Source organism: Bifidobacterium catulorum (assembly GCF_003129925.1).
GTDB lineage: Bacteria > Actinomycetota > Actinomycetes > Actinomycetales > Bifidobacteriaceae > Galliscardovia > Galliscardovia catulorum.
The window spans coordinates 115,343-169,823 of sequence record NZ_QFFN01000002.1 but is presented as its reverse complement, the minus strand read 5'-3'; the positions used below and the strand labels follow the sequence as shown (position 1 = coordinate 169,823).

At 64.4% G+C, this 54,481-nt stretch carries 48 protein-coding genes, 5 tRNA genes and 1 pseudogene (1 of these 54 only partly in view); 17 read left to right on the top strand and 37 right to left on the bottom strand.

Going from position 1 to position 54,481, the window contains the following annotated elements; translation table 11 throughout:
* Positions 1 to 369: 369 nt before the first annotated feature.
* From DF200_RS01900 to DF200_RS01890, 3 genes are all read right to left on the bottom strand, one after another.
* Complete coding sequence (locus tag DF200_RS01900) at positions 370 to 1,413, bottom strand: zinc-dependent alcohol dehydrogenase family protein (RefSeq protein WP_109136596.1); 1,044 nt, start codon at positions 1,411 to 1,413, stop codon at positions 370 to 372.
* 131 nt (positions 1,414 to 1,544) lie between these two features.
* Positions 1,545 to 2,522, bottom strand: coding sequence for an aldo/keto reductase family protein (locus tag DF200_RS01895; protein ID WP_109136595.1), 978 nt, complete (start codon positions 2,520 to 2,522; stop codon positions 1,545 to 1,547).
* A 212-nt stretch (positions 2,523 to 2,734) separates the two neighbouring features.
* Positions 2,735 to 3,700: an ATP-binding cassette domain-containing protein gene (locus DF200_RS01890; protein WP_109136594.1), complete on the bottom strand. Its 966-nt coding sequence runs from the start codon at positions 3,698 to 3,700 to the stop codon at positions 2,735 to 2,737.
* Positions 3,701 to 3,983: 283 nt separating this feature from the next.
* Between DF200_RS01890 and DF200_RS01885 the strand changes: the two genes are divergently transcribed.
* The 3 genes from DF200_RS01885 to DF200_RS01875 all read left to right on the top strand — a co-directional run bounded on the left by DF200_RS01885 (position 3,984) and on the right by DF200_RS01875 (position 6,666).
* Positions 3,984 to 5,231 carry a glycosyltransferase family 4 protein gene (locus DF200_RS01885; RefSeq protein ID WP_158275745.1) on the top strand — a complete coding sequence of 416 codons (1,248 nt, stop codon included), beginning with the start codon at positions 3,984 to 3,986 and terminating at the stop codon, positions 5,229 to 5,231.
* A 137-nt stretch (positions 5,232 to 5,368) separates the two neighbouring features.
* The gene (locus DF200_RS01880) at positions 5,369 to 6,058 is read left to right on the top strand and encodes an HAD family hydrolase (RefSeq protein ID WP_109136592.1); all 690 of its coding nucleotides are present in this window, start codon (positions 5,369 to 5,371) and stop codon (positions 6,056 to 6,058) included.
* Between the two features lie 86 nt (positions 6,059 to 6,144).
* Entirely contained in the window at positions 6,145 to 6,666 is a 522-nt protein-coding gene (locus tag DF200_RS01875) for a hypothetical protein (protein WP_158275744.1), read from the top strand.
* A gap of 97 nt (positions 6,667 to 6,763) precedes the next feature.
* Here the strand turns inward: DF200_RS01875 and DF200_RS01870 are convergent, their stop codons facing one another.
* Genes DF200_RS01870 through DF200_RS01860 form a run of 3 tightly spaced genes read right to left on the bottom strand, consistent with a single transcriptional unit; the run spans position 6,764 to position 9,647 of the window.
* Positions 6,764 to 7,657: an ABC transporter permease subunit gene (locus DF200_RS01870; RefSeq protein ID WP_158275743.1), complete on the bottom strand. Its 894-nt coding sequence runs from the start codon at positions 7,655 to 7,657 to the stop codon at positions 6,764 to 6,766.
* Between the two features lie 8 nt (positions 7,658 to 7,665).
* Positions 7,666 to 8,547 carry an ABC-2 transporter permease gene (locus DF200_RS01865; RefSeq protein ID WP_109136589.1) on the bottom strand — a complete coding sequence of 294 codons (882 nt, stop codon included), beginning with the start codon at positions 8,545 to 8,547 and terminating at the stop codon, positions 7,666 to 7,668.
* Positions 8,544 to 9,647: an ABC transporter ATP-binding protein gene (locus DF200_RS01860; protein ID WP_109136588.1), complete on the bottom strand. Its 1,104-nt coding sequence runs from the start codon at positions 9,645 to 9,647 to the stop codon at positions 8,544 to 8,546. The genes DF200_RS01865 and DF200_RS01860 overlap by 4 nt, the downstream gene beginning before the upstream one ends.
* 185 nt (positions 9,648 to 9,832) lie before the next feature.
* Here DF200_RS01860 and DF200_RS01855 point away from each other — a divergent pair, with 185 nt between their 5' ends.
* Positions 9,833 to 10,663: a YoaK family protein gene (locus DF200_RS01855; RefSeq protein ID WP_109136613.1), complete on the top strand. Its 831-nt coding sequence runs from the start codon at positions 9,833 to 9,835 to the stop codon at positions 10,661 to 10,663.
* A gap of 67 nt (positions 10,664 to 10,730) precedes the next feature.
* Here DF200_RS01855 and DF200_RS01850 read toward each other — a convergent pair whose 3' ends face one another.
* Positions 10,731 to 10,991, bottom strand: coding sequence for a hypothetical protein (locus tag DF200_RS01850; protein WP_109136587.1), 261 nt, complete (start codon positions 10,989 to 10,991; stop codon positions 10,731 to 10,733).
* A 224-nt stretch (positions 10,992 to 11,215) separates the two neighbouring features.
* Here DF200_RS01850 and ettA point away from each other — a divergent pair, with 224 nt between their 5' ends.
* The 3 genes from ettA to DF200_RS01835 all read left to right on the top strand — a co-directional run bounded on the left by ettA (position 11,216) and on the right by DF200_RS01835 (position 15,941).
* On the top strand, positions 11,216 to 12,895 hold the full coding sequence (ettA, locus tag DF200_RS01845) for an energy-dependent translational throttle protein EttA (protein WP_109136586.1): 1,680 nt from the start codon (positions 11,216 to 11,218) through the stop codon (positions 12,893 to 12,895).
* A gap of 853 nt (positions 12,896 to 13,748) precedes the next feature.
* Positions 13,749 to 14,534: an endonuclease domain-containing protein gene (locus tag DF200_RS01840; RefSeq protein WP_158275742.1), complete on the top strand. Its 786-nt coding sequence runs from the start codon at positions 13,749 to 13,751 to the stop codon at positions 14,532 to 14,534.
* Between the two features lie 489 nt (positions 14,535 to 15,023).
* The gene (locus DF200_RS01835) at positions 15,024 to 15,941 is read left to right on the top strand and encodes an acyl-CoA thioesterase (RefSeq protein WP_109136584.1); all 918 of its coding nucleotides are present in this window, start codon (positions 15,024 to 15,026) and stop codon (positions 15,939 to 15,941) included.
* A gap of 119 nt (positions 15,942 to 16,060) precedes the next feature.
* On the opposite strand, the gene DF200_RS01830 is transcribed toward DF200_RS01835, so the two are convergent.
* The 11 genes and pseudogenes from DF200_RS01830 to DF200_RS01780 all read right to left on the bottom strand — a co-directional run bounded on the left by DF200_RS01830 (position 16,061) and on the right by DF200_RS01780 (position 28,448).
* The gene (locus tag DF200_RS01830; RefSeq protein ID WP_109136583.1) at positions 16,061 to 16,978 is read right to left on the bottom strand and encodes a hypothetical protein; all 918 of its coding nucleotides are present in this window, start codon (positions 16,976 to 16,978) and stop codon (positions 16,061 to 16,063) included.
* 52 nt (positions 16,979 to 17,030) lie between these two features.
* On the bottom strand, positions 17,031 to 17,609 hold the full coding sequence (locus DF200_RS01825) for a DUF3180 domain-containing protein (protein ID WP_109136582.1): 579 nt from the start codon (positions 17,607 to 17,609) through the stop codon (positions 17,031 to 17,033).
* A 158-nt stretch (positions 17,610 to 17,767) separates the two neighbouring features.
* Positions 17,768 to 18,757 (bottom strand): annotated as a pseudogene (folK, locus tag DF200_RS01820) (2-amino-4-hydroxy-6-hydroxymethyldihydropteridine diphosphokinase); the annotation flags it as partial.
* Between the two features lie 17 nt (positions 18,758 to 18,774).
* Positions 18,775 to 19,656 (bottom strand): dihydropteroate synthase, encoded by an 882-nt coding sequence (gene folP, locus DF200_RS01815; RefSeq protein WP_109136612.1) that lies wholly within the window; start codon positions 19,654 to 19,656, stop codon positions 18,775 to 18,777.
* Between the two features lie 126 nt (positions 19,657 to 19,782).
* On the bottom strand, positions 19,783 to 20,352 hold the full coding sequence (gene folE, locus DF200_RS01810; RefSeq protein WP_109136580.1) for a GTP cyclohydrolase I FolE: 570 nt from the start codon (positions 20,350 to 20,352) through the stop codon (positions 19,783 to 19,785).
* The gene (gene ftsH / locus DF200_RS01805; protein WP_109136579.1) at positions 20,352 to 22,478 is read right to left on the bottom strand and encodes an ATP-dependent zinc metalloprotease FtsH; all 2,127 of its coding nucleotides are present in this window, start codon (positions 22,476 to 22,478) and stop codon (positions 20,352 to 20,354) included. Before ftsH ends, folE begins: the two co-directional genes overlap by 1 nt.
* Before the next feature lie 4 nt (positions 22,479 to 22,482).
* A complete protein-coding gene (hpt, locus tag DF200_RS01800; RefSeq protein ID WP_109136578.1) occupies positions 22,483 to 23,040 on the bottom strand; it encodes a hypoxanthine phosphoribosyltransferase in 558 nt (185 codons plus the stop codon).
* Complete coding sequence (gene tilS, locus DF200_RS01795) at positions 23,027 to 24,145, bottom strand: tRNA lysidine(34) synthetase TilS (protein ID WP_109136577.1); 1,119 nt, start codon at positions 24,143 to 24,145, stop codon at positions 23,027 to 23,029. Before tilS ends, hpt begins: the two co-directional genes overlap by 14 nt.
* 2 nt (positions 24,146 to 24,147) lie before the next feature.
* A complete protein-coding gene (gene dacB, locus DF200_RS01790) occupies positions 24,148 to 25,635 on the bottom strand; it encodes a D-alanyl-D-alanine carboxypeptidase/D-alanyl-D-alanine endopeptidase (protein WP_241520082.1) in 1,488 nt (495 codons plus the stop codon).
* A gap of 65 nt (positions 25,636 to 25,700) precedes the next feature.
* Positions 25,701 to 26,927, bottom strand: a complete 1,227-nt coding sequence (locus DF200_RS01785) for a glycosyltransferase family 2 protein (protein WP_109136575.1) — start codon at positions 26,925 to 26,927, stop codon at positions 25,701 to 25,703.
* Positions 26,928 to 28,448 carry an AI-2E family transporter gene (locus DF200_RS01780; RefSeq protein ID WP_109136574.1) on the bottom strand — a complete coding sequence of 507 codons (1,521 nt, stop codon included), beginning with the start codon at positions 28,446 to 28,448 and terminating at the stop codon, positions 26,928 to 26,930. It abuts the gene before it with no gap.
* Positions 28,449 to 28,534: 86 nt separating this feature from the next.
* Here DF200_RS01780 and DF200_RS01775 point away from each other — a divergent pair, with 86 nt between their 5' ends.
* Positions 28,535 to 29,458: a glycosyltransferase family 2 protein gene (locus DF200_RS01775; protein ID WP_109136611.1), complete on the top strand. Its 924-nt coding sequence runs from the start codon at positions 28,535 to 28,537 to the stop codon at positions 29,456 to 29,458.
* Between the two features lie 622 nt (positions 29,459 to 30,080).
* Here DF200_RS01775 and fucO read toward each other — a convergent pair.
* The 6 genes from fucO to galE form a co-directional block, all read right to left on the bottom strand.
* Positions 30,081 to 31,232, bottom strand: a complete 1,152-nt coding sequence (fucO, locus tag DF200_RS01770) for a lactaldehyde reductase (RefSeq protein WP_109136573.1) — start codon at positions 31,230 to 31,232, stop codon at positions 30,081 to 30,083.
* Positions 31,233 to 31,534: 302 nt separating this feature from the next.
* Positions 31,535 to 31,610, bottom strand: a tRNA-Phe gene (locus DF200_RS01765).
* Positions 31,611 to 31,653: 43 nt separating this feature from the next.
* Positions 31,654 to 31,727, bottom strand: a tRNA-Asp gene (locus DF200_RS01760).
* A 69-nt stretch (positions 31,728 to 31,796) separates the two neighbouring features.
* Positions 31,797 to 31,868 (bottom strand) — tRNA-Glu (locus tag DF200_RS01755).
* A gap of 135 nt (positions 31,869 to 32,003) precedes the next feature.
* The gene (gene trmB, locus DF200_RS01750; RefSeq protein ID WP_109136610.1) at positions 32,004 to 32,810 is read right to left on the bottom strand and encodes a tRNA (guanosine(46)-N7)-methyltransferase TrmB; all 807 of its coding nucleotides are present in this window, start codon (positions 32,808 to 32,810) and stop codon (positions 32,004 to 32,006) included.
* 315 nt (positions 32,811 to 33,125) lie between these two features.
* A complete protein-coding gene (gene galE / locus DF200_RS01745) occupies positions 33,126 to 34,139 on the bottom strand; it encodes a UDP-glucose 4-epimerase GalE (protein ID WP_109136572.1) in 1,014 nt (337 codons plus the stop codon).
* Positions 34,140 to 34,449: 310 nt separating this feature from the next.
* On the opposite strand from galE, the gene DF200_RS01740 reads away from it, so the two are divergent.
* Both DF200_RS01740 and DF200_RS01735 read left to right on the top strand, forming a co-directional pair.
* Positions 34,450 to 34,523: transfer RNA gene (locus DF200_RS01740), tRNA-Asp, on the top strand.
* A 43-nt stretch (positions 34,524 to 34,566) separates the two neighbouring features.
* A tRNA-Phe gene (locus tag DF200_RS01735) sits at positions 34,567 to 34,642 on the top strand.
* Between the two features lie 215 nt (positions 34,643 to 34,857).
* Here the strand turns inward: DF200_RS01735 and DF200_RS01730 are convergent.
* The 3 genes from DF200_RS01730 to DF200_RS01720 all read right to left on the bottom strand — a co-directional run bounded on the left by DF200_RS01730 (position 34,858) and on the right by DF200_RS01720 (position 37,004).
* Complete coding sequence (locus DF200_RS01730; protein ID WP_109136571.1) at positions 34,858 to 35,373, bottom strand: low molecular weight protein-tyrosine-phosphatase; 516 nt, start codon at positions 35,371 to 35,373, stop codon at positions 34,858 to 34,860.
* On the bottom strand, positions 35,370 to 36,038 hold the full coding sequence (locus DF200_RS01725; protein ID WP_109136570.1) for a dihydrofolate reductase: 669 nt from the start codon (positions 36,036 to 36,038) through the stop codon (positions 35,370 to 35,372). Before DF200_RS01725 ends, DF200_RS01730 begins: the two co-directional genes overlap by 4 nt.
* Positions 36,039 to 36,131: 93 nt before the next feature.
* Positions 36,132 to 37,004, bottom strand: a complete 873-nt coding sequence (locus DF200_RS01720) for a thymidylate synthase (protein ID WP_109136569.1) — start codon at positions 37,002 to 37,004, stop codon at positions 36,132 to 36,134.
* Between the two features lie 136 nt (positions 37,005 to 37,140).
* On the opposite strand from DF200_RS01720, the gene DF200_RS01715 reads away from it, so the two are divergent.
* On the top strand, positions 37,141 to 37,554 hold the full coding sequence (locus DF200_RS01715) for an OsmC family protein (RefSeq protein ID WP_109136568.1): 414 nt from the start codon (positions 37,141 to 37,143) through the stop codon (positions 37,552 to 37,554).
* A 100-nt stretch (positions 37,555 to 37,654) separates the two neighbouring features.
* Here the strand turns inward: DF200_RS01715 and DF200_RS01710 are convergent, their stop codons facing one another.
* From DF200_RS01710 to DF200_RS01695, 4 genes are all read right to left on the bottom strand, one after another.
* Positions 37,655 to 38,728 (bottom strand): universal stress protein, encoded by a 1,074-nt coding sequence (locus tag DF200_RS01710; RefSeq protein ID WP_109136567.1) that lies wholly within the window; start codon positions 38,726 to 38,728, stop codon positions 37,655 to 37,657.
* A gap of 191 nt (positions 38,729 to 38,919) precedes the next feature.
* Positions 38,920 to 39,672, bottom strand: coding sequence for a C40 family peptidase (locus DF200_RS01705; protein WP_158275741.1), 753 nt, complete (start codon positions 39,670 to 39,672; stop codon positions 38,920 to 38,922).
* 129 nt (positions 39,673 to 39,801) lie between these two features.
* On the bottom strand, positions 39,802 to 40,599 hold the full coding sequence (locus DF200_RS01700) for an NlpC/P60 family protein (protein ID WP_146191983.1): 798 nt from the start codon (positions 40,597 to 40,599) through the stop codon (positions 39,802 to 39,804).
* 208 nt (positions 40,600 to 40,807) lie between these two features.
* On the bottom strand, positions 40,808 to 41,734 hold the full coding sequence (locus DF200_RS01695) for a CHAP domain-containing protein (protein WP_109136564.1): 927 nt from the start codon (positions 41,732 to 41,734) through the stop codon (positions 40,808 to 40,810).
* 325 nt (positions 41,735 to 42,059) lie between these two features.
* On the opposite strand from DF200_RS01695, the gene serC reads away from it, so the two are divergent.
* Entirely contained in the window at positions 42,060 to 43,205 is a 1,146-nt protein-coding gene (gene serC, locus DF200_RS01690) for a phosphoserine transaminase (RefSeq protein WP_109136563.1), read from the top strand.
* 25 nt (positions 43,206 to 43,230) lie between these two features.
* Here the strand turns inward: serC and DF200_RS01685 are convergent, their stop codons facing one another.
* Positions 43,231 to 44,511, bottom strand: a complete 1,281-nt coding sequence (locus tag DF200_RS01685) for a type I phosphomannose isomerase catalytic subunit (protein WP_109136562.1) — start codon at positions 44,509 to 44,511, stop codon at positions 43,231 to 43,233.
* A gap of 116 nt (positions 44,512 to 44,627) precedes the next feature.
* On the opposite strand from DF200_RS01685, the gene DF200_RS01680 reads away from it, so the two are divergent.
* A complete protein-coding gene (locus DF200_RS01680) occupies positions 44,628 to 44,891 on the top strand; it encodes a DUF2530 domain-containing protein (RefSeq protein ID WP_109136561.1) in 264 nt (87 codons plus the stop codon).
* A gap of 25 nt (positions 44,892 to 44,916) precedes the next feature.
* Here the strand turns inward: DF200_RS01680 and DF200_RS01675 are convergent, their stop codons facing one another.
* Positions 44,917 to 46,203 carry a sensor histidine kinase gene (locus DF200_RS01675; protein WP_241520081.1) on the bottom strand — a complete coding sequence of 429 codons (1,287 nt, stop codon included), beginning with the start codon at positions 46,201 to 46,203 and terminating at the stop codon, positions 44,917 to 44,919.
* Between the two features lie 247 nt (positions 46,204 to 46,450).
* On the opposite strand from DF200_RS01675, the gene phoU reads away from it, so the two are divergent.
* Positions 46,451 to 47,158, top strand: coding sequence for a phosphate signaling complex protein PhoU (gene phoU / locus DF200_RS01670; protein ID WP_109136560.1), 708 nt, complete (start codon positions 46,451 to 46,453; stop codon positions 47,156 to 47,158).
* Between the two features lie 221 nt (positions 47,159 to 47,379).
* Here phoU and DF200_RS01665 read toward each other — a convergent pair whose 3' ends face one another.
* The 4 genes from DF200_RS01665 to DF200_RS01650 form a co-directional block, all read right to left on the bottom strand.
* Entirely contained in the window at positions 47,380 to 48,117 is a 738-nt protein-coding gene (locus tag DF200_RS01665) for a phosphoglyceromutase (RefSeq protein WP_109136559.1), read from the bottom strand.
* Between the two features lie 134 nt (positions 48,118 to 48,251).
* Positions 48,252 to 49,232, bottom strand: a complete 981-nt coding sequence (menA, locus tag DF200_RS01660; protein WP_109136558.1) for a 1,4-dihydroxy-2-naphthoate octaprenyltransferase — start codon at positions 49,230 to 49,232, stop codon at positions 48,252 to 48,254.
* 105 nt (positions 49,233 to 49,337) lie between these two features.
* The gene (locus DF200_RS01655) at positions 49,338 to 50,498 is read right to left on the bottom strand and encodes an MFS transporter (protein ID WP_439098303.1); all 1,161 of its coding nucleotides are present in this window, start codon (positions 50,496 to 50,498) and stop codon (positions 49,338 to 49,340) included.
* 311 nt (positions 50,499 to 50,809) lie between these two features.
* Positions 50,810 to 51,163 (bottom strand): helix-turn-helix transcriptional regulator, encoded by a 354-nt coding sequence (locus DF200_RS01650; RefSeq protein ID WP_109136556.1) that lies wholly within the window; start codon positions 51,161 to 51,163, stop codon positions 50,810 to 50,812.
* A 161-nt stretch (positions 51,164 to 51,324) separates the two neighbouring features.
* Here DF200_RS01650 and DF200_RS01645 point away from each other — a divergent pair, with 161 nt between their 5' ends.
* The 3 genes from DF200_RS01645 to DF200_RS01635 form a co-directional block, all read left to right on the top strand.
* Positions 51,325 to 52,449, top strand: a complete 1,125-nt coding sequence (locus tag DF200_RS01645; RefSeq protein ID WP_109136555.1) for a hypothetical protein — start codon at positions 51,325 to 51,327, stop codon at positions 52,447 to 52,449.
* The gene (locus DF200_RS01640) at positions 52,446 to 53,459 is read left to right on the top strand and encodes a hypothetical protein (RefSeq protein ID WP_109136554.1); all 1,014 of its coding nucleotides are present in this window, start codon (positions 52,446 to 52,448) and stop codon (positions 53,457 to 53,459) included. Before DF200_RS01645 ends, DF200_RS01640 begins: the two co-directional genes overlap by 4 nt.
* Positions 53,460 to 53,566: 107 nt before the next feature.
* Positions 53,567 to 54,481, top strand: partial view of a VirD4-like conjugal transfer protein, CD1115 family gene (locus tag DF200_RS01635; protein ID WP_109136553.1) — the 5' portion only. The gene runs 516 nt beyond the window's last position; the window shows 915 of its 1,431 coding nt (coding positions 1–915); the start codon lies at positions 53,567 to 53,569; its stop codon lies off the right edge, out of view.

Sequence of the window (54,481 nt, the reverse complement as noted above, 5' to 3'; positions counted from 1 at the left end):
ATCAAGACCACCATCAAGATCGGCTACGGCTACCGCAACCTCGACAACCTCATCAGCCTCGTCATGCTCAAATGCGGAGGACTCGACCTACAACTCCCCGGACGCCAATAACCAGCAGGCCGGACCAGTGATCCACACCCACACAAACACCCGAAGAGCCTTAAAAACGAAGCTTTCCTGCGGGGTTATTGGTCGGACGCCGACGAACTATGCCACTGCTTACTGGAGTATCGAAGAATCCACAAACCTGAGCAGAAAGACGAACTCACCATCGCCGACCTGTTGAAGCAGTAAATACAGAACACGGTTGACAATGGACCATGACCACGGCGGACGAAACCCCGGTATCGTCCGCCAACCAATCGGCCGTCAGAAGCGGATCAGTGCCTTGATGACCTTGCGCCGGTCCATGGCCTCGTAGGCGTCCTGGATGTGGTCGAGGTCGTATTCGGCGGTGAATACGCGGCCGGGGTCGATGTCGTGGTTCAGCACGGCGTCGAGCAGACCGGAGTCGATGTCGTAGTGGCGCACCGGCGCCGGGCCGCCCTTGATGCCGATGTTGCCGTAGAACGTGCCTTCGGCGCTGATCTCCACATCATGCGGCAGGCCGACGCGGCCGATGACGCCGCCGCGGCGGATCAGTCCCAGAGCCGTGTCGAACGACTGCTTGGAGCCCACGCATTCGAGCACGGCGTCGGCGCCGTAGCCGCCGGTCATGTCGAGCACCTTGTCGATGGCGGCCTGGTCGCGTTCGGCGACGATGTCGGTGGCGCCGAATTCGCGGGCGAGCGCGGCGCGGTCGTCGTGGCGGCTCATGGCGATGATGCGCCGGGCGCCGAGCATCCTCGCGGAGATCACGCCGCACAGGCCGACGGCGCCGTCGCCCATCACCACGGCGGTGCTTCCGGGCTTGACCTCGGCGGAGACGGCGGCATGGTAGCCGGTGGACATCACGTCGGCGATGGTGAGCAGCGAGGCGAGCGTGGCGTCGTCATAGTCCTCGGGAGAGCCGGGCACCGGCACGCACGTGCCGTCGGCCTCGGGCACACGCACGTATTCGGCCTGGCTGGCACCGAAGTAGCCGCCGTGGGGGCACACCGATTCAAAGCCGGCCCTGCACACCGGGCATTCGCCGCAGCTGTAGGGGAACGGCAGCACCACGAAGTCGCCGGGCTTGACGCTTCCGACGGCCGGGCCGACCTCCTCGACCACACCGATGGATTCGTGGCCGATCTGGCTGTTCGCGGCGTGCGGGGAAAGCCCGCGGAAGTACCACAGGTCCGAGCCGCACACACATGCGCGGACAACACGCACCACGGCATCGCCGTCGGCTTCGATACGGGCCTTCGGCACCTCGCGGACGGCCATCTTGCCAGGGCCTTCGAAAATCGCGGCCTTCATCGTTTCGGTCATGGTGTTCCTCCATCTTCGCTTCTCGGGAACGGTTCACGGGAGCGGGGAGCCCACTCCGCACCCCTCGGATTCCACGCTACGGCCCTCAAGCGCTTGAAGTAAACCGGCGACACGCGGGAGGCCTGCCGGGCTCAGCCGACGTGGCGCTCGAAACGGTGGAAGCCTGTGATGCGGTCGATCTCGGCCATCGCGTCGGCGGGAATCTCGAATCCGGAGGCCTTGAGGTTGTTCTCCAGCTGGCTGGGCTTGCTGGCGCCGGCGATCACGCAGCTGATCTCGGGATGCTGCAGGATCCACGCCATCGAGAGGATGGGCAGGTTGGTGCCGAGCTCCTCGGCCACGCCGCGCAGCCGTTCCACCTGATCGAGGTTCTCGTCGGTGAGCAGGTCGTTGATCTGGTGGTCGGCCTGCCAGGTGGCGCGGGAGCCTTCGGGCAGCGGCTGGCCCTTGCGGTACTTGCCGGTGAGCAGTCCCTGGGCGAGCGGCGAGAACGTGGTGATGCCGATGCCGTGACGGCGGCATTCGCCCATGATCTCATGCTCGATGTAGCGGTCGTTGAGGTTGTACTGCGGCTGCACCACGGTGATCGGATACAGGTTGTAGCGGTCGATGATGCGCTGGGCCTCCTCCAGGCGGGCGCCGCCCCATTCCTCGGAGACGCCGTAGTAGAGCACCTTGCCCTGGGCGACGAGGTCACTCATGGCGCGCAGCGTCTCGGTGAGGTCGGTGGTCTCGTCGAACCGGTGGCAGAAGTACATGTCGATGTAGTCGGTCCGCATGTTCTTCAGCGTCTGGTCGATGCTTTCGAAGATGTGCTTGCGGCTCAGCCCCCGGTCGTTGACGCCGTCGCCGGTCGGGAAGTACACCTTGCTGGAGAGCACGAGCTCCTTGCGCGGATAGTCCTTGAACACCTCGCCGAAGAAGCGTTCGGCGGCGCCGGCCGAGTAGGCGTCGGCGCAGTCGAAGAAGTTGACGCCGGAATCATAGGCCAGTTTGATGGTCTGGCGGGCGACGTCCTCCTGCGCGGAGCCCTTGAGGTCGGTCACCCAACTGCCGAGGGCGATCTCGCTGATCTTGAGGCCCGATTTTCCTACACGACGGTATTTCATGGCGTACTCCTTGTTTTCATGGCCTATGGCATATGGCATATACCGCGACGTCCTGCGGCACATAATCTCGCGCCCGGCTGCCGACGCCATCGGCGACGTGCCGGCATGGGAGGTCGTGCGCGCTCACATCCCATATTCAATATACGCGGTTCAACCATGGTTGAACGCAAATCGGACACGCCGACGCCGCCCGGAACCGCCCCGCGCCCCCGCTACGCGCGGAACGCCGACCAACGCGCACCGTCGTGGTGGACGGTGATGGGGAATCCGAACATGGCGCTGAGATTTTCGGAGGTGAATCCGCCTTCGAGACCACCCGTGTACAGCACCGTGCCCGGCATGGGATTGCCTTCGTCGGGCGCATAGATACTCGGATGAGCGGCCAGGTATTCGCGGTACCGCGGCTCGGGCATGCGCCCCATGAGCGCAAGATGGTCGAATCCGGCGGGAATCTCCTCAAGCTGATGGGTGACGAGGATGACGGTACGGCCGTCCGCACCGGCGTCCACGGCCCCGGCACCGCCATCCCCCAGCCGTCCGAGTTCACGCACGACGAGCTCCCTGCCGCCGAGGTCCATGCCGGTCGTCGGCTCGTCGAAGATCATCAGTTCGGCGTCCGACATGAGGTTGCGGCAGATGAGCACGCGGGTGCGCTCGCCCTCGGACAGACCTGCCATGCGTTTGCCGGCGAGGTATTCGATGCCGAACCGTTCCATCAGCCCGTATGCGCGGTCGTATTCGGCGCAGTCGCGTCGACGGCTCTCGCTCCGCGCCGTCAGCTCCACCATGTCGGCGGAGTCGCCCTGGTCCTCGGGCACGGCGCGGACCGGTGCGGCGTCCACTATCACGTCGATGGGGTCGGCCGGCGGCGCCACCTCGCGTCCGACCGCGGACGACGCGAGCGCTATGCGCCCTCCGGACGCGAACCTGTCGATGCCTCCGGGACGATGGCCCAGCAGGGACAGCCTGCCGACGTTGGGAAACTGCCGCAGGCTCATCATGGCGATCAGCGTGGATTTGCCGATGCCGTTCGGCCCGAACAGAATCCACTTCTCCCCACGGCGAATACGCAGGTTCACATCGGCGAGGATAAGGCGACGGTCACGCCAGAATCCCACTGATTCGGCGCATACGGCAAGGTCGGCAAGGTCGTTGCGATCGGCGGCGAAATCGGTCATGCGTCCGAACTTACACCCAATCATGCGACGAAAACCCCGACGTCCGCTATTCGAGGCATCTTTTTGGACCTCCGCCGAAGGCGAAGGGATCCGTCGTCACCCGCCGATCCCGGAAGGACCGTCCGTCCGTTCGCGACCGCGATGGTGCCGACGCCCACGCCGTTCGGTCTCCCGAAGAACACGAACGACATATTGCCGCGAAAGCCGACGCCTCCGACAACTTTGGCTGAACTTCGTCGAAACTCAGCCTCCGAACAGGACCGACGCCCCTAGACTGGCTTGCATGGTTGGGATTGATGCCGACGAACAGCGGCCGTTGCGCGTGCTCGTGGTGAGCGAGTCGTCACTGGAGCAGACCAACGGCGTGAGCAACAGCGTGAAACACGTGCTCCGCCGATTCAGGCAACGGGATTTCGCCGCGCACGTCATCTCCCCGCAGCCGGCGCCGGAGTCCGGGATGTTCGAGGGATACCAAGTAGACACCGTCACCTCGTGGCCGGTGCAGAACTTCAACGTCGCCATACCGATGAAAAGCACCGTCATCGACATGATCGAGTCGGGCGAGCGGCCGGACGTCATCCACATCGCCGCGCCGATATCCCGCCTCGGCCATGCGGCGCTGATCGCCGGCGAGGACATGGGCGTGCCCACGGTGGCCGTCTACCAGACCGACGTGGCGCAGTATGCGCGGCGGTTCGCCCGCCAGACCATCGACGGCATCGCCGACACCGTGGCGCCGAAGCACACGGGCTGGCTGCGCAAGGTAAGCAAGTCCGCGGGAGACACCGCCGAACAGATCCTGGCCGACCGCATGGCGAAGCTGCACAACAAGGCCACCATCACGCTCACGCCGACCGAGCAGGCCCGTCAGCGGCTCGAATCGTTCGGCGTCGACCCGTCGCTGATCCATCCGTGGGGGCGCGGCGTCGATTCGCAGTTGTTCAACCCCGCGCGCCGGGGGTTCGAGCGCGTCCGCGAGCTGCACGAACGGTGGAGCCGCCATGGCGAGCTGCCGGTCGTCGGCTATGTGGGCCGCCTCGCCCCGGAGAAGCAGGTCGACCGCCTCACCTGCCTGATGGGGCTCGGCATCCAGCTGGTGATAGTCGGCGACGGGCCTTGCGGAGACGACCTGCGCAAGCTCATGCCGTACGCCATCTTCACCGGCATGCTGCACGGCGACGATCTGGCCGACGCCTACGCCGCGTTGGATGTGTTCGTGCACACCGGCAACCAGGAGACGTTCGGCCAGACGATACAGGAGGCCATGGCGAGCCGGCTGCCGGTGATCGCGCCTGCCAGCGGCGGGCCGCTCGACCTCATCGACTCCGGTCGGGACGGTCTGCTGTTCTCCCCGCAGAACGACAAGGCGTTGCGGGACTGCGTGAAACGTGTGATATCGGATGAGGATTTCCGGCGCACGATCGCCGACAACGGGTTCACCTCGATCCAGGGCCGCACCTGGCCCAAGGTGGTCGACCATCTCATCGACTACTACCGACTGGCCATCGAACTCCGGCTCGCCCACGCATAGGCGGCGCGCGCATTCCGTCCGGCTCCCGAGACGGCCGCACAGCAGACTCCGCGAATCCCTATAATCAATCATCGTTTCAATATCCGGGACGATTATGGGACGATTGAGGGCCGATATCGTCGGAAAGGCGGCAGGCGATGGTCGACGAAACCACGGTTGACGGAACCATGGCCAGCGAAACCACGGCCGACGTCGGCGTGACGGATGTGATCTTCGACCTGTGCGGAGTGCTTGTCGATTGGCAGCCGCGACGGGCGCTGGAGGGCCTGTTCGCCAACGAGGAGATAGATGATTTCCTCGCCCCGGACGATCATTGCGGCTTCATGTATTTCGACGACCTGCACGACGGCGGCATGGACTACGACACGCTGATCGACGATTATGAACGCGAGTACGGGGCACGCCTCGGCCTGCGGATGCGCGCGTACACCGTGAACGTCGACAGGACATTGGCCGGCGCGATCCCCGGAATGCCGGAGCTGCTGGCGGACCTGAAGTCCTCCGGCGTCGGCGTATGGGGACTGACCAATTGGGGGCACGACACCTGGCCGATCATGCGGCGGCGGATGGGCGGCGTCCTCGACATGCTGGACGGCATCGTGGTGTCGGGGCTCGAAGGAGTGAAGAAACCCGAAGCGGCCATCTTCGATCTGGCGGTGGAACGGTTCGGTCTGGACCGCTCGCGGACCGTATTCGTGGACGACTCGCCCTACAACGTCGAAGGCGCCGAACAGGCGGGACTTCGGGCGGTCCTATTTGAGTCGGCCCGTCAGACAAGAAGCCGGCTCGACATCACAGAATCAAATAGTAGACAATTATCCATATAATGAAATATCGCTGGCGCGGGATGTAACCACGTCGGCCGGCCACGACGCATAACTGAGTGCCCGCGGCCCGAACGATCATCAGGGTGGTGGAGGGTTTCACAATGGGCACGTTCTCCTTGACGGCCAACAACGACATCGGTTCCAACGCGGTATGGCAGACCATACCGCTGGGAAGTCTCGAATTCCCGCAGGCGCCGGAACCATACGACGGCAATTTCGACGACGACTTCTGGCCGAGCAGGCACGAGGAATACAACCGCCTGCAATGGGACGCCATGGATTGGCATGTCATTCGCGATCAAATCGGCGAGGCGGCGAACCGTCTGGAACGGCGGCCGGAAGCCAATCCCGAACTGGAGTTCGACGTGCCCTCGGTGCGTGAACGCACGTTCCTGGAAATGTGGTTCGGCTACGGCGACCCCAGTGTGGAGGCAATCAGAACGGATGACGGTCGGTACCGGGTCGGGTACGGTCAGCACCGCATCTGCGCCTATGCCGATTATCCGATGGATGACAGGGACCGCGCCCTCATGCGCGTGCCCCCGACGGGATTCCTGCCGACCGGGCCGCTCTCCCCCGACACCCGCATCCCCGTGCTGGCGCACTGACACATTGGCGCACGGGCACACTGACACATTGACGCGCCGGCACACTGCCACACCGGCACATGGGCGCACGGGCATCCGCCGACCCCGTGCCGGCGTCTCATCGGGAGGCCAGATCACGCCGCGAGAAGGCCACATACGCCGTCGCGAAGCCGACCAGCACGATAAGCGCCGCCAGCACGGAGAACGCCGCGGGCGCCCGCCCGTCGATCACCTCGTCCGGGGTGGCATAGCGGAACGGAGACAGCAGCCGGAAGACGACCGAGGCGTCGTGGTCGGAGAGCATGTCGTACGCCACGCCGGCGCAATAGGCCACGATCACCGAAGCATTGCCGGCGGCCGCACCGCGATCCGGACGCCGGCACACGGCGGCCGCGCATGCACTGACCGCGCCGAACACCAGCATCACGGCGAACAGCCATACGGAGAACCGCCAGATCACTATCGCGGCCGCCCCCTCGTCGAGTCCACGCACGTCGCCCAGCAATCCAAGGCACAGCAGCGACGAGACGACGTTGACCGCAACGAATGCGACCGCATCGCCCAACGCAGCGGCGAACTTCGCCGTAAGGATGGCGGTGCGCGTCACGGGACGTACAAACAGGAACTCATAGGTTCCGTCCGTCAGCTCGCGCAGCACCGCGTTGCGGGCGAGCGCGACGGCATACACGGCCGCCATGATGCCCGCATAGAATTCGAGCACCGCGTAATACCCTGCGAAGGTGGACATGTCCAGATCGGAGATTCCCATGACGGCGAGCGCCACCTTCGGGAAGGCGTCGGTGAGCTTGCGCACGGCGTCGGGATCACCTGCGGCGACGCCCTCGAACTTCATCACGCCGGCGATGTTGAACAGGACGATCACCACGCTCCATATCAGCCACGGCTTCACGTTGGCCCTGGATTCGCGCGCGGCCACGGCAAGAACGGATTTCACGGTGGCGGATTTCACCATAGAGACGGATTTCACAGTGGCGGCCCTCTTTTCCTGCATGTTCATCATCACTCGGCCCTCACCTCGCCACGCACGTACGCAACGGCCCCTGCCGCCAGGCAGGCCACGGCCACCACGGCGGCCAGGGCCAGATAGCCGGCTTCGTAACGGCCGTGGTCGAGTGCCTCGGAGACGTTGAACCAGGTGAACGGTGAGATGATGCGGTATTTGTCCTCGCCGGTCATTTCCGGCAACGACACCAGCATGAACCCGAACACGCCGAATGCGGTGGCGATGCCGGACACGCTGCGGATGCGCCGCAGCAGCACGGCGGTCAGCGCACCGAAGGCGAGGAACAGCACGCCCACGCCGAGCAACGACGACGCGGCGAGGATGAGCCGCGGCAAGGCGATGGAGGTCGCGGTGGAATCGTCGCGGAATCGTGTGTAGGTCAGCGCCACCGCGGCGAGGAACGCCAGAGAGGCCACGACCACCATCGTGAGCCCGGCCGCGAGCTTGGCCGCATAAATCGCACCGCGCGGCATCGGCATGACGAACAGGAAGTCGGTGGCCTTCGCGCGCTTCTCGCGTCCGAACACCGCCAAGCCCCATGCGCAGGCCATGATCGCCATGGTCAGCATAAGGTACAGGGAGCTGAACCGGTAGAACCCACCGAAGGAGAACACGTCGTCGTTGACGCCGAACAGGGCGGCGAACTGTGGCGGGAAGCCGTCGATCACCTGTTCGACGCTCGACTTGGAGTCCCGGTAGATCGGGTATGCGCCGGCCAGCAGCAGGACGGCCACGGCGAGCAGCGTGACAGTGCCGATGAGGAACGGGCGCAGTTGGGACTTGAGCTCGAAGAGGAAGACATGCATCGCGCGCGAAGTGAGCGAGGCGTGTGCGTTACTGCGGGAGGGCGTCGTGGTCGAGGCGGTCATCGTGGTCATCTCCCCGCCTCCGGCACCTGCAGCGACGCTGATTCCGGCACTGATTCCACCCTCGACTCCGGCTGGTAATAATGCATGAACACTTCCTCCAGCGTCGGCTCGGCGATCTCCACGTCCGTGAGTCTCATGCCTGCGAGCGCTGCGATGAGCTCGTTGCAGTCGCCCTCGTAGAGGAAGGACGCGGTGGCGGCGGTGTTCCCACGGCCGCTCCCACCGTCTCCGGTTCCGCCGCGCGCATCGGTCACGTCCAACTGCAGCGAGCGCACGCCGGACATGGATGCGAACGTGCGTCTCGCCACATCGACGTCGGACCCGGCGGCTTCGGTCCCAGACATCGGACCACCTGCGTCCCCAAGCCCGACCGTCACGCGTTTGACTGCGGACCGCCGCATCTCGGCCACCGACCGCACCGCCACGATGCGTCCCTCGCGGATGATGGCGACGCGGTCGCAGATGCGCTGCACTTCGGAGAGGATGTGCGACGAGAACAGCACCGTGGCCCCGCGGCGGTTCTCCTCGCGAATCAGGTCGAAGAACGCGCGCTGCACGAGGGGATCGAGCCCGCTGGTCGGCTCGTCGAGGATGATGAGCCGCGGCCGGTGCATCAGTCCTTGTACGATGCCGACCTTCTTGCGATTGCCAAGCGACATGTCCTCGACCTTCTTGTCGAGGTCCAGTCCGAGACGCTCGGACAACTCGCGGATACGCTCCGTGCAGTCCACGCGATAGAAACCCGCCGCGTACTTCAGCAGGTCGCGCGCCTTCATGCCGTCGTAGTAGAACACCTCGCTGGGCAGGTAGCCCACCTGTTCGAGGATTCTCGTGCGGTCCCGTTCGCAATCGAGGCCGAGGATCGACGCCTCGCCGCCTGTTTTGCGGATCAGTCCCAGTAGTGTGCGGATCGTCGTGGATTTGCCCGCCCCGTTCGGTCCGATGAATCCGAATATCTCGCCCTGGCGCACGGTGAGGTTCACGTCCTCGATGCCGCGTGCCCGACCGTATCGTTTGGTCAGACGACGCACGTCGATCGCGGGGACGCGATCCGACGCGCCGTCCGTTCCTGCATCATCCGTTCCGACCGCGTCGCCGCTCCCGACCATATCGTTCCCCCTCTTTCGCATTCCAATCATCATGATAAATTCAGGCGCCTCCGCCGTCATATCGTCCTTATGGATTCCATACGCCCGCCCTGTCGGCATGGACGTCATATGACGGCATGAACGACGACATCATGGTGCGGTATACTCCATCCGTTCGATTCAGACGATCATCGGGGGCAATCATCATGACATCGCATCTTTCCGAGGCCGTGCGAACGATCGTCCCCAGACGGGACGACGACTTCGGTCTGCTTTCGCCGGCGCTGGTGATCCTCACGTTCGTCTCGGGTCTGGTGGATGCGCTGAGCTATCTGTCTCTTGGCCATGTGTTCGTGGCCAACGTGACCGGCAACATCGTCTTTCTGGGGTTCTCGGTCGCCCATGCCGAAGGGTTCGTCTGGTGGACGTCCACGCTGACCTTGGTGGCGTTCGTGGCCGGCGCGGTGATCGGCGGGCGTATCATCCACCGATTCGAGGGCAATCGTGCCAAGCATCTGCTGATTTCGACCTGCGTGCAGGCGGCGTTCGTGGTCGCGGCGCTGATCGGCATCTACCTGCTCAACCGGTTCGCCCCCGAGCCGGCGATGGGCGGCGCCGGAACGGGCGCGACGGTCGCGCAGGTGGTTCGAGACACAGGTCCGAGTCTGAATTTCCCCACGGCCAGCCACGTCGACCTGCATGTCATCACGCTGATTGTGCTGCTCGCCCCGGCTATGGGCATCCAGAACTCCACGGCACGCAAGCTTTCGGTGCCGGACCTGCCCACCACCGTGCTCACGATGACGCTCACTGGCATCGTGGCGGACACCTCGGCCCACGGGCATGAGCGGTCGAAGCTGGGGCGCCGGGCAGTGGTGCTGACCGCGTTGGCCATCGGCGCGCTTATCGGCGCGCTGTTGCAGACCCGCGGCCATGAGGACGTGATCCTGATGGTGATGATTGCCTGCCTGCTGCTGGTGATCGCGTTGATGGCGCCGCATGTGCATTCCGACGCCCGCTGGGTCACCGGCCGGTAAAGCACCTGCGAACGTCTCGTTCCACGACACGACCATATCCGCGAGGCCCGTCTCGCCACCTCGTCGTTCATTCGCATTCGGGACCGTGGGACACCGCAGTGGCGCGAGTTCGGGATCGCTGCTCGTAATAGCGCACCAACGGCAGGAACAGCTCGTCCACCACGGCGACGATGTCCGATTCCGAGAGCGGCCGCATGTCGCGGATGATGGCGGCCCGGCCCAGATCGCCCGGCATGTGCATCAGGGTTTCCGGCAGCTCGCAGGAAAGCTCCCCGCGTTCGCGCGCGTTGTCGACCGACCACAGGCGATCCAGCCGGCAACGAATCATCGCGCCCAACCTGCCGCCGACAGTCGCTCCCGCGCCATTCCAGCCCTTCCGTTACCATGGTGGGCGGTGGTTTGGCATGAAATCGGCCGCTATGCGGACGCGCTCCGCATCGAGCGGCGTACTCCGGCAACGCGACGGCAATGAACACGACGAACGACAACCGGCACCATGCATGAACCGAAGAAACGGCGGAATTCCAAACTTTGTAAGGAGTAACTGCATCCATGGCGGAATTCATTTATCAGATGATCAAGGCGCGCAAGGCCTACGGCGACCGCGTGATCCTCGACGACGTGACGCTGAGCTTCCTGCCCGGCGCGAAGATCGGCGTGGTGGGCCCGAACGGCATGGGCAAGTCCACGCTGCTGAAGATCATGGCCGGCCTCGACACGGTGAGCAACGGCGAAGCGTCGCTGACCCCCGGCTACACGGTCGGCATCCTGCAGCAGGAGCCGCCGCTCGACGACACCAAGACCGTCGGAGAGAACATCAAGATGGCGTTCGGCCCCATCGCCGAGAAGGTCGCCCGATTCAACCAGATCGGCGAGGAGATGGCCAACCCGGACGCCGACTTCGACGCCCTCATGGAGGAGATGGGCAAGCTCCAGACCGAAATCGACGCCGCCAACGGCTGGGACCTCGACTCGCAGCTCGAACAGGCCATGGACGCCCTCCAGTGCCCCGCCCCCGACACCCCGGTGACCGTATGCTCCGGTGGCGAACGCCGCCGCGTGGCTCTGTGCAAGCTGCTGCTCGAAGCCCCCGACCTGCTGCTGCTCGACGAGCCCACGAACCACCTCGACGCCGAGTCGATCCTGTGGCTGGAGCAGTTCCTGCACAAGTACGAGGGCGCGGTCATCGCCGTCACCCACGACCGTTACTTCATGGACAACGTGGCCGAGTGGATCTGCGAGGTCGACCGCGGCCACCTGTACCCGTACAAGGGCAACTACTCCACGTATCTGGAGACCAAGGCCAAGCGTATGGAGATCCAGGGCGCCAAGGACGCCAAGCTCGCCAAGCGCCTGAAGAACGAGCTCGAATGGGTGCGTTCCTCGCCGAAGGCCCGTCAGGCCAAGAACAAGGCACGTCTGGAGCGCTACGACCAGATGGAGCAGGAGGCACGCAACTCCAAGAAGCTCGACTTCTCCGAGATCCAGATTCCGCCGGGGCCGCGTCTGGGCTCCACGGTGCTCGAAGCCAAGCACATCCACAAGGCGTTCGGCGACCGAGTGCTCATCGACGACCTCTCCTTCACGCTGCCGCGCAACGGCATCGTCGGCGTCATCGGCCCGAACGGCGTCGGCAAGTCCACGCTGTTCAAGACGATCGTCGGCCTGGAGCCGCTCACCAGCGGCGAACTGAAGATCGGCGAGACCGTGAAGATCAGCTATGTCGACCAGAACCGCGCCGGACTCGACCCGAACAAGAACCTGTGGGAGGCCGTGTCCGATGGACTCGACTTCATCGAGGTCGGTGGCGTGGAGGTGCCGACCCGCGCCTACGTGGCCAGCTTCGGCTTCAAGGGCTCCGATCAGCAGAAGCTCACCGGCGTGCTGTCCGGCGGCGAGCGCAACCGTCTGAACCTGGCGCTCACCCTCAAGCAGGGCGGCAACCTGCTGCTGCTCGACGAGCCCACCAACGACCTTGACGTCGAAACGCTCGAATCGTTGGAGAACGCGCTGCTTGAATTCCCCGGCTGCGCCGTGGTCATCTCCCACGACCGCTGGTTCCTCGACCGCGTCGCCACGCATATCCTCGCGTGGGAAGGCAACGACGAGAACCCGGCCAACTGGTACTGGTTCGAGGGCAACTTCCAGGCCTACGAGGAGAACAAGGTCAAGCGCCTCGGCGAGGATGCGGCCCGCCCGCACCGCCTGCACCGCAAGCTGACCCGCGCGTAGGGTCGTCTCGTTCGTCGCGCCACGCAGCGGACAACGGACAACAGACAAGCGGGTAACGTACAGCGGGTAACGGACGACCCGCAACCCGCAACGCAACATGAAGGCCGGCCTTCCATCGAGCAATCGTGAAAGGCCGGCCTTCTTCGTCCCCGGTCGGACCATCCGCCTTTTGACCGAACCATCCCCAGTCCGTCATCCACGACGGCATACGTGGTCGCATCGTTCTCGGCATGGCATCCCTCAGCACGGCGTCTCTCTTAGCCACGGCATCCCTCGGCATGGCGTCCTTTGGCGCGGCATTGCTGTGGCCGCGAAGGACGAAACGCAAAAATCACGAATATCATCGTTCGTCCTTCACCATTCACAATCATGAATACACAAAACCGCATGATCCCAACGATCCGTAAGACCATCCCCCAGCAACCCCAAGGACAAGACCACAAAACACCGAAAAACCACGCCCCGTCCTTCACCAGACCCGTCCACGACAGATCACCCTCCCAACAGGCATGACCACGACCTACGCCACCTAAGACCGGTCTCCCTCCACCTTCCAGCAGATACCCTCTTCGCAAGGTTTTCCACATTTCCCGTTTTCGCCCTTCTGCACCTCGGTTTTCCGTTAGCGTAGGCAACATCGCCATCACAGACCACGAAGAGGTGCATCATGCGTCATCCGATCACGATTCCGAACATCGCCGCCGACGAACAGCCCACCGGCCCGTCCGGATACCAAAGACCGTCGCAAGTCGCCACCCCGTACGACGGCCGGTCGATGTCAGAGGACCTGGCCTCCCGAAAGCTCTCCACCCTCCGACGGTGCCTTGAGGAAACACAACGTCGCGGACGCCAAATGCTGTTCGGGTTGACCACCGCCTTGGAACTTCATATGGTCCCGCTTCCTGAACGGTGCTCCCTGGACGTCACGATGCTGCATTCCGTAGCCAGCGCCCGCGGCAAACGCATGGCTTCGAAGAATGTCATTCCCCACATATGGCCATTGTTCGACGCCTCCTCGCAGATACGTCTTCTTGCCGACGTCTATGTGCTCGACCTGGTGCATACGTGGGCGCAGATGGCCCGGTTCGTGCCTTTGGAGCAGTTCGTCGTGCTGACCGAATCCATCGCCATGAGAATGTCCCTCGATGGATATGCCAACCCGTTGCAACGCATGCGGAATCTGACGGAAACAGCCCCGTCGTTCCGCGGTCGACTGCTGTGCAGCATGGCTTTGCGCATCGCCAGACCGAATGTGATGTCACCACAGGAGACCAAATGCCGTCTCGTATTGATATGCCACGGAGTCCCCTGCCCCGTGACGAATCACACGGTGTCGGGAATGACGTTCCTGTCGGGCGCGCCGATGACCGTGGACATGGCATGGCCGGAAGCCAAGGTGGCGGTGGAATACGATGGCGACCATCATCGGACGGACAAACGTCAATGGCGTCGCGACCAGGAAAAACGGGAACATCTGCAAGCGAAAGGATGGATTGTGTACGTCGTCAATGCCGACGTGCTGCAGGATGACGAAACGCGGGCGTATTTCGCCTTTCGAGTGGCACGGATGCTGATTTCACGCGACGTGCCGGTTGATTTCACCATCCGGGCCCGTCCATTGCGAGATCTGTGCCGATGACCATCGAACGGGGCGACATCCGCGGTCCACGGAGGTATGACCACAACGGCATACGTGATCACGCCGTTCTCGGCATGGCATCCCTCGGCGCGGCGTCCCTCTTAGTCACGGCGTCCTTTGGCGCGGCATTGCTGTGGCCGCGAAGGACGAAACGCAAAAATCACGAATATCATCGTTCGTCCTTCACCATTCACAATCACGATTACACAAAACCGCATGATCCCAACGATCCGTAAGACCATCCCCCAACAGCCCCAAGGACAAGACCCCAAAACACCGAAAAACCACGCTTCGTCCGTCACCAGACCCGCCCACGACAGCACCCGGACGGCATTCCGGCACCGTCGTCATCCGCTGTTCATCTGCCTCACGAACTTGTTACAAAACCCTCCGATTGTTCTTTACCGGCCATAACTAGACTGCATTGCAGAACATACAACAGAACATGAGCAGTACCACGCGTACTCACAGCCGTAAGTGAGGATTTCCATGACGACGGACGACCAGAAACCGCTTAATCATCTCATCAAGGTGCTGAGGCTGGGAGAGCCTTCGCCATACCGCAACCATACGTACATCAGCGGTGAAAGCCTGTATTTCCCCACGGGCCGCGTCTACGGCGGGCAGGTAATCGCGCAGTCGGTGGTCGCCGCGGCGCGCACGGTCTCCGAGGATCGTCTGCCGCATTCGATCCACGCGTATTTCATCGCCGCCGGCGATATCCGCCAGGATGTGCTGTTCGACGTGGAGAATCTGCGCGACGGCCGTTCGTTCTCGGCCCGCCGCGTGAACGCCACGCAGTCGAGGGGGCCTATCCTCACGGCCATCGCCAGTTTTCAGAAGCACGGTCAGGAGGGCGTGGAGTTCTCCGATCCGATGCCGTCCGACGTGCCCGACCCCGAGTCGCTGACCAGCGCGAAGGAGCTGATGGAGCCATATGCCCAGAATTCGCAGTTCGCGAACTACTATGTGACCAAGTCGCCGTTCGACATCCGTCATGTGAACGCGCCGGTGATGCTTGGCACCGACGAGACGGCGTCGAAGCGCGACGACGGCCGGCAGATGGTGTGGATGAGGGCGGACGGGCATGTGGACCTGCCGCAGTTGTGCCATCGTGCGATTCTCGCGTGCGGATGCGACCAGATCATGATGGAGCCGATCATCCGTCGCGCCGGCCTGAGTTTCATGACGCCGGGCATCTCATTCGCCACGCTTGACCATTCGATGTGGTGGTACCGCGACATCGACGTCAACGAATGGCATCTGTATGTGCAGGATACGCCGACCGCGGCGCATGGCCGTGGCCTGAGCTATGCGAAGGTGTATGCGCAGGACGGCACGCTTGTGGCGGCGATGAGCCAAGAGGCCATGGTGCGCGTGCCCAATCCGGAGGACGCCGGGAAGTAGGCGGCGCAGCGCCGGGGAGACCCACGACACGGCGCGTGTCGCCCGGCCTCTCCCCGGCCATCCGAGCGCGACGCCTCCCTTTCCTCTGAGAGGGAGGCGGGACCGGCACCGGGGCTACGTCATTGCTCGCGCGGCGCGATGACGTTGGCGAGATGGGCCATCGTCATCGTCGAATCCGCGGGCAGATACCGCGGGTCGTCATCATCGATGGCGGGATCGGGGTTGACCATCACGCGGGCCGGCGTATCGGGGAAGACGATGTCCTGCACCTTGGCCTGTTCGCGAATCCAGTCGGCGAGCGACTGGTCGTTGTGGAAGACCAGCATGTTGGTGTCGCCCAACGCGCCCGCGATCTCGGCGTAGGTCGGATAATCGAGGTTCGTGCCGATGGCGTCGCGGGCCCGGGCGATGTCGGGGGCCGCGGTCTCGTCGAGTTCCGCGAGCAGCGCGTCGAAGATGACGTCTATGCCGCGGTAGGCGATCACAGGGTTCTTGCGCGGGTTCGACCGCGAATACACGCTGGAGAGGAACCATGCGCCCGGATCGGCCGGCACGTCGCGCAGCGGCTGGCTTTTCTTCCAGTTGCGGTTGCGGCGCACGTCCACGATGGGGTCGTCGTCGGGACGTCTGACGTTGATGTTCACATGATTGCTCATCAGGGCCCACAGCGAGCGGACGTCCTTGAACCGTCGCGCGTTGCCGGAACCGTCGGCGGCCGCATGCGAGGCGCGTACCGTGAGGTTCCTGAGACTGATGGATTTGCCGCCGTCGATGGCGTCGATGATAGCGCCGTCAATGGTGCCGTCAATAGTGCCGTCCGCGTCCCGCTTCTCTTCGAAACGCGGCGCGTTGCCGTCGAGGATATCGAGGATGTCAATGAACAGATTTGGCAGATTCGTATAGTATCTGTCCGCGGCCAGCGGATATTGTTCGTCCTCTCCGTAGACGTGGACCACGCGCAGGCTGCCGTCGTCGTCAACGGCCCGCAATGCGATGTCACGCCCATCGGGGACGGTGCGGAGATCATAACGTGTCATACACCCCATTGTGGCACACAATGACGGCGATGACGGGCGATTCAGCCCACCGTCAGCGATTTATGGTGCCGGTCGTCGTTCCGGCGACCCCGGTGGCCGCGTCCGTGGAGGCTCCGGCGGATGCTCCCGCGGCAGGCGCCAGATTGCGCCGGCGTTCCGCCTCCTTGGTCCTGGGATGTTCGGGACCGTCCTTGGGCGGCAACTGACACCAATACTCCCCCACGATGCCGATGACCATGTCGACGAGGCAGATCACGGTGGCGACGCCGCATTCGAGGGCGGCGTCGCCGTAGAATTCCGCTTCGAGATGGCCGATGCTCATGAGCAGCTGGCCGCCGTACCATCCCGCGAGCGCCGCGCCGGCGATGCCGAGGGATTTCGCCAACAGGAGCGTGTTGACGGCCCGGTCCATGCTCATGGCCTTGAGTTCGCCTTTGACGTATTTACGCACCTGCCACGACATGATGAGAACGAGGGTGCCGAGCATGGCGAGCAGCAGCGAAACGAGCCATGGCGCGCCCATGAGCGTGTAGGCGCTGTGTTCGGTGGCCTTCACCAGGGTGGCGCCGCACAGGGTGCCGAGGATGATGGCCACCACGTACTGCCACCATGGGGTGCGTCTCATCTTCATGCCATGCTCCTTGGTCTGCGGGCTCGCGGGTGGTCTGCTGCTTGGTGTTTGCTACGGGGCGTTTGATACGGGATGTTTGATACGGGATGTTTGATACGGGGCGTCTGCTGCGTGCTGCGGATCGTCGTGGATGTCGTCGTGGTGTTCTAGGCGACGGATCCGCCGAGAATCCAGCTGTCGGAGACGCGTTCGACCGCGTCGTGGTCCGGGGTTCGGGCGAGCAGTTCGGCGACCGGCCCGCCGTGGGGGCCGACGAGACGTGCCGCGGGTTCGAGGTCGGCCCAGGGGGCGAGTACGAAGGCCCGCTGCCATGCACGCGGGTGGGGCAGGGTGAGTCGCGGATCGTCGCGGGTCTCGCCGTCGAAGTCGATGATGTCGAGGTCGAGCGGGCGCGAGCCCCAGTGGACCTTCCGAGAGCGTCCGTGGGCTGTTTCGATGGTCTGGAGGGCGTTGAGCAGCGTATCGGCGTCGAGCGTGGTGGTGAGTTCGACGACGGCGTTGAGGAAGTCGGGCGTGCCGGGTTCCATGCCCCAGGCCGCGGTGCGGTAGAGAGGCGAGATGCCGTTGACCTGGTTGCCGGGCACGCCGTCGATGGCGACGACGGCGGCGCGCAGCGTCTGTTCGACGTCGCCGATGTTGCCGCCCATGGCCACGATGGCGGTATGAGTGGCGGGCATGGCCGAGGTGCCCGTTGCGGCGGCGTTCGAGTCGGCACTCCCGTTCGCGGCCGAAGTCGAGGCCGAGGCCGAGGCCGCCGCGCCGATCTGCGAGGCGAGTGTGCCCCCTTCCGGGTCGCGGGCGCGTTCGATGGTCACGCTGACGTCGTCGAACGGCACCTTGATGGGCGCCTTGGGCTTGTGCACGGTCACGATGACGCGTTGGATGCGATGCGACAGCAGGATGGAGTCGGCGATCTTGGCGGCGAGCCTTTCGATGAGGTCCACGTGTTCGCCTTCGATGACGTTGACTATGCGTTTGGCGATCTGCCCGTAGTCGACCGTGGCGGCGAGATCATCGGATGCTCCGGCCTCGGAGAGGTCGAGGAACATGGTGGCGTCGACGACGAACGGCTGTGGTTCGACGTGTTCGAAGTCGAGGACGCCGTGCGTTGCCTCGGCGCGGACGCCGGTGAGTCGGATGGAGTCCATGGGGTTCCTTTTCGTGGTCAGTTGGACTGAGCGTATTGCTTCCAGAGTTCGCCCGCCTTGACGGCTGCGACGGAGCGTCGCACGTCGTGGACGCGCACGGCCCAGGCGCCGTGTTCCGCGCAGAGGGCGGAGAGGGCGGCGGTGACGTCGTCCTTGTCGGCCATGGTCGGCTCCGTGATGCCGGCTTCGGCGAGCATGGCGCCGATGAAGCGTTTGCGGGACTGGCCGATGAGCACCGGGTATCCGGTGGCCTTGAACGCGTCGAGACCGGCAAGCAGCGGCAGGTTGTGTTGGATGCCGGGTTTGGAGAAGCCGAGGCCGGGGTCGATGATGATGCGTTCAGGGTCGACGCCGGCGGCGATGACGTCGTCGACCTGGCGCATGAGCTCGTCGCGCACGTCGGCGAGGACGCCGTGCGCGTAGTGGGAGGTGTCGGCGTCGGGCGCGGCGCCGTCGTGGGAGCCGGCGAGCCATCCGCGCCAGTGCTGCACGATGTAGAGGCAGTCGTGGTCGGCGACGACATGCGGCAGGTTTCCGTCGAGGCGGCCGCCGGAGACGTCGTTGATGATCTGCGCGCCTTCGTCGAGCGCCGCCGCGGCGACGGACGCACGAGTGGTGTCGATGGAGAGCATGGCGCCGGGGTGGGCGATGAGCGCCTTCACCGCGCCGGTGACGCGGGCCATCTCGTCGTATTCGCTGACGCGCTTGGCACCGGGACGTGTGGATTCGGCGCCGATGTCGATGATGTCGGCGCCGTCATCCATCATGTCGGCGCCGTGGGCACGGGCCTTGTCGGGATCGAGCCACAGGCCGCCGTCGGAGAACGAGTCCTCGGTGATGTTGAGCACGCCCATGACGAGCGTGCGTGTGGAATCATGCAATGCCTTGATATCAGTCATGATGTGATGTTCGCCTCTGTTCTTCATGATTGCGACGGGCTCCCCCTTGGCAGGGGGAGCCGTATGGCGGAGGTCGTTTCCGCGGTGATGCCGGCGCGTCGGGAGCGTCCGGCATGTTCGGTGCGTTCAGTGCCGCGAGAAGATGAGGCTCATGGCCTCGGCGCGCGTTGCGGGGTTTCTGAGCACGCCCCGCACCGCGGACGTCACCGTGCGCGCCTGCGACTTCCTGATGCCGCGCATCGACATGCACAGGTGTTCGCATTCGGTGACGACGATGACGCCCCGGGCGTCCACGTGCTCCATGAGCGCGTCGGCGATCTGCTGGGTGAGACGCTCCTGCACCTGCGGACGGCGGGCGTAGACCTCCACGAGTCGGGCGAGCTTGCTCAGACCGGTCACGCCCTCCTTGGAGGGGATGTAGCCCACGTGGGCCACGCCGTGGAACGGGAGCAGATGGTGTTCGCACACCGAATACAGTTCGATGTCGCGTACGAGCACCATCTCCTCGGTGTCCACGCGGAATCGTGCGGAGAGCACGTCCTTCGGATCCTGGTGCAGTCCGGCGAAGATCTCCCTCGACGCACGGGCTATGCGGTCCGGGGTGTCGAGCAGCCCCTCGCGGTCGGGGTCCTCGCCAATGGATTTCAGATAGAGGCGCACGGCCCGGCGCACGCCTTCCTCGTCGTATGCTGCCATCAGGCGGTGGCTCCTCCGTTCTGCTCGGGCTGGCTGGGCTGCGTGGCCACGGTGGCCTGGGCCATGCTCTTCTTCAGCGATTCGGGAATCGGCACGGGCGGCAGGTCGGAGTCGGGGCGACGGTCGTTCGACAGCCACACCTCGCGGACCGGCGCCTTGCGCACCTTGGAGAAGATGACGGCGAGCTCCTTCTCGTTGAGCGTCTCCTTGACGAGCAGCTGGCGCACGAGTTCGTCGAGCACGTCGCGGTTCTCGTTGATGATGTTCCATGCCTCGGTGTGTGCGGTCTCGACGAGTTTGAGCACCTCGTCGTCGATGACCTGCGCGGTGCGGTCGGAGTACTTGCGCGGGCTCAGGCCGTCCATCACCGTGGTCTGGTCGTCGTCGGACGCCCATTTGATGGCGCCGAGCTGCGCGGAGAAGCCGAATTCGACGACCATCTTTCGCGCGATGTTCGTGGCCTTCTCGATGTCGTTGGAGGCGCCGGTGGTCGGATCGTGGAACACGACCTCCTCGGCGGTGCGGCCGCCCATGGCGTAGGCCATCTGGTCGAGCAGCTCGTTGCGGGACTGCGAGTAGCGGTCCTGCGTCGGCATCACGGCGGTGTAGCCGAGGGCGCGGCCTCGCGGCAGGATGGTCACCTTGGTCACCGGGTCGGTGTTGTGCAACGCGGCCGCGACCAGCGCGTGGCCGCCTTCATGGTAGGCGGTGTTGCGCAGCTCGTCGAGCGCCATGCCGGTGGACCGGCGGCGGGGGCCGCTCATCACGCGGTCGATGGCCTCGTCGATGGCACGGTTGTCGATGAGCTGGGCGCCGGCGCGGGCGCACAGCAGGGCGGCCTCGTTGAGCACGTTGGCCAGGTCGGCGCCGGTGAAGCCGGGGGTGCGCACGGCGATCATGTGCATGTCGACGTCGGGCACGAACGGCTTGCCCTTGGCGTGCACCTTGAGGATGGCCTCGCGCCCGGCGAGGTCCGGGGCCTCGACGGCCACCTGACGGTCGAACCGTCCGGGGCGCAGCAGCGCGGGGTCGAGCACGTCGGGACGGTTCGTCGCCGCGATGATGATGAGGTTCGTGTCGTTGTTGAAGCCGTCCATCTCCACGAGCAGCTGGTTCAGCGTCTGCTCACGCTCGTCGTGGCCGCCGCCCATGCCGGATCCGCGCTTGCGGCCGACGGCGTCGATCTCGTCGATGAAGATGATGGCCGGGGCGTTCTTCTTCGCCTCTTCGAACAGATCGCGCACTCGGGAGGCGCCGAGGCCGACGAACATCTCCACGAAGTCGGAGCCGGCCATGGCGTAGAACGGCACGCCCGCCTCGCCGGCGATGGCGCGCGCCAGCAGCGTCTTGCCGGTGCCGGGAGGGCCGTACAGCAGCACGCCGCGCGGGATGCGGGCGCCCAGCGCCTTGTATTTCGACGGGTCCTTGAGGAAGTCCTTGATCTCCTCGACCTCGGCGAGCGCCTCGTCCTCGCCCGCCACGTCGGCGAACTTGGTGTCGGGCGTCTCCCCTTCGAGCAGCTTGGCGCTCTTCTTGCCGCCCATGCCGAACATGCCGCCGCCGGAGCCGCCCTGCATGCGGCTCATCAGCCACCAGAACAGGGCGAAGATGATGATGAACGGCAGCATCGACGTGAGCAGGTACGTCAGGATGCTGGTCTGCGGGACGGTGGAGGTCCAGCCCTTGGACAGGTCGGCCTTCTGCACGGCCTGGGAGATCTGCCCGCCCTGCGCGAACACGTAGTAGAACTGCACGTTCTTGCCGTAGTTGCGGTCCTTGCCGGTGTCGGGGTCCTTCTTGTGGAAGTCCTCCTTGAGCTCCAGCTTCACCGTCTGCTTGCTTTCGGTGATCTCGGCGTAGTTGGCGGAGCCGTCCTTGAGCAGTTCAAGACCGTCCTGGGTGTTGATGGTCTGCGTGCCGCCCATGGAGAACATCTGGAATCCGCTGACCGCGAGCAGCACGAGCAGCGTGGCCCAGATCCACGGCGACTGCCAGAACGGACGCTGACCCTTGCCGTTCCTGCCTCCGCGGTTGGCGTTGTTGTTCTTGTCTCCGTTCTTCCGTCCCCCCTCGGGATTCTTGAACGGGTTGCCGTTATCGTTGCGATTCGGCCCTGGGAAGCTCATGCTGCTACTCTCCTTGGTACACCTGGGGTTTCAACACCGCGATGGAATCGAGGTTCCTGTATCGTTCGTTATAGTCCAGACCGAAGCCGACGACGAATTTGTCGGGAATCTCATATCCCTTGTATTTCACATCGATGTGCACTTCATGACGCGCCGGCTTCTCCAGCAGGGCGAAGACCTCGACGGAGGCCGCGCCACGCCGTTTCAGCTCCTTGATGAGCCAGTCAAGCGTAAGACCCGAGTCGATGATGTCCTCGACGATCAGGACGTGACGGCCTCGGACATCCGTCGACAGGTCCTGCCGCACGGTGACGGTGCCGGACGACGTCGTGCCCGAACCGTAGCTGGAAAGGCTCATGAAATCCATGGTCACGGGGATGCGCAGGGCCTGGGAGAACGCGGCGAGCGTGTTGACGGCCCCCTTGAGCACGGCCACCAGCAGCGGGTTCTTGCCGGCATAGTCGCGATCCACCTGAGCGGCCACTTCTCGTATCTTGGCATCGATCTGCTCTTTGCTGACGAGCTCCTCAGCGATGTCGTCTTGGATATCAGCGATTTTCATGCACCCTATCATGGCACACGAGAATGACGTGACCCTGACGGAACGCTGAATGCGAACTGGAAAGACGCACGGCGCCCTGACCGTGCCAGTCGACGACGAGCGCGTCGATGGCGTCGACGTGCCTCGACGACGTGCCGGCGCCGCATTCCGACAGCGTACGCGCGATGACGCGGCTTCGCATGGCGGCGTGCCGCCCGGCCAGCGCACGCGCGTCGATGCGGGCCAGCCAGCCGCCGTCCGTCCCCTGCGACGTTTCCCCGCCATCGGCCATCGTGACGGTTTCGCGATAGAGCCGGTCGGCCCGGGAGTCGAGATAGTCCTTGTCGCGCTGGGCGAATTGCGCGCTGCGGGCCAGATGCCCCACGGTGTCCGCGCCGGTCAGATGGACGAGATACGGCAGCAGCGCCTGCCGTATACGCGAACGCAGCGGCAGATCGGTGGAAAGCCCTCCTTCGTCGGCCTGGTCGCCGTTGGTGGGGTCGTCCCACCAGGTGACGCCGAGGGTTTCGCAGATCTGTGTGGTCTGGGCCCGGGTGAGGGAGAGGAAGGGGCGGGAGAACAGCACGCCGTCGCGTTCTATCGACGTCGGCATGCCGGCGAGCGCGTCGAGCCCGACGGTGCGCAGGAGGCCGAGCAGCACGGTTTCGGCCTGGTCGTCGCGCGTGTGGGCGAGCAGCACGGCGGAGGCGCCGAGCTCCTTCGCCGTGTCGATGAGCGCCCGGTATCGCACGCCGCGGGCGTCGGCCTCGGTGCCGGCCCCTGTGGGACGCACGACCACGCGCCGCACGACGACCGGGTCCATGCCGAAGCCCCGGCACCGTTCGCCGGCCTCGTGCGCCACGTCCGCGGAGCCGGCGATGAGGGCATGGTCCACGATCACGGCGCCGCAGCGCACGCCGAGGGTGCCGCATACGGTGGCGGTCACGGATGCGAGGGCGAGCGAGTCGCGTCCGCCCGAACATGCCACGAGCACCAGCGGCGCGTCGCCGCCGGGCGTGTGGTCGCCGTGTTCGCGCAGGCGTGGGGACTGTCGGGTGATGCCGATGGATTCGAGGTTCCGTCGCACGTCCCCGATGGCTTGTCTCAGTGTGGGCGTGTAGGTCATGGTCACAGCTCCGGCAGATGGCCGACGAGGTCGTCGACCGCGAGTATGGCTTCCCACATGTTGTCGGGATTGTTGACGATGACGGCGAACACGAGGGTGCCGCCGCCGGTTCTGGAGACGTTGCCGGTCATGGAGGTCACGCCGCCGAGCGTGCCGGTCTTGAGTCGTACGAGACCGGCCGCGGACCTGGCGATGTTGCGTTTCGCCGCGGTACCGGAAAGACCGCTGACTGCGAGGCCTTCGCTCGCCGGTGCGGTGGAGTCTCCGGTCTCAAGGTATTTGGCCTGCACCTGCATGAGGGTCGTGGCGGTGAGCCTCGATCCGGCGGAGAGCCCGGAGCAGTCGGCGATATGGAGACCGTCGGTGTCGATGCCGGCCTTCTCCAACGCGGCCTTCACCGCGGCCGCGGCGCCTTCCGGCGAATTGTCCTGACCGGTCTTCAGCGCGGTGAGGCGTCCGAACAGCTCGGCTTCCGTGTTGTCGGAGTTCCTGAGCATGAAGCCCATGACCTCGCTGAGTCTGGCGGAGCTGACCGAGGCGATGGGTTTGCCCGCGGGGGCTTCGCCCTTGGCTATGCCGCCGTTCACGGCGATGCCCTGCCGTTTGAGCTGTGCGACGAACGATTCGGCGGTCTTCGCGGCGGAGTCCGCGAACCGTGGAGGGAACGCCGATTCGACGTCGGGGTCGGCCGGCTTGGTCGTACCGCTCCAGTTGCGTCCCTCGTCGATGGCCATCGACGACATCGGCGCCGCGTAGAGCATGTCGTCGCCCTCGTTGTTCTCGGCGATGGTGTCGGGGAACCGTTTGGAGCCGAACAGCGAGTCGTCGTAGGCGACCGACACCGTGGTGACGCCCTTGGCCTTCAACGCCTGAGCGGTGCGCTGCGCCAGCGTGGCCACGCCGGCCCGTCCGTTGACGTGCCGCTCGTCGTTGGCCCCCGAGCCGAGCAGCATGTCGCCGTTGCCCTTGAGCACGAGGGTGTCGCCGTCGAGATAGGTCTCGGTGTCCAGGGTGGACGACATGTCGAGGCTGGCGGTGGCGGCGAACGCGGTGAGGGTCTTCATCGTGGAGGCCGGCTCGCGCGCGACTCCCTGGTTGCGTTCCACGACCGGATCGCCCTTGGCGTCCGCGATGATGATGGAGAAGTCCTTGCCGACGCCCTTGGCCTTGGCGAACTTGTCGACCAGGGCCGTGGCCCGTGCCTCGTCGACGCCCTTGTCCGCGCCGACCCCGCCCACCAGCGGCGTCGCCGCCACGGCGGACGCCGCCTGCGGGAAACGAATGGTCTGCACCGGTTCGACGCTCAGCGGCCCCGGCGCGATGTCGTAGGCGTCGGCGACCGCGTAGCCGAGTCCCAGCGCCACGGTGATGACGGCGCTGGCCGCCACCATCCATTTGCGTCTCGCCACCCGGCGACGCTGCAGACGCGTCGCACGTCGGGACGGCCGTGCCGTCCGCAGGGTCCCTGAGTCGATTGCCGATCCGGTCACGGCTTTGCCTCGCTTCGTTCGATTCGTTCGGATGTCAAGCGTTATCGCCCAACCAGCCTACCGCGTCAGTGGCCGCGATGCTCGATGGGCTTCCACCCCGGCTTGGAGAACATGGCCTGGAAGGAGATGGGGATGTAGCTGAGCAGGTAGATGGGGAAGCTCAGGCAGTAGGCCACGAGCTCCTTGTTCGTGGCGTCGATCTTGTCCCGTTCGGCGATGCAGGTGATGGCCGCGAGCAGCATCATGCCGAGCACGGACGCCACGCCGCCGGCGATCCACATGTTCATGGAGTCGAGCTGGCTTTGCAGCGAGACGAACCCGAGCGCGATGAACACGCCGGCCAGCACGGTGCGGATGACCGACAGCGCGGTGAACGGGCAGATGAGCAGCGTCAGATCCACGCAGGAGAAGTCACGCTCCTTGATGGCCCGACGGACCAGCGCCGGCCCGTAGTAGCGGAACACCTGCAGGAAGCCTCGCGACCACCGCAGACGCTGGCGCCAGCTCTGTTTGAACGTCACCGGCTGCTCGTCATACAGGATGGCGGTGCCGCAGTAGCCGATGCGGTCGCCGTGCAGGATGGAGTCCATGGTGAATTCGAGGTCCTCGGTGAGCAGATGGAACTTCCATCCGCTGTTGCGTTCCATGATCTCGCGGGAGAACATGAACCCTGTGCCGCCCACGTGGCAGCTGGAGCCGAAGATCATGCGCGAGTTGTTGAGGAACCTCGATTCCCTCACGAACCACAGGGCGGAGCCGGAGGAGACCCAGTTGTCGTCGAAGTTCACGGAGTTGCGGAAGCTGGTGAGGATCTTGAAGCCCGACTGGAACGCGTTGTTCATCTGCGCGAAGTATTCCTTGTCGAGCTTGTTGTCGGCGTCGAACACGAAGAACGCGTCGTACCGCTTGCTCTCCCCCGAATCGATCATGCGGTTGAGCAGGAACGTCAGGGCGTATCCCTTGCCGATCTGCGTCTGATCGAACCGTTCGATCACATGGCAGCCCTTGCGTCTGGCCAGTCCGGCCGTGTCGTCGGTGCAGTTGTCGGCCACCATCCAGATGTCGATGAGCTCGCTCGGATACGTCTGGTTCTGGATGCAGTCGATGAGGTTGCCGACCACCTTCTCCTCGTTGCGTGCGGAGATCAGCACGGCATACCGCTTGTCGCGCGGGGCCTCGGGGAATTTCCTCGGCTTGGCGGTGAACGACGCCAGCACGCACACCACCTGGTATGTCAGACCCACGATTCCCACCACGCCAAGCAATAGGTCGATGAACGCAAGCAGGGCCATCTAGCGCCACTCCTCCCTGGCACTGCGGCCGGTCTTCGCATCCTCGGATGCCGTCTGTTCGGGTTTCGTCGGGCTCTCGGGCCCGGTCTCGTTTGCGGACATCCCGGTATTGTCCTTCCCGTCGCCGACATCCGGGTTCAGGTCGGGCTTGCCCGCGGATTTCGACGCCGCCGCGTTCTTCGGGATCGCCACGGTCCGCGACTCGTCGAGCTCCTCGCTCGTGGCGTAGTCCTCCAACCGCGTATGCGCGTAGTCGAGTTCGCGGCTCACCGTGGCGTCGTGCACGCGGACGCGCGCGCTCGACCCTCTGGCCGCACGCGGCATATGGTCGCTCACCGGCTTGACCACATGCTCGTTGAACGCCTCCACGCCCTTGACCATCGTCGATTTCTTCACCGGCTTGGGATCGGAGAGCAGCGGGGAGTCGATGAGCTCGTACCGCTTGGTGTACGCCTTGAACACGGCCTGGAAGCTGGCGGTCAGCGGCAACGCCAGGAACGCGCCCAGGGCGCCGAACACCGATCCGAGCGCCAGGACCGCCAGGAAGGCGATGGCCGGGTTGAGATCCATGGTCCGCTGAGAGATGGCCGGCGAAAGAATCAGGTTCTCGATCTGCTGGTAGACGACGATGTAGACGAGCACGAACAACGCGTATTTGACGCCGTTGGTGCCCCACGCGGAGACGACCGGCAGCGCGCCGCCGATGTAGGTGCCCACGGTGGGGATGAACTGCGAGATCAGGCCGCAGAATATCGACAGCGGCAGCCAGTACGGGATATCGAGGCTCATCATGAATATGGACATGCAGACGCTGGATATCGCGGCCAGGATGATGCGGCTGTACAGGAAGTTCGAGATCTGGTCCTGCACGACCGTCCACACCACGAGGAACCGTTCCTGGCTCTTGGGCGCGATCCACTGGCACAGGCTGCGGCGCATTGCCGGGAACGCGGCGGATATGTAGTACGTCACGAGCATCACGGTCATGAGCCCCAGCAACGCGTTGAGCAGAGAGAACGTGGTGCTCAGGGCCTGGTTGGCGAAGTTCGTGACGGTGCTGGTCTGGATGTTCTTGAACACCTCCATGCCCAGCGACTCCAGATCGAGTTTCGTATGGAACTGCCGTTCGACGACGTCGACGATCTGCGCATACAGGCCGGGAAGGCTTTTGATCATGCCGATGAGCTGCTGCACGAACATGTTGCCGAACAACGTGAGCAGGCCCGCCAGGATGATGACCAATGACACGAGCGTGACGCCGGAGGCGACGCCGCGACGCCATCCGTGGATGACCAGCCAGCGGACCACCGGCTCGACGGCCAGCGCGATGAACATCGAAATGACGATGTACAGGACTATCGAGCTGACCTTGTCCCACGTATTCCATACGAAATACGCGGCGAACACGGCGATCGCCGTATAGAGCAGACCACGGCCGAACCATTCGGGTGGCCGTCTGGGATCGCCCTTGTCGGGGAACACCGCCGCGAGGTCGAAACGTTCATCCTGCCGTTCACTCATAGTCGTCATTATTCACGCGGTAGATGACAAACCCGGCATCGCACATCGCGGATGTGCGAATCCCCGGCCCCGCGTATCCTGAAGATGTGCTTACCGTTTCGATTGTGATTCCGGCATGGAATGAAGAAGAGAGAATCGCCGACTGCCTGATCAACGCGACCCGGCAGACCGTTCGCCCCCATGAAGTGATCGTGGTCAACAACCGTTCGACCGACAACACCGCGGACATCGTCAGACGGTTCATCAAGGACCATCCCGACGACAACGTCATCCTGCTCGACCAGAACGACGAACAGGGGCTGATCCCCACCCGCAACTATGGCCTCGACCATGCGACCGGCGACATACTCGGCCGGTTCGACGCCGACTGCATGATCAAGCCCGACTGGGTGGAGGTCGTCTCCGGCATCTTCACCGAGGACCCGTCCGCCATGGGCGCGACCGGCCCCGTCATGTACTACGACATGCCTTCGCGGCGCTTCGGGCTCAAGGGAGACAACTCCATCCGCAAGCGCATCTTCCGCGCCGACGGCGGGCAGCCGCTGCTGTTCGGCTCGAACATGGCGCTGCGCGCCTCCGCATGGCGTCAGATCTCCGACGAGGTGTGCCGCGACAAGGCCGACGTCATGCATGAGGACATCGACATTTCGCTGCACCTCATCGGCAAGGGCCTGAAGACCGTGTATTCGCCGCGCATGATCGCCGGCATGAGCGCCCGCCGCATGGACACGTCGCTGAGCTCGTTCCGCAACTACATGCGCCGGTTCAAGAACACGTTCGACGCGCATCCGCAGCATTGGCGCAAGCACAAGCCGGAGATCCTGTTCACCGCCATGTACCCGGTGATGCACCTGTTCTATCCCGTATGGCAGAAGGTGCTGAACACGGCCGACATCAACCCTGCCGAGGCGGCGTGGATCAACGAGCAGATGGAGCTCGCCGAGAAGGAGGGGCGCGAACTCTACGACGAGACCCCCACCGACGAGGAGTACGACGAGAGGCACGAATAGCGCCCCATCCCACTAATCTCGACTCCCCTCAGACCGCCTACGGCGGCCAGCTCCCCTCGATCCCGAGGGGAGCCAGTAGGATAGACCGTGTCACACCAATAGGCTCCCCTCTTTGAGGGGAGCTGTCGGCGTCAGCCGACTGAGGGGAGGACACCGGAAAACCGTCCAATCAATCGGCTCCCCTCCCCGAGGGGAGCTGTCGGCGTCAGCCGACTGAGGGAAGTTGCCCCACACCGAAACGGCCCATCCAATAGGCTCCCCCACGAACGGTGGGGGAGCTGTCAGGCGCACGCCTGACTGAGGGGGCATACACAGCGACACGACTCCCCTCAGACCGCCTACGGCGGCCAGCTCCCCTCATCCATGAGGGGAGCCGATCAGATGCACCACCCCACCAAAAGGCTCCCCTCCCCGAGGGGAGCTGTCGGCGTCAGCCGACTGAGGGGAGAGAACACGTGAACTGCACCCCACACGACTCCCCTCAGACCGCCTACGGCGGCCAGCTCCCCTCATCCATGAGGGGAGCCGATCAGATGCACCATCCCACCAAAAGGCTCCCCTCCCTGAGGGGAGCTGTCGGCGTCAGCCGACTGAGGGGAGGGACACCTAATATCCGACCGGACTACATCAGGCTCTTGTAGATGGCGAGGATGTCCTCCTCAGTGGCCTTGCGCGGGTTGCCCGGCGTGCACACGTCGTTGAACGCGTCATGCGCCAGCGGCTCCAGATCGGCCTCGGTGGCGCCCACCTCGGAGATCTTGGTGGGGTTCTTCAGATCCACGGTCAGCTTGTGCACGGCCTGAACCGCGGCCTCGCGCACCGTTTCGAGATCGCCCGTGTAGGCATCGGCCACACCGAACGCGTCCGCGATGTCGCGGAACTTCTCACCCGTGTAATCCTTGTTGTACTCCATGACCGGGGCCAGCAGGATGCCGTTCGCCACGCCGTGCGCCACACCCAGACGGCCGCCCAGCGGGTGCGCCATGCCATGCACCAGGCCCAGACCGACGTTCGAGTACGCCATGCCGGTGATGTAGGAGGCGTACGCCATCTGTTCGCCGGCCGGCACATCGCCGTCGGCGCTCTTGGCGAGGTTCTTCGCGATCATGCGGATGGTCTGCATGCTCAGGCAGTCCGAAAGGCTCCACGCGCCCGGCGTGATGAAGCCCTCGATGGCGTGCGTCAGCGCGTCCAGACCGGTGGCGACCTTCAGGCCGCGAGGCATGGAGTCAGTCAGGTCCGGGTCCACGAACGCGACGATCGGGATGTCGTGCGGGTCCACGGCCACGAACTTGCGCTTGTTCTTCGTGTCGGTGATCACGTAGTTGATGGTCGTCTCGGAGGCGGTGCCGGCGGTGGTCGGCACGCCGAAGATCGGCACGCTCGGGTTCTTGGTGTCCGCCACGCCCTCAAGGGAGAGCACGTCGCCGAACTCCGGGTTCGCGGTGATGATGCCGATGCCCTTGCAGGTGTCCTGCGGGGAGCCGCCGCCCAGGCCGATCAGGAAGTCGGCACCGGACGCCTTGAAGCGCAGCACACCGTCCTGGATGCACTCCACAGGCGGGTTCGGCTTCACGTTGTCGAACACCTCGTACGGCAGACCCGCGGCGTCCAGCACGTCCGTGACCTTCTTCGCCGTGCCGGTCTCCAGCAGCACCGGATCGGTCACGATGAACGCCTTCGTGAAACCGTGCTTCCTCGCGACCTCCGGAATCTCCTTGATCGCGCCGCGGCCGAAGTACGCCGTCTGGTTGAAAATCATCCTGTAGACCATCGTGTTCTCCTTTGAGTGGTTGGTCATGGCCCGGCCGGGAACCGCCGGCTGCCGTGCAGTCGAGGGCTGGTCGATGGGCCTGTTCAGTTATTTCGTCGGTTTGACCGGATCGGTGTCATCGCTGAACCAATCGTCGGTATTCATCGTACCGCCCGTTTGACCGTGCGCATGGGAATGCTCCCAAAATTTTATAAACGTTCCCTATATGTGGGATATAGAAAGATCACCGTAAGCGTCCTTACCGCGACACAGGTCCGTGGATATGGAAAATCCCCGGTCGGGTCCTGCCCGCCGGGGATTGGTGGTGGCTCCGAACGGCGTCGATCCGTTGACCTAGCGATTTTCAGTCGCTCGCTCTACCAACTGAGCTACAGAGCCATGAATACGAGAAGACCCGGAACACCGGGTCTGCGCATCCAAGCGACTCCGACCGGACTTGAACCGGCGACCTCCGCCGTGACAGGGCGGCGCTCTAACCAACTGAGCTACGGAGCCAACGTTGCCGTCAGCCTTACGGCTATCTGTCACCAACCTTTCGGCTGGTTCCTCGGTGCGAGACCGAAGTACCCCCGGAGAGAGTCGAACTCTCGTTGTCAGATTGAAAGTCTGATGTCCTAACCGTTAGACGACGGGGGCGGACAACTCGATTGATAATACGGGAGGCTCCCCCACTGCGCAACCCGCGGCGTGTCGCATTGCGGAAACCCGGAGAAACCCACGATCCCAACACCAGGATTCCCGTCCGTCGCACCCCGCGACAAACGGGACCGGTCACACGGCGCGGTAGGTGAAATCATGGATCACGCGGCCGGCTTCGATGCCCTTCTTCTCGAAGTTGGTGAGCACCCGTCCGTCGAATCGCCCCGATTCCGTGAAATCGGCGTGCGGCAGCCGTGCGGCCATGTCGGCCGTGCCTTTGCTCACATGCTCGGTCGGCAGACTCACCGTCACATCGCCAGTGTTCTCGAAATCGTCACGGCCGTCCATCACCTCGTGCACATGCAGGGCGTAGTCCTCGATGTCGGTGGCGATGCGCCACACGCCGCCCTTTTGCAGGGCGCGATGCACCTCGGCGGCGAGCGCCGGCTGCACGATGCGACGCTTGTGGTGCTTGGTCTTGGGCCACGGGTCGGGGAAGAACGTCCACACCTGGGCGAACAGTCCGTCGGACGCCGCCTTCATGAGGTCGGGCGCGTTGACCTCGCACACGCGCAGATTGCGGAGCCCGTATTTGCCGGCCTTGAGCAGGGCGTGCGCCACGCCGGGCTTGTATACCTCAAGAGCCAGGAAGTTCGTCCCGGGGTCCGCCTGCGCGGCGGCGACGATGTTCTCGCCCTGACCGGTGCCGATCTCCACGATCAGCGGATGGTCGTCGCCCCACGTCGCCTTCACGAATTCGGCGTCGAACCGGAAGTCGGGCGCGATGGACAGTTCGCGATGCTCGTATTCAGGCAGTTCGAGCAGGTATTCCGACGCATAGGCGTCCCACGCCTTCTGGAGCCGCTTGTCGAGACGGGATGAACGGCGTACGAACGACATGAGTTCGCGGCGGCGCCCCGGGCCGGCCGTCCCCGGCATCGCGCCATCCACCGGACGGTATTCGTCCGGCACGGCATCGTCATTGTCGACGACGTTGCCATTGACGACGACATTGTCATTGTCGACGACGGCGCCTTCGATGGCGTGTGCGTTTTTCTCCACCGCGCCTTCGCCCATCCGTGCCTCCGTGTCCATTCGTGCCTTCGCGTCCATACATGCCTTCGTGTCCATACATGCTCCCGTGTTCATGCGTTCGTGTTCGACTGGACTATACGATACCGAAGGCATACGAATACGGGCCGTCCGAGGATGTTCGGACGGCCCGTTAACGACACGGACTATGGTCTGGCCCTATCAGTCGGCCTGCTTCCAGTTCTCGACGTCGATGTGGTGCTCCGGATTGGCCTGCCATGCCCTCCACGCGGATTCGACGATGTCCTCCACATTGTACTTGGCATGCCAGCCCATCTCCTCGTTGATGCGCTTCGGGGAGCCGATGAGGTGCGGCGGGTCGCCGGCGCGACGGCCCTGGACATGCTCCTCGAACGGCAGGCCGCTGACCTTCTTGAGCTCGTCGACGATCTGACGCACGGAGGTGCCCTCGCCGGTGCCGACGTTGAACGCGTCGTACTTGCGCTCGTCGCGGTCGAGGTACTTCAGGGCGGCGAGATGCGCGTCGGCCAGGTCGGAGACGTGGATGTAGTCGCGCACGCAGGTACCGTCCGGAGTCGGGTAGTCGTCGCCGAAGATCAGCGGGGCCTTGCCCTTCTTCAGACGGTCGAGCAGCATCGGGATGAGGTTGAGGATGGCCGGGTCCTCAAGCTCGACCGGGCCACAGCCGGCGACGTTGAAGTAGCGCAGCGCGCAGAAGCGGATGCCGTAGCGGCCCTCGCAGGCGCGGGCCATCCATTCGCCGAACAGCTTGGTCTGGCCGTAGGGGTTGATCGGCAGCATCGGGACGACGTCCTCGGGCACCACATCGACCGGCGGCACGCCGTAGGTGGCTGCGGAGGAGGAGAAGACGAGCTTCCTGGTCTTCTTGGATTCGCTCATGCCCGTCAGGACGTTGAGCATTCCGCCGATGTTCTGCTGGTAGTACCACAGCGGCTTCTCGACGGATTCGCCGACCTGCTTGCGTGCCGCGAAGTGGATGACGGCGTCGACGTCCTCGGCGTCGAGGATCTCGGCGAGGCGCTCGCCGGCGCCCGGGGCGGAGATGTCCATGCCGTAGAGGCGGGCGCCTTCGATGCGGGTGGGCTTGCCGTAGCTCAGATCGTCGACGACGACGACCTTTTCGCCGGCCTGGTGCAGGGCGTGGACCACATGCGCGCCGATATAGCCGCATCCTCCGGTAACCAGAACAGTCATGACGTTCCTTCCTAATACAATGAGCGAAGCGACATCGGCGTCGGTCGAGTCGGTCATCGAATCGGCCAATCACCGGGATGTTAATTTTTGCTCGTTTTTGTTACTTTTTTTAACATCTTCAGTATAACGCATATTCGCGGTTCGGCAACACCGACGACGACGCAAACTACCCATACGACCAAATCAACCGAAAAACCTTGGGAATTCCAATGAAATCGACCCATCCCACAAATTGCGACACGCCGTAGGTTGCGCCACTTCCAGACCTGTGTAATATATACATTCGTTGCCTGCACAGCAGACGACATATGGCTCCGTAGCTCAGTTGGTTAGAGCGCCGCCCTGTCACGGCGGAGGTCGCCGGTTCAAGTCCGGTCGGAGTCGCTTGGATGCGCAGACCCGGTGTTCCGGGTCTTCTCGTATTCATGGCTCTGTAGCTCAGTTGGTAGAGCGAGCGACTGAAAATCGCTAGGTCAACGGATCGACGCCGTTCGGAGCCACCACCGATCCCCGGCGGGCAGGACCCGACCGGGGATTTTCCATATAGCCCGTCCATATATCTAGCCCGTCCGTATAGCCCGCGACCGCCCCCATTCGCCGCCTCCGTCATGATACGCAGGCGGCGAAAAAGCGGGAAGCGAAAGCAGACGTCGAAACAGACGCCGAAGAAGACGTCATAGACGTCACAACGTCCCGGGTCACGATTCCGGGGCCGAAATCAGAGCTGACGCTCGATCCAATCCACGATGTAGGGCGCGACCTCCTCGATCTGGTCGATGGCCACGTCGAACTCCCGCGGACCGCCGAACCACGGGTCCACGAGATCGATCGCGTCCTCGCGTCCCGGCTTCGGGGCCGGCAGATTCGGATCGAAGCTGCGGTACATATGCACTTCGGCGCGTTTGCCGGCCGGCAGCTGCCGCAGCAGCGCACGCATATGGTCGGCGGTCATCGGCAGGAACAGGTCGGATTCCTCGATCTCCCCGCGCGTGATCCGGTGGGCGAAGTGGTTAGGGTCCACGGCGTATCCGCGTTCGCGCAGCACCTTCTGCGCGCGCCGGTCGATTGGGTTGCCGTGCTCCTCGTCGCTCACGCCGCTCGACATCACGCGCACGCGGTCGTCGAGCCCACGCTCCCCGATGACATGGCGGAGGATGATCTCCGCCATCGGGGAACGGCAGATGTTACCGGTGCAGACGGTCATCACCGTGTATTTGTGCGCGGTTTCGCTCATGACTTCCTTTCGTAGTTGACGAAACGGTACCGTTTGATGTCCTTGGCATCGGCCGGCTTCATCCAGCCGGTCTCGCCGGTCACGCGCCACAGGCCTGCCTTGGCCAGTTCCCTGATGGGCGGGGCGAACGTGTCGGCGTCGAAGGCGGCGTCGATCTCGGTGACGAAGATCTTCGACGCGAACGGCAACGCATCACGGAACACCTGTGCGCCGCCGATCACCCACAGTTCGTTGCGTTCGATGCCGTCGTCGGGGATGGATTCCTGGCGCGCGAGGTCGAGCGCCGCGTCGAGATTGTCCATTACCGTGGCGCCCACGGCACGGTAATGGTCGTCGTGGGAGATGACGATGTTGTCCCGGTTCGGCAGCGGGCGGAACCGCTCCCCCAGTGACTCCCATGTCCTCCGGCCCATGATGACCGGATGGGAGATCGTCAGATTTTTGAAATGCCTGAGATCTTCGGCGAGATGCCACGGCATCGCGCCCTCGAAGCCGATCGCGCCTTCGCGACCGTCCTTGCTGCGGGCCTGCGCCCAGATGAGGTTCACGCGAATCGGACGTAATCCGTCGTCGTGCAGATCCTCGTTGGCGAGCTCCTCTTCATAACGCCCGGCGGACCCGGGCTCGGGTTCATGATAGCCGCTGCGACTACTGTCATGCTCCATTGTCTAAAAACTCCTTCGATGATCATACGGTCATGCATACATATACCCAACGATGCTAACGATTCGGCCGGACGGAGCCCGGCCGACGTCGTCTCATACGGCGACCGGCGCCTTGATCGCCGGATGGTGGCGATAGTCGACGATGGAGAAGTCGTCGTAATCGTAATCGAACAGGGATTCGGCCTTGCGGATCTCGATTCTCGGATACGGATACGGCTCGCGCGAGAGCTGTTCGAGCACCTGGTCGATGTGGTTGTCGTACACGTGGCAGTCGCCGCCGGTCCAGACGAACTCGCCCGGTTCGAGGCCCGCCTGCTGCGCCATCATGAGCGTGAGCAGCGAATACGAGGCGATGTTGAACGGCACACCGAGGAACATGTCGCAGCTGCGCTGGTAGAGCTGGCAGCTCAGGCGGCCGTCGGCCACGTAGAACTGGAACATCGCGTGGCATGGCGGCAGGGCCATGTTCTCCACCTCGGCCGGGTTCCACGCGGTGACGATCATGCGCCGGGAATCGGGATGGTTCCGGATGAGGTCCATGACGTTGGCGATCTGGTCGATGGTGCGGCCGGGGTCGTCGGGAGTGGGGGCGGGCCAGCTGCGCCACTGCACGCCGTAGACGGGGCCGAGGTTGCCGTCGGCGTCGGCCCATTCGTCCCAGATGTGCACGTTGTGCTCCTGAAGCCAGCGGATGTTGCTCGACCCTTTGAGGAACCAGAGCAGCTCGTAGGCCACACCTTTGAAGTACACGGTCTTGGTGGTGAGCAGCGGGAACGATTCGGCGAGGTCGAAGCGCATCTGCCGGCCGAACAGCGAGATGGTGCCGGTGCCGGTGCGGTCGGATTTGAGGGTGCCTTCGGCGAGGATCATGCGCACCAGGTCCTCGTACGGCATGGGGATGTCGGTGTCGGGGCGGGCGGGGATGCGTGAACGGATGTCGTCGAGCTGTTCTTGAGTCAAAGCCATGACCCCCAGTCTAGCGGCAGACGGCTGCGCCCCGGGCCCCGTCCGGCCGGCGATTCCTCCAACCGCTTACATGCGTCTGCGCCGCGGACGGGTTACATTGGTATCGGCAATGATGTCCATCACAAGGAGGAAAACCATGGGCAAGCGTATTTGGGTCGAGCGGAACAAGGACGGTTCCTGGGACGCCCGTTCGGAGGATGGCGCCCATATCAAGTTCGGCAAGGGCAAGGGCCTGTTCACCCCCGGCGACCTGATGAAGGTGGCGTTGGCCGGATGCGCCGCGCTGAGCAGCCAGTTCGCCGTGGAGAGGGCGTTGGGCGAGGGCGCCGGCGCGACGATCACGGTGGACGGCACCGCCGACGCGAAGCACAACGCCTACAGCGATTTCAGCGAGCAGGTGGAGATCGACGCCTCCGGGGCCGGTCTGCGCAAGGCGCAGGTCGATGACCTCAAGGAGCGTGTGCGCCGCCATATCGAGAAGGGCTGCACCGTGCAGCACACCTATGAGCGCGAGACCCCGGTCAGCCTCGCCATCGACATCAAGGAGTAGGGCTCCGGCTCCATATGCACGTAAAAACCTCCCTCTGGAGAGGGAGGTGACACGGCGAAGCAGCCCCCTCGTCAGAGGGGGCTGCTGTCATATGACCTTATTATTCCTTGTGCTCGGGGTCGATGGCGGCTTCGATGTCGTGCACGGTTGCGTCGTCGGCCGTGGGCACGGACACCTTCTGCACGCCCTCGATGTCGTCGATCGGCTTGGTGGGCACTTCGGCCGGGGACGCGGGCACGGTGTCGAGACGGGATTCCGCGGCCTCCACGTACTTGCGCGGCACCACGTACACGGGGCTCACGGAGTGCTGGAGCAGACCCTGACTGGTGGAGCCGAGAATCAGCCCGGTGAAGCCTCCGCGGCCGCGGGAGCCGACGACCACGACGTCGCTGCTGTGGCTGGCCTCGGTCAGCGCCGTGACGGCGGAGCCGGGCACCACGGACTTGGCGATGACCAGATCCGGGTATTTCTCCTGGATCGGCGCGATGCGCACGTCGAGGTCCTCCAGATACGATTCCATGATGCTGTTCGCCTCGGCGCCGCCCGCGCCCCCGGAGGCGAACATGCCCATGCCGCCGAAGCTCGGCACAGCCGACATGACGGTGAGCTGGGCGCCCCACTGGTGTGCGAAGTCGGCGGCGATGTCCAGCGCCTTGAGGCCCCACTTGGATTCGTCGGAGCCGACGACCACCTTGGTGATGGTGTTGTTGAGGTGCATCAGGTTGCCGTCGTCGTCGGTGTAGGGCACGACCACGATCGGGCAGTAGGCATAGGCCGGCAGCGAGGAGCTGGTGGTGCCGAGCAGGCGTTCGGCCAGTCCGCCCTTGCCGCGGTTGCCGATGACGATGAGATTGTAGTTGCGGGAGAGTTCCACGAACACCGAGCTCGGATCCCCGGTCACGATCAGCGTCGCCGCCTCCACGCCCTGCTCGTCGGCGATGGCCTTGGCCTTCGAAAGGATCTCCTGGGCGTCGGTGTGCGCCACGTTGTCGTCGCCCATCGCCGTGTAGGTGGCGTCGAACGACACCGCGGCATAGCTCGGCAGCGAATACGCGCAGACGATCTGCAGGGTCAGGCCCGCGTGCTTGGCGTAGTTGGCCGCCCACCACGTGGCCTTGTAGCTGGCATCCGAACCGTCCACACCAACAAGAATGGCCTTTTCGTTGACAGTCATGATGTACCTCCCCGGTTAGGTTGGTGAGCCCATGCGCCCATGCATGGCTCCTATCTCCTTAGGATAGCGGGGAAAACCGAAAAACGCCGAAGCAACATTCGCGAAACGCATAACGCCGCGAACGCGACGCCACAAATACAACACCGCCTCCTACGATGGTCGTTCGCCATCGCAGGAGGCGGCCGGAACCGTCACATCACACGGTGGAAGGTGTATCCGCCGCCGCCCATCCATCCGGGCGTGAGGTCGGAGATGGTGACCTCGGTGAACGTCATGTGGATGATCTTGCCATTGCCCATGTAGATGGCGGCGTGGCCGGGGCGCGCCACGATGTCGCCGGGACGGGCCTCCGCCTCGGAGACCGTGGTGCCGAACGTCGTGAGCTGATGGGAGGAGTGCGGCACGGCGATGCCGGCCTTCGCGAAGACGACCTGCACGAACCCGGAGCAGTCCCAGCCGGTGTTCGGGTCGACGCCGCCCACCACATACGGGTGCGGCCCCATGAACGTGGACGCATAGCTCAGCAGCGCGCTCGCGTCGGCGCTGGCCGGCGTGGAGACCGCGGCGGATGCGTCGGCGGAGGATTCCGTGGATGCCGTCGAACGTTCCGCGGCACGCGACACGGCTTCGGCTACGGCCTTCTCGGCCTCCTGTTCGGCCTTCTTCTCGGCCTCGGCCCTCACACGGGCCTCCTTCTCGGCCTTGGATTCGGTCTTCGGCACGTTCAGCGATTCGATCCCGCCGTAGTCGGCGTCCGATTTGACGTCGATGGACGTCGCCTCCTGAAGCAGGTCGGCGTTGCGGGACTGCCGGCCCGTGAACGAGCGGGACGACGTGACGGGATGTTCGGCCTCGTCCGCCGCGACGGACGGCACCACGGCCGCCGCGGAGAGCATCGCCGTCGCGACGACGGCGGAAAAACAGGCAAGGGATTTTCGCGACATAATCATCAGCATAGGATTTTATCAGACGACGAGGGACATCCTCTATGCCCGGAGAGGAACGGACGGCAGCCCCCTACGCAAAAACCCCGGCCACGATGGCCGGGGTCCTGTGGAAAGCACGGTTGGATGTCAGAGCGAGCCGCCGCCCATGAAGATGGCGGAGTCAGGGTTCACGGCGCGCACCTGAACACCGCCGTCGGGAGCGGAGTCGACCATCGTGCCGTTGCCGATGTAGATGCCCACGTGGCCCGGGGAACGACCGGCATACTGGAAGAAGACCAGATCGCCGGACTTGAGCTTGGAAAGGTCCTTGGTCTTGTTGGAGACCATGGCGTAGTACTTCTCGGGCCAGTTGCTGTTGGACGGGTATCCGAGGGCGAAGTCGACCAGCCCGGAGCAGGTGAACGACGAGGTGCTCACGGTGCCGGTCCAGTTGTATCCGCTGGGCTGGTATCCGGCGCCGATGACCGACAGCGCGCGGTTGACGAAGCCGGAGGGCAGCTGCATCGGGGTCGTGGACGCATTGTCGGACGACGTGGACGTGCGTTCGCTGGAACGGGACGCCGCCTGCGCGGAGGCGAACGGCGAGGTGGAGGCGGCGGCCTTCTTCGCGGCCTCGGCCTGCTCCTTGGCGGCCTTGGCTTCGGCGGCGGCCTTGGCCTTGGCCTCCTTCTCGGCCTTGGATTCGGTCTTGGGGACGTTCAGCGATTCGATGCCGCCGTAGTTGGCGTCGGCGTTGACCTCGACCGACGTGGCCTCCTTGAGCATGAGCGACGAACGTGTCTCGACGCCCTTGAACGAGCGGGACGACGTCACCGGACCATTGGCTTCGGCGGCGTTCGCGGCCGGAAGGACCAATGCGGTGGAAAGAGTGGCGGCCGCCAATGTGGCGGTCAGAATGGAAATTGATTTACGTGCTTTCATCATCGTGACCCAACTGTAGCAGGATGTCATGAGAAATATGGAGAAAACGTGCGCGGACGGGGATATTCTCAGGATATTCCAAGATACGACGTGATGGAGGTCACAGATCACGTCTCCGCAGATGCCGATGACGTCCATGCACGACGGAATTCACCCCCATCGGAGGGGAAAAGAAAAAAAGGCGAACACCACGCTCGGTGGCGGATGACCGTCAGTAGTGGATGTACTGGAAGTCATGCACGTTCTTGAACGTGCGGCTGAACGTCTTGCCGTGGTATGAGGCACCGCACTCGCTGGTGGTCACGCTGCCGTCGGAGTTGACCTTCTCGACGATGGCCACATGACCGTACTGGGCGCTGGCACCCTCCTGGCCGCGCTGGAAGACCATGACATCGCCCACACGCGGGGTGTTGTCCACCCAGTAGCCGTGGGAACGGGCGGAATCCGCCCACATGGCGCCGTCTCCGAAATACGATCCGACTGGCAGACCCAGCTGATGACGGCGGGTGTATGCCCACCACGTGCACTGCGAGAACGCATAGGCGTTGCCGGAGTCCCCGGTCGCGTGGTTGGGATCGAATCCGGCGGGAAGATCGGCAGCATCGCGGTCCATCAGCGCCGCGACCTTGGCGTTGCTCGCCGTGGACTTCGACATCTGCGAGGCATCGACCTCGTCCACGCTGGAGGTCATCGACCACTGCGCGGAATCCGACACCGGCGTGCGGGCCTCAGAACGGGAGACCTGAGTGGTGCCGGCCGCCACGGAGGAGGCGTCGTCAGGAGCCACCGAATCATTGGCGATCACCGAGGAATCATCCCCGTTCGCCAGCGGAAGACCGGTGGAATCGGCGGAGGACGCGTAGGTGAAGCTACCTGCCGTGGCCGCGAGCAGCGCGAAGGCGGACGCCGTCACGAACTGCTTCTTGTGGGCCTGCTGCTTGGCCGCCTGGCGAAGCGCACGCCGCGTGCGCGGCACCGCCTCGTTCATCGCCTTGGCCACCTCGGGAACCAACGCCATCGGGGTGTTCGCATACACCACCGCAGCGGTATGCGCCGCGCGCACCTCACGTGCACGTCCGGCCGCAGCGGCGATTGTCGAACGCTGGGCGTTGCGTGCCTTATGAGCCGCATGTCTCATTACGAATCACTCCTTGGCCATGAACTACCAAGTGAAGATGATAGCCACCTTGCATTGCACCCACAAGTCGAAGACCACCGCCCCGCCATCATCCCCGAAGATGATTTCCGCCGGGGAAGACCCTTCGCCATCGGCGTGGACATATGCGACGTCCACCAACCGAACGGTAGAAACACGGGGATTCATCACCATTCCTTCATTTCACTCACGGCACGACGGCGTATATGCGACACGGCCGTGGAATCCGTCGAAAACCACCACGTCAGATAATGTCCAAGTTCTCATATTATGAGAAAATACAGCCTGCTCACTAGTGTGGGGACACATGATCGACTCCATGAAAATTCCTTCCTCCATGCTGCCCGAAGACGGCCGGTTCGGCTGCGGGCCGAGCAAGATCCGCCGCAAACAGGTCGCCGCGCTCGCCGAGGCCGGCACCACCCTGCTGGGCACCTCGCACCGTCAGACCCCGGTCAAACACGTGGTCGCCTCGATTCGCGAGGGGCTGGCCGAATACTTCTCCATCCCGGACGGATGGCAGATCGCATTGGGCAACGGCGGCGCCAGCGCGTTCTGGGAGGTCGCCTGCGCATCGCTGATCGCGCGACGCGGCGCGTTCGCGTCCTACGGATCGTTCAGCGGCAAGTTCGCCGCAAGCGCCGCCAAGGCGCCGTTCCTTGAGAAGCCCGTGGTCTACCAGGCCGACTTCGGATCGTGCACGCTGCCGAAGTACACCGACGACGTGGACGTCTACTGCTGGGCCCACAACGAGACCTCCACCGGCGTGATGGCGCCCGTGCGGCGCGTCGAGGGCAGTCGCGAGCAGGGCGCGCTGACCCTCATCGACGCGACCAGCGGCGCCGGCGGCCTCCCGGTCGACATCGCCCAGACCGACGCCTACTACTTCTCCCCGCAGAAGGTCTTCGGCTCCGACGGCGGCCTCTGGTTCGCCATCCTCTCCCCCGATGCCGTCAAACGCGCCGAAGACGTGGAGAACAGCGCCACGCTGGAGGGCGCCCGCCGCTGGGTGCCGCCGTTCCTCTCCCTCACGCAGGCGCTGGCGAACTCCAACAAGAACCAGACGCTCAACACGCCCGCCATCGGCACGCTCGTGCTCATGAACGAACAGGTGAAGTGGCTCAACGAGCACGGCGGCCTCAAGTGGGCGTCCAAGCGCTGCGCCAAGTCGGCGAAGACGCTGTATTCCTGGGCCGAGAAATCGGATTACGCCAAGCCGTTCGTCGAGGACGAATCGTTCCGCTCCAACGTGGTCGTGACCATCGACCTAGACGACTCCATCAAGGCGTCCTCCGTGGTGACCGCGCTGCGCGAGAACGGCATCGTGGACACGTCCGGGTACCGCAAGCTGGGGCGCAACCAGCTGCGCATCGGCGTGTTCCCCTCCGTCAAGCCCAGCGACGTGGAGGCCCTCACCTACTGCATCGACTACGTGGTGGAGCACTTGCAGTAGGTCGTGCGATAACGTACCGATGCCGTCAGATGCCGGTGGAGGCGATGAGGACGCCTCCACCGGCATCGTCGTCTCCGGCGGCGTCGTCCATATATATACGACAATCCCCGTCCGCAGCGGGAACGAACGCGGCACTCCCCCGGCCAAGCACGGCCGTGGCGGCGTGCTCCGTCTCCACGTGCACGCCGTCGCCCAGTGCGACGACCATCCGGGGACGCGGGGGAACGGCGGCGGCATCGCCCACGGTCAGCGAGAACTCCTCCAACGACGGCGGCCTGTACATGACCGCCCCCGGCGTGCGGCTCGTCTCCGGCGCCATCGGGGCCTCGGCGGCCGTGGCGACGTTACGCAGGACATTGGGAACGTCCTTGTGCTTCACCGTCAGCCCGGCGCGCAGGACGTTGTCCGAATTGGTCATGATCTCGGCCGCCACGCCATGGATATAGGCGTGGGCCGTCCCCGGGGGAATCACGCATGATTCGCCCGGACGAAGCCGTACCGCGTTCATCATCAGCAGGCACAGCACGGAGGCGTCCCCCGGAAACGCCCTAGCCGCCGTGATGGCGTTGTCGAACGCCGCCGCGACCCGCCCGTGACGCGCCGATTCGCGCGCACGGCACAGCAGCGGCAGCCACGGCACGCCGACACCCCGCCCGCGGACTCCCGCCGTCACCGCCAGCGCGAACGCGCGGAACACCCGGCGGCGCTCCTCGTTCCAGGCCCCGGAGGCCATCGGCATCATGGCATCGACATCGAATCCATCGGCATCGGCGCCCCGCACCCCGTCCAAGGCATCGGCCATGCGCCGCGCAAGGGGATGGTCCACCGAATGCAGCGCCGCAGCCTGACAACGCACGGGCATGAATCCCACGGCTGCGGAGAACCGCTCCAAGGCGACCACCATCTCGTATTTGCCGACGGCGTCCCTGAACGAGCGCTCTGGGGCCTCCAACGGCACGCCGGCGGCGTTCTCCCGGTTGAAACCAGCCCTCGCCTCGAAATCCACGGGATGCACCTGCAACGACAACGGCCGATGCACGGCGATCACCTTCATCAGATACGGCAGCGTCGGCCCCCACAACGCCGACGCCCCCTCCCCCAACGCCGCCACGGGACGTCGTCGAATCCACTCGGCCAGCGGCAGGGAGCGGCCGTCGTCCACGACCATCGAGGAGAACCGCGCATGACCGCTGAACCACAGCTCCGCCAACGGTCCGCGGACGTCGGCGAAACGGGGGAACATCGCCTGCAATCCGCAGCGCGACCCCCACGCATAGCGTCGGGGAAGCGGCTGTATCGGCAGCATGGCCACGGTTCCTTTCCACGTCGTCGGTCGGCGTTCGTCGATCGTCGTAGCGCCCCGGACGGGCCCGCCGGTGCGGCGACCCACCTAAGGATACCCCGAGTTGTAAGGTGTTCTCTATGAAATTGGCACCCATTCTAGATCCAGGCGCCCGTAAGCCCGGCCCGAAGCCGGCTCAGGTGGACCTGCATCGGGTGTTCTTCATCGGCACGGCGATGTGGCTGGCCGCCTCGGTGATCTGTCTGGTGCTGGTGCTGTGCGGCGTCGATTGGGCGTTCAAGTCGCTGATCGTCTGCGTCTCCGGCATGATCATAGGCGTGGCGCTGCTCACGTGGGAGCATTTCAACCGCTGGTACTACCGCCGGCTCGGCAATCAGCGGTAGCGTCGCAACGGTACATGGCTCCGCGTCACCGGGTCCGGGGCAGCGTGAGGGTGAAGGTGCTGCCCTTGTTCGGCGCGCTCCACACCGACACCGAACCGTGGTGCGTGAGCGCCACATGCTTGACGATGGCGAGTCCCAGCCCCACCCCTTCCTTGTTGGCGGCCGCGCTCTGGTTGCCGCCTCGGTAGAAGCGTTCGAAGATGCGGGCCTGATCCTCCCTGCTGATGCCGCAGCCCTGGTCGACCACGCGCACCACCGCATGCTCGCCGTCCTTCGACGCCGACACGGCCACGCCGACCGCGCTGTTCGGCCGCGAGTATTCCACGGCGTTCTCCATGAGCTTGCCGAGCGCCCCCTGCAGCTGTTCGGCCTCCGCATGGACCATCAGCGTGTCGTCTCCGTTGACGACCAGCCGCACGTTGCGCGCCACCGCCTCCGGACGCACCCGATCTGCCACCTCGCGCACCTGCGCGAGCAGGTTCACACGGTTCGCATCGCCCGGCACCACCTTGGACTGGGCCTTGATGAGCAGCAGCAGGTCGGAGACGAGATGCCCCAGATGGTCCGCATACCGACGGACCTGCGCCGCCTCCGTGAGGATCTGGTCGATGTCGACGTCGTCCTGCTCAAGGTCCTCGCCCAGCGTCTCCAACGCCTTCGTGGGCTTGAGCAGCTGTTCGGTCACGTTGGACACGAAGTCGTCTCGCATCCGTGCGAACCGGCGTTCCTCGCTGACGTCGTTGATGAGCACGACCGTCCTGCCGTCGCTGATCTGACCGACCGTGACCTTCAGCCAGTTCGGCCGCGAAACGCCGGCATCACCGCCGTCATCGCCACCATCGGCGACGCCAACGTCGACCATCGGGTCGACGAATCGTTTCGACGTCTCGGTCACGAGTTCGCACGACCGTTTGCCGCCGCTCTCCCTCACGCTGTGGATCGCGTTGAGCACACGGTCGTTGACGATGCGTTCGTCGTCGACGATGCCGAGCCGATACGCCGCGGCGCCGGCGATCATGACCTCGTCATCGTCGTTGACGATGATGGATATGGAGGGGATCACGGCGAGCAGACGCCTCGTCTCGTAGTCGAGCTCGTCATCGTCGTCGTCATCGTCGTCGCGCCCGTGCGACCTGCGGTACCCCATGATGGCGCGCCAATGGGCAATGGTATCGGCGTTGATGTACCGTGAAAGAAACGGGTACGCCCAGTTGTAGAGTTTGGCGAATATCGCGATAAGCGCGATGATCACCATCACGCCGAACACGACGAGTACTATCGTTGAGAAAACATCGGGGCTGCCTTGCGTCACGGCACCATTGTGTCACGAGTTGCGAAGCCGCAACAAACCGGATCAGGTTTCCGCGAGGATTCCACGGATTTCGATGACACTTCGGAACACGCGGCGACCCGTTATTTATAAATGAACATGTAATGAACAGTGGAGTGAACACTCAGACAATTCGGGGTTTACTCTATGAGTCGGTCGGAGGCCCTTCCCTTTCTTACCTTAGAATAGGAGAGGTTGCACTCAGACCAAATGGAAAGGCAATAGAACAATGCGCGTTATTTTCACCGAGGAGCTGAAGCAGGTGGCTGACGACCTCGACCGCATGGCGCAGGAAGTGCATACGGCGATCGTCGGTGCCGGCAAGGCACTGCTTGAGTCTGATGTCGAGGCAGCTCAGAACGTCATCGACGGCGATCTTGAGATCGACGCCCTGGAAACCAGCATCATCAACCAGTGCGTGCAGCTGCTGGCCAAGCAGAGCCCGGTTGCCACCGATCTGCGTGTGGTCGTCTCCACGCTGCGTCTGGCCTCCACGTTCGAGCGCATGGGCGACCTCGCCCGTCACGTCGCCGAGATCGCACGCCGCACCTACCCGGAGTCGGCCCTGACCCCGGAGACCCGTGAGACCTTCGAGAAGATGCAGGCGTTCCTCGACGCCACCTCCGCCAAGCTGATCACCGTGCTCTCCGACCGCGATGACAAGGCCGCCGAGCAGCTGATCATCGACGACGACAAGCTCGACGAGCTGCACCACCAGATCTTCGACATCGTCAACGGCGCGAACTGGACCGGCACCACGCAGCAGACCATCGACGTGGTGCTGCTGGGCCGCTTCTACGAGCGTTTCGGCGACCACGCGGTCTCCGTCGCCCGTCGTCTGGTCTACATCGTCTCCGGCTTCGACCCTTCGAAGGCCCCGAAGTCCAAGGCCGACGACTCCGCTAACGACCCGTACCTCGCCGCCCCGGCCAAGTAAGTCGACCGCGGTCCTTATCCGAAGAAATCCCCGACCGGACAATGCTCCGGCGGGGATTTCTGTATTCTCCTGCTCTCCATACGACCACCATGCATATACGACCACCGACGCGTACAGGCCACACAGATCGCGCAAATCGCATATAGGCACAGACGCAAACGACCCGCTGACGTGAATCAGCGGGTCGTTGCCAATCGATGCCTAGGCCGTATGGCCGTGCATCACTTGCCCTGGTTGGCGACGGCGGCGGCGCCGGCTGCGGCGGCCTCCGGATCCAGGTACTCGCCACGCGGCTTGATCGGCTTGAAGTTCTCGTCAAGCTCGTAGACCAGCGGGATGGCGGTGGGGATGTTCACCTTGGCGATCTCCTCTTCGCTCAGGCCGTCAAGCATCTTGACGATGGCGCGGAGGCTGTTGCCGTGGGCGGCGATCAGCACGGTCTTGCCGGACTTGAGCTCGGGGATGATCTCGGACTCCCAGTACGGGGTCACGCGGGCCACGACGTTGACGAGGGCCTCGGTCTCGGGCACCGGGTCGCCGGCGTAGCGCGGATCGTTGTTCTGCGAGTACTCGTCGTTCGGATCGATCTCCGGCGGCGGGGTGGCGTAGGAACGACGCCAGAGCATGAACTTCTCGTCGCCGTACTCCTGACGGATCTCGGACTTGTTCTTGCCCTGCAGGGCGCCGTAGTGGCGCTCGTTGAGGTGCCAGCTGCGCTTGACCGGGATCCACAGGCGGTCGGCGGCGTCAAGGGCGATGTTGGCGGTGTTGATGGCGCGACGCAGCAGGGAGGTGAAGACGATGTCCGGAAGGACGTTCTTCTCCTTGAGCAGCTCGCCGCCGCGCTTGGCTTCGGCTTCGCCCTGCTCGGTCAGCGGGACGTCCACCCAGCCGGTGAACTGATTGGTCTTGTTCCATGCGCTCTGTCCGTGACGGAGCAATACTAGTTTGTAAGCCATAGTTAGCAGTCTATGCCATTCTTGCGACGAGACACAACGGAAAATCGTGTCATTTTTCGAGACGGCAGATGAACATCCGATGCATCGGACCATAATGCCCGACTGCGCCGACGCCGTGCGATGAGACGAGACGTCTACGATACGACGGCGTCCATGGCCATGGCGACGGCCACGCAGACCGCGAACGCCGACGTCTGTGCGCCGGCCAGACCGAGGGCCCCTCCGAAATCCCGCCGCATCACGGCGCGGATCATGCACGTCTGGACCGCCGCCACGGCCAGCCACGGCACCAGGCCGGCGGGGAACCACAGCAACGGCATGAGCATGACCGACCCCGCCCAGTCGACGACGAGGCAGCAGACGAATGCGGCCCGTGCGCCACGCTCCCCCAGCCGTACGGCCAACGTGCGTTTGCCGTGGATGCGGTCGTCGTCGATGTCGCGCAGATTGTTGACCATGAGGATCATGACGGCGTTCAATCCGACGCAGCAGGCGGCGAGGACCCCCGTGGTGTCGACGGTGCCGGCGAGCGCGTATTCGGTGCCGAGCGTGGCGACCAGCCCGAAGAACAGGAAGACGCCGAGCTCACCGAGGCCGATATAGCCATAGGGATGCCTGCCCCCCGTATAGCACCAGCCGGCCACCAGCGAAGCGGCACCGACGGCCAACAGCCACCATGCGTGGGAGACCAGCACGGCGGCCAGTCCGGCGATGCAGGCGAGCGCGGCGGCGAGTCCGGCGGCGATCAGGACGTGCCGGGCCGGCACGAGCCCGGAGGCGACCATGCGGCGTGGTTTGCCGCTGGTGGTCTCGGCATCTCCCCTCCGGTCGTCGGTGCCGCGAACGCCGTCGGAATAGTCGTTGGCGAAGTTGACGGCGATCTGGAGGAACAGGGCGACGAGGGCGCAGAGCACTGCGACTGGCCAGAAGCGGCCTTCCAGCATCGTCTGCAGCGCACGGCCCACCCTGCATGACTCCGGTTGGGGATAGACCAAGGGGCATATGTCGAATTCGCCGATGCGCCGCCATGCGACCGCGGCGCCGACGACGACCGGTGCGATCGACGCCGGCAGCGTACGCGGCCGGGTCCCCTGGACCCACAACCCTATATTCATGGCCTCATGATATCTCCCTGATATGCGAAAGCCTCCTGTGCACAGGAGGCTTTGCGGACGGCCCTTCCTCGCTCATGGGAGGAGAATGGAGACCTATCGCATCGTCTATCGCGTGGCTCCGTAGGCGCGGAAGAAGAGGGCCATGCCCCCGATGTACGCCACGCCGACGCCCATGACCAGGATCGCGCCGAGCTGCATGCCCATGGCGTCGGAGGCCAGGCCCATGAGCGGCGGGAAGATCGCCCCGCCGATGAGGCCGATCATCATGAGTCCGGAGACCTCGTTCTGGCGTTCCGGCAGATGCAGCAGGCCGGTGGTGAGCATGATGGAGAACACGTTCGCGTTGCCAAGGCCCACGAAGGCCAGACCGGCGTACGCCAGCCACACCGGCATGCCGTCCATGCCGGAGAACAGCAGGAAGCACAGGGCCGAGGCGGCCATGAGCGCGCCGCACACCCGCAGCATGGCCTTGCGGCTGAAGCGTTGCAGCAGCATCGATCCGGAGAGGCAGCCAAACGTGCGGAACGCGAAGTACACGCTGGTGGCGCCACCTGCGGCCTCAAGCCCGAGGGAGGAACGCTCCATGAGGATCTTCGGCGCGGTGGCGTTGATGCCGACGTCCACGCCCACGTGGCAGACGATGCCGAGGAAGCACAGCAGGATGACCGGGTTCCGCAGCAGTGCGAAGCATCCGGAGATGCTGGTGCGGCCGGCGTCGGGCGCGTTCTCTTCGATGTCGTCGAAGTTGAGCATCGCGAACGCGAGCACGGCGACGACCAGGTAGATCGGGTAGAGCAGCCACCATCTGCCGAATGTGACGGCGGCCCAGCCGGCGATCAGCGGTGCGATGAACGAGGCGATGGCCTTGACGAACTGGCCGAAGGTGAGCATGCCGGCGAGCTTCTCGTCGCGGGCGAGGTTGCCGACGAGCGGGTTGAGCGAGACCTGCATGAACGTGTTGCCGATGCCCAGCAGGCAGAAGGAGACGACGATGAGCACCAGCTGCACGCCCTTGACGGGAGTGAGGTAGCCGATGATCGGCAGCAGGCATCCGAGCGCGGTGACGGCGATGCTCACCAGCACGGTGTGGCGGCGTCCGATGCGGTTCATGAGTATTCCCGCCGGCACCGACAGCACCAGGAACCAGAAGAACACCATGGTGGTGAAGACGTTGCTCACGGAGTCGGACAGGCCGAAGTCGGACTGCACGTAGTTCGAGGCGGTGCCGACCAGGTCGACGAAGCCCATCACGAAGAACGACATCATGACGGGGAGCAGTACGGTGAAGGGGGTGCTGCCGTGCTTGTCCGCCGCGGCGTTCTGGGCGGGGACGTCCTCGGGAACGGTCTGGGGGTTGCTCATCGGTTACTCTTTTCTGCGCTTCGTGCCGGCGGACGGCGACGATGGTGATGCGATGCCGGCGGCGCTCCCAAAGGAACCGCCGCGTCTGAATCCGCGGCAGCAATGAAGTAACGCCGTCAATCGATTAACGGAGTTTATTTATTGAACGTTCAAACCGCAAATCATGACACGCGGAGCGGGCTGCAAAACCGATGCCCGCCGAAAAAACGTAAAGACTACAGGGAAAGACCATCCCCGTCGCCACGCTCCATGTCCCGCCCGGGAAGGGCACGGGGGCGCAGCGCACGTCCCCGATTCGCCGTACGCCCCACTTCGGTCACGGCCTCGCGTTCCAAAGACGCCTCGACGTCCTCGAACAGGTCGAACACCCGGACGTCGAGCACACGGGAGATGGCGAACACCGTGGAAAGCTTGGGCGAACGCCGCCCCTGCTCGATGTAGCCGACCGAGACACGGTCCATGCCCAGCTTCTCGGCGAGCTGCTCCTGCGAGAGTCCACGGCTTTTACGCAGCGTCTGGATACGACGTCCCGTCGCATTCAGGAAACGCTGATAACTCGTGGATGGCATACCAACAATTGGAGAACACACCCCCGCAAAGGTCCACTAACGAACGGTTAGCATTTTTTTCGACGAAACCGTAGAAGATACGCCGGACCGACGCCGCGCTCCCCTACGATGGCCGCAACGTCATCGAATCGTGATATGCAGAGAGGGACACAAGGAGCGACATGGCCTACGTTATGGAACCGGTCTGGCGGTGGGAACGCAACAGACTCATGGCCTGGCACGGCGACTGCGACGAGATCCGCCGGTCGGTGCGCGACATCACGACGATGCTGACGGACCTTGCCGACTGGACCATCGGCGACCCCGACGCCAACGCCAGGATGCGACGATTCGGCTTCATATTCGGCCATGACGTGGAGACCATGGCGATGGGCCGCTACGTGCGTCTGACCACGCTGGCCAACCAATGCTGGGACACAACCGTCGCCGCCGGCGGCGACTGCGAAGACCTGGCCGATGAGCTGTCGCGGGAGATCGCCAACTTCATGAAGACCGCCGAGAGCACGGCGAAGGGCATCGCGCCCGGCATCGGCGAATACTATGACGCCGCCATATACTGCGGCGTCGCGTTCCTGATGAGGCGTATCCCCACGTTCACCATCCAGGACCTGCTGAACCTATGCTCGCCCGAGGTGTTCACGCCGTACGACGACATCGGCGAGGTGGACGAGACGAACACATACAAAGGATGGTACGGCTACGACGTCGCGCTCGCGGAACGCAAGCCGCCGTCCGAGCGTGCGGCCAGCAGCCGTGTCCTCGGGCTGATGGACAAGCTGCCGGACATGCGCAGCAGGAACACCTCCGAGGATATGGACGAGTACATGGACGATTCGGAGGAGGACGAGTACGATGCGCAATACCATGCCGATCATCCCCGGCCCGACGATCCCCAATGGCGCGCGGTCTTCGATTCGAGAAAATACAACAGGGCCTATGCGGTGCTGCGGCAGCGGCACATCCGTCATGACGACGATCCGGACTGGCCGATGGACGGACGGTACACGCTCGAACCCGGCTCCAGGTCCTTCGAGAACCTGCCCGACGTGCTGGATCTGGCATTGGACGGCTTCCTGTGCGATACGGGCGCGGCGTTCCCCGGCACCAGGCAGTTCATTCCGTTCATGACGGACCTCGACCGGATGCGGCGGTTCGTCTGGAAGGCGCATCGCGCCGCGGACCACGGCGAGGACGTCGACTTCGACCGCATCACGCGCGCGGCCGATGCGTTCCGTCGTCGCACATGGGTGAGGACGACGCATACGACGACGGGAGGCATGGAATGAACCACGGGGAAAGGTCCGGCGCGGACCACACCGCCGGCACGGACGGCACGGCCTACGACTTCGCCGACGACCTGCTGTCCCGCCTGCGCGACGACTACATGCGCTGCGAACGCAACGGCCATGCCGAAGACTCGGCGCTGTTCATCTACCATCGGATGCTGTTCGAGGAGTCGGGCGGCGTGTTCGACCCCGACGACGCCGAGCTGGCGGCGAGACTGCGGCGGCAGTGCATGAACTATCTCGACAACCACGGCTATGCCCTGACGACGGCGCATCGCGCAAGCTCGCGGCGCAAGCCGCGCGCGAAGGACAAGCCGCTCAAGCTCATCGGCGTGCTGTGCGCCAAGCAGGGACTGCATCTTTCCGACGGGTCGGACATCAACGTCGACGGGCGCCGGCCGTACTTCGACATAACCGGACGTCGAGACCATACGCCGGAGCCGGCGGGCGTCGGGGCATCGACGGACGACGTGCTCGCCGACGACATCATACGGCTGATGGAGCTGATCGGCGACGACGAATTATATGACGGGGTCGTCATCCCGCTGCGCTGGGACGCGCTCACGGGCGCGGCGCTGTATCTGCTCGGCCGTTCGTGGGTGACCGACCTCATCGACGAGGACACGGACCGCCAGTGCTTCTTCGTGGTGCTGACGCCGCAGGACCACCGCAGCACCACCGGCGCCGGCCGGGACACACCACCCCATTCGGGACTGCTGATCGGAGTCGGCATGGACGACGCGGCGACACGGCAGGTCTTCGACGACTGGGACGAGGCGCTGGAATGGTATCGGCGACTGACGGAAGGCTGGCTGCTTCGGGAGTTCACCTACGCGCACAACGTCATGCCGCCCGAGAGGTGTCCGGATTCGCTGCGCCGGTTCTTCGAGGACGACGACCCGTTGTTCGATTCCGACGCATGGCGGCTCACGCCCGCCGAGGAGCGGGAGTATCAGGAGTTCCTGTCACGCCTTCATGCGGCCGATCAGCGGGGAACACAAATCCCGTAGAATCTACGCGGCCGGGATCCCGGCGTTTTCTATGGTGATGCCGTCATATGACGAAACCGTTGGGAGACAACGGGCGACGTCGATGGAACCGATGACGGGAGGATGGCATGACGACGATTTTCTCAGCGGCCGGAACAACGACGGGGAACACGGTGCCGATGCCGACGACGCCATTGCCGCCCGCGCCGATGCCGGCCGCCGTCCTGACCGGCGGGCGCATCCTCGCCGACGGCGTGACCGTCGGCAACGATACGCATACGACGGGTCTGAACAACAACGACGTGGTCATCGGCGCCAGCGGCACCGGCAAGACGCGCGGCTACGTGCTACCGAACCTTCTGCAGTGCGAAGGCAGCATGATCGTGGCGGACACGAAGGGCGGCCTGTACCACAGGGTCGGCCCGCTGCTGGAGTCTCAGGGCTATGAGGTGCAGCTGCTGGACTTCACGGACATGGAGTTCTCCCCGTATGGATACAATCCGATGTCGTTCATCCGACGGGACGAGATGTCGGGCGGCCCGAACGGCATGGACGTGATGGCGTTGACGGCGGCGCTGGCCCCGGACGAGCTCGGCGGCGACGTGTTCTGGGACCGTGCGGCGCGGATGCAGCTGTCCGCGTTGGTGGGCTACGTGATGGAGGCGATGCCGGAGGACGAACGCGACCTCCATGCCGTGACCCATCTGCTCGTCAACCACACGCTGCGGGAGCTGAACGCCATGTTCGAGGCGCTGCTGGACGACAACCCCCGTAGCTTCGCGCTGCTCAAATGGCGGATGTCGACGTTGTGCTTCGGCGCGGACAGGATGCAGTCGAGCATCATGGGCATCATGGCGGAGAAGCTCGACTGCTATTCGTACACGGGCCCGTACGCGTTGTTCACCAATCCACGGCAGGTGGACTTCGCACGGATGGGCGAGCGGAGGACGGCGCTGTTCCTCAATATCTCGGATACGGACCGTTCGCAGGACCGTCTGGTCAACGCCCTGTACATGCAGGCGCTGCAGACGTTGTGCCGCACC

Bases quoted from the DNA above. Each gene is read 5' to 3' on its own strand.
- DF200_RS01850 (WP_109136587.1), bottom strand. From the start codon at position 10,991: ATGATTCGTTGCCGGCTGGATCGCCTGTGGTCGGTCGACAACGCGCGC.
- DF200_RS01890 (WP_109136594.1), bottom strand. From the start codon at position 3,700: ATGACCGATTTCGCCGCCGATCGCAACGACCTTGCCGACCTTGCCGTA.
- folP (WP_109136612.1), bottom strand. From the start codon at position 19,656: ATGACTGATATCAAGGCATTGCATGATTCCACACGCACGCTCGTCATG.
- DF200_RS01665 (WP_109136559.1), bottom strand. From the start codon at position 48,117: ATGGCTTACAAACTAGTATTGCTCCGTCACGGACAGAGCGCATGGAAC.
- hpt (WP_109136578.1), bottom strand. From the start codon at position 23,040: ATGAAAATCGCTGATATCCAAGACGACATCGCTGAGGAGCTCGTCAGC.
- DF200_RS01650 (WP_109136556.1), bottom strand. From the start codon at position 51,163: ATGCCATCCACGAGTTATCAGCGTTTCCTGAATGCGACGGGACGTCGT.
- DF200_RS01870 (WP_158275743.1), bottom strand. From the start codon at position 7,657: ATGCAGGAAAAGAGGGCCGCCACTGTGAAATCCGTCTCTATGGTGAAA.
- DF200_RS01640 (WP_109136554.1), top strand. From the start codon at position 52,446: ATGAACCACGGGGAAAGGTCCGGCGCGGACCACACCGCCGGCACGGAC.
- DF200_RS01695 (WP_109136564.1), bottom strand. From the start codon at position 41,734: ATGAGACATGCGGCTCATAAGGCACGCAACGCCCAGCGTTCGACAATC.
- DF200_RS01705 (WP_158275741.1), bottom strand. From the start codon at position 39,672: ATGTCGCGAAAATCCCTTGCCTGTTTTTCCGCCGTCGTCGCGACGGCG.
- DF200_RS01715 (WP_109136568.1), top strand. From the start codon at position 37,141: ATGGGCAAGCGTATTTGGGTCGAGCGGAACAAGGACGGTTCCTGGGAC.
- phoU (WP_109136560.1), top strand. From the start codon at position 46,451: ATGCGCGTTATTTTCACCGAGGAGCTGAAGCAGGTGGCTGACGACCTC.
- DF200_RS01685 (WP_109136562.1), bottom strand. From the start codon at position 44,511: ATGCTGCCGATACAGCCGCTTCCCCGACGCTATGCGTGGGGGTCGCGC.
- DF200_RS01700 (WP_146191983.1), bottom strand. From the start codon at position 40,599: ATGATGAAAGCACGTAAATCAATTTCCATTCTGACCGCCACATTGGCG.
- trmB (WP_109136610.1), bottom strand. From the start codon at position 32,810: ATGCCGGGGACGGCCGGCCCGGGGCGCCGCCGCGAACTCATGTCGTTC.
- ettA (WP_109136586.1), top strand. From the start codon at position 11,216: ATGGCGGAATTCATTTATCAGATGATCAAGGCGCGCAAGGCCTACGGC.
- DF200_RS01710 (WP_109136567.1), bottom strand. From the start codon at position 38,728: ATGACTGTCAACGAAAAGGCCATTCTTGTTGGTGTGGACGGTTCGGAT.
- DF200_RS01880 (WP_109136592.1), top strand. From the start codon at position 5,369: ATGGTCGACGAAACCACGGTTGACGGAACCATGGCCAGCGAAACCACG.
- DF200_RS01895 (WP_109136595.1), bottom strand. From the start codon at position 2,522: ATGAAATACCGTCGTGTAGGAAAATCGGGCCTCAAGATCAGCGAGATC.
- DF200_RS01860 (WP_109136588.1), bottom strand. From the start codon at position 9,647: ATGGTCGGGAGCGGCGACGCGGTCGGAACGGATGATGCAGGAACGGAC.
- DF200_RS01865 (WP_109136589.1), bottom strand. From the start codon at position 8,547: ATGACCACGATGACCGCCTCGACCACGACGCCCTCCCGCAGTAACGCA.
- DF200_RS01885 (WP_158275745.1), top strand. From the start codon at position 3,984: ATGGTTGGGATTGATGCCGACGAACAGCGGCCGTTGCGCGTGCTCGTG.
- DF200_RS01645 (WP_109136555.1), top strand. From the start codon at position 51,325: ATGGCCTACGTTATGGAACCGGTCTGGCGGTGGGAACGCAACAGACTC.
- DF200_RS01725 (WP_109136570.1), bottom strand. From the start codon at position 36,038: ATGGAGCATGACAGTAGTCGCAGCGGCTATCATGAACCCGAGCCCGGG.
- folE (WP_109136580.1), bottom strand. From the start codon at position 20,352: ATGGCAGCATACGACGAGGAAGGCGTGCGCCGGGCCGTGCGCCTCTAT.
- ftsH (WP_109136579.1), bottom strand. From the start codon at position 22,478: ATGAGCTTCCCAGGGCCGAATCGCAACGATAACGGCAACCCGTTCAAG.
- DF200_RS01655 (WP_439098303.1), bottom strand. From the start codon at position 50,498: ATGATGTCGTTCTTCGTGATGGGCTTCGTCGACCTGGTCGGCACCGCC.
- DF200_RS01840 (WP_158275742.1), top strand. From the start codon at position 13,749: ATGCTGTTCGGGTTGACCACCGCCTTGGAACTTCATATGGTCCCGCTT.
- menA (WP_109136558.1), bottom strand. From the start codon at position 49,232: ATGAATATAGGGTTGTGGGTCCAGGGGACCCGGCCGCGTACGCTGCCG.
- DF200_RS01830 (WP_109136583.1), bottom strand. From the start codon at position 16,978: ATGACACGTTATGATCTCCGCACCGTCCCCGATGGGCGTGACATCGCA.
- DF200_RS01855 (WP_109136613.1), top strand. From the start codon at position 9,833: ATGACATCGCATCTTTCCGAGGCCGTGCGAACGATCGTCCCCAGACGG.
- galE (WP_109136572.1), bottom strand. From the start codon at position 34,139: ATGACTGTTCTGGTTACCGGAGGATGCGGCTATATCGGCGCGCATGTG.
- DF200_RS01835 (WP_109136584.1), top strand. From the start codon at position 15,024: ATGACGACGGACGACCAGAAACCGCTTAATCATCTCATCAAGGTGCTG.
- DF200_RS01720 (WP_109136569.1), bottom strand. From the start codon at position 37,004: ATGGCTTTGACTCAAGAACAGCTCGACGACATCCGTTCACGCATCCCC.
- DF200_RS01785 (WP_109136575.1), bottom strand. From the start codon at position 26,927: ATGGCCCTGCTTGCGTTCATCGACCTATTGCTTGGCGTGGTGGGAATC.
- DF200_RS01825 (WP_109136582.1), bottom strand. From the start codon at position 17,609: ATGAAGATGAGACGCACCCCATGGTGGCAGTACGTGGTGGCCATCATC.
- DF200_RS01900 (WP_109136596.1), bottom strand. From the start codon at position 1,413: ATGACCGAAACGATGAAGGCCGCGATTTTCGAAGGCCCTGGCAAGATG.
- DF200_RS01680 (WP_109136561.1), top strand. From the start codon at position 44,628: ATGAAATTGGCACCCATTCTAGATCCAGGCGCCCGTAAGCCCGGCCCG.
- DF200_RS01780 (WP_109136574.1), bottom strand. From the start codon at position 28,448: ATGAGTGAACGGCAGGATGAACGTTTCGACCTCGCGGCGGTGTTCCCC.
- tilS (WP_109136577.1), bottom strand. From the start codon at position 24,145: ATGACCTACACGCCCACACTGAGACAAGCCATCGGGGACGTGCGACGG.
- serC (WP_109136563.1), top strand. From the start codon at position 42,060: ATGATCGACTCCATGAAAATTCCTTCCTCCATGCTGCCCGAAGACGGC.
- fucO (WP_109136573.1), bottom strand. From the start codon at position 31,232: ATGGTCTACAGGATGATTTTCAACCAGACGGCGTACTTCGGCCGCGGC.
- DF200_RS01730 (WP_109136571.1), bottom strand. From the start codon at position 35,373: ATGAGCGAAACCGCGCACAAATACACGGTGATGACCGTCTGCACCGGT.